The organism is Muriicola jejuensis (genome assembly GCF_010671595.1).
Lineage (GTDB): Bacteria > Bacteroidota > Bacteroidia > Flavobacteriales > Flavobacteriaceae > Muriicola > Muriicola jejuensis.
The window spans coordinates 805133-862803 of the sequence record NZ_JAABOP010000001.1 but is presented as its reverse complement, the minus strand read 5'-3'; the positions used below and the strand labels follow the sequence as shown (position 1 = coordinate 862803).

Genomic DNA, 57671 nt, shown 5'->3' with positions numbered 1-57671 from the left:
CCATTTGTCCTGTGCTGTGGAGAAAACCTCGAAATCGTAGGTAAGGGCGGAGGTGAACCCCAGGTCGCCTCCGCAGAGGCGCAGCACCCGGTAGGGTAGTTTCAGCTCTCTCAAAATGCCTTTGACGTGTTCTACCATGGCGTCCAGGGCTTTGTAGGAATTAGAAGGTTCCTCAACCCGCACGATCTCAACCTTGTCAAATTGGTGCAGGCGGTTGAGTCCGCGTACATGCGACCCGTAACTGCCCGCTTCCCGCCTGAAACAAGGGGTATATCCCGTATAACAAACAGGCAGGTCCTTTGCCTGGAGGATGGTATCCCTGAGTATATTCGTCACAGGCACCTCCGCGGTAGGGATAAGGTAGAGGTCGTCTGCCGTCACGTGATACATCTGGCCTTCCTTGTCGGGGAGCTGACCCGTACCAAAACCTGAGGCTGCATTCACCAGGTGTGGGACCTGTATCTCCTGGTATCCCGCGGCTGTATTCCGGTCCAGGAAGTAGGTGATTAGGGCGCGTTGTAATTTAGCGCCTTTTCCCTTGTACACAGGGAAACCTGCCCCTGTGATCTTTACGCCCAGCTCAAAGTCAATGATGTCGTATTTTTTAGCGAGTTCCCAGTGGGGTAGTGCTCCCTCCATGAGAACAGGAATGTCCCCTTCCCTCATGACCTCCTCATTGTCCTCAGAAGAATTTCCGGCAGGGACCAGGTGGTGGGGTACATTGGGGATGAGATAGAGGGCCTGGTCCAGTGCCGAGGTCACTTCATTTAACTCCTCTCCCAGTTTTTTGGATTCTTCTTTGAACTGTGCAGATCTCTCCTTGAGTTCCTGTGCTTCTTTGGCTTTCCCGGATTTGAACAGGATCCCGATCTCCTTTGAGGTGGCATTCAGCTGGGCCAGGGTTGCGTCCATTCGCGTTTGAATGGCCCTGCGTTTTTCATCGAGTTCGGAAACCTGGTTGAGCAGGGGCTCTGCATCAAGATTCCTTTTTTTCAGCGCCTTGATAAGGTCTTCCCTGTTTTCCCGTACGGTTTGTAATACTAGCATTCACCTGAGATTAGGGCACAAATTTACGCTTAATTGGCGAAATCGAAGGGACCGCCTGCCAGGGAATTTCAATCCGATCTGAGGGGGGATGGCAGGATCCAGGAATGGTGTTTGAAATGACTCCACTTTTCGGCGGCCAAGTCCACCGAAGGGTCGGTAAATGGCTGGAGTGGCTTTCCGTTGATGCTAACGCGTGCTTTGGCAAAGACCGAGACCTCCTTTCCTTCCTTGGCGTATTCCTTTCGCAGGAACTGGGCAAACTGCCAGATATAGTCCGGGTAACAGGATACCTTTTCCAACTGTTGGGAACTCAGGTATAAACCCGGATGAACGACGGAAGTCTCCCCTGTCTGATTTTCCCTGACCATAAACTGCACCAGGCCGGATCGCGCCCTCAGCATCATCCTCCAGCTCATTCGGTGGCCTTCCTCTGTCCAAAGGACGTCATCCGCTATAAAGTGATGGCGCAGTGGCAGCCCGATCTGGAATATGAAATAGATCCCCAGGCCGAGCAGGAGAGGCTTTTTGTATGTAGGAACGCGGATCTCTTCTCCTGCATACGGGGTTTTTCCCGGAAGGAAGATCCTGCGGATCGTTTCAGGCGGAAAGAAAAAGACTGTAAAGGCCAGGGCCAGATAGGGGAAAATGCCGATCTGGAACACGATGGAATTGAACAGGTGGAAAAAGATAGAAAATCCGAAGGCCCATTTCCTTGTGGGTTTCCAGAGGAGGGCCGGTACGATCAGCATGTCGAACACGATACCCGTAACACCTACCACATAATGCACCCAGGGGTGCTGCAGCCACTCCCCAATGAGGGGATAGGAGGCCTTTCCCTTTAGAAGGATGGCAATGATGGAGAAATCGAGCCAGTCTCCATAAAGCTTGGCGATGGCTGCGTAGGTATAAACTATAAACAACTGGAAGATCACGGTCCACCTCACCCAGGCAGGCATATGGTTGGAAAGCAGGGTTGGGTTTTTCCTGCTGTCGAGGGAAGCATATCGCTCTGCCGGTGTGAAACACATCAGGAAGGAGATGAGGATGAGCAGGTAGTAATGGTTGTTATAGGCGGTTTTTTGCATGAGGTAGACCGCGGTCCACATCAGGGTGAAGGTTATGATACTCCACCGGTATTTATAACCAAGGGCGATGCAAAGGCCCAGGGTACCCATGAGTGCAAAGTACAAATACATCCAGTTTCCCGGCAGGGGTTGCAGCCATTCAAAACCTATGAAAGTAAAAGTGAAGGCCGGTTCAATAAAGACCCTTCGCACCCAGCCTGTGAGGATGGCACCAAAACATTCGAAGCTGATCAGCAGTCCAAAAAAGATCCTGAAGACGATTAGGGGAGTGTTGTCTACCCTTTTAAATAACGCCTGCTGCCACATTTAACCCGAAATTATACGTTTCGCGCTCTCCGTGTCCCTGGACAATTGATCCTTCAGGTCGTCCAGGGAGTTGAACTTTTGTTCCTCCCGGATCCACTCCAGGATATGGACCTGTATGGTTTGATGGTAAAGGTCTGTGTCCAAATCGAAGAAATGGACCTCAATGCCGTGCTCCTGACCGTTTACGGTGGGGTTGTACCCTATGTTCATCATCCCGTGAACGGTTCGCCCCATAAGGGTACTCCTGACTACATACACCCCGTTTTTAGGGATCAGCTTATAGGATTCTTCGATCTTTAAATTAGCCGTGGGATAACCGAGCTGTTTACCCAGGCCTTTCCCCTTGATGACCTTTCCAGTGAGCATAAAGTCGTAGCCCAGGTAGGCATTGGCCGTGGCCACATCCCCCTGGAGCAGAGCATTCCTGATCTTAGTAGAACTCACCGCAACGGCTTCTATTTCCTGAGCCGGGATCTCCTCCACCTCAAAATCAAGGGCGTTGCCAAAGGCGATAAGGTCGTTGATATTGGCGTTCCGGTTACGCCCGAAACGGTGGTCATATCCAATGATGACTTTTTTGGTATGAAGCGCATTGACCAGGACATCCCTGACAAAGGCCGTTGCGCTCAGCCTGGAAAAGGTCTTGGTAAAGGGCTGGATGATGAGATAATCTATACCGAGACTGTCGAGAATCTGCTTTTTTTCTTCGATGGTATTGAGGAGTTTCAGATCTGTGTCCTTCTGCAGAACCATCCTGGGGTGGGGGAAAAAGGTCAGTACGATAGCCACCCGCTTATTCATTCTGGCATCATTTATGAGGCGCTCCAGGATAAGCCTGTGGCCAATATGGACCCCGTCAAAAGTACCTATGGTTATGACCGAGGCCTGGTTTTTATCGTATTTAGAAATGCTTTGGACTGTAATCACTCGCTGGAAAAATAAAAAAACTTATTTTTAATTTTTTAAAGTCCCCGAATGACGACAAAACTACGTCTTGTTTTGCCAATAACCATGTTATTTGCCTGCTTTTACGCTGCAGGGCAAACGGGATACTGGCAACCCGCCGAGGTAAAGAACGAACTCCTGCCCCCGGATATTGAAAGGCTGAACGACCAACAACTTCGATTTTATTCCCTGGAGAATGAAAACCTCAACAGGGAACTCACCCGTATCACTTCCAAAACAACTGACAAGACTCAGGTATTTTTCCCTTCCCCCGAGGGTAGACTGGAGGCGTATACGGTGGAAGAAACCCCCGTTTTTGACCCGGGGCTCACAGCCCGGTATCCACAGATCAGATCCTTCACTGGTACGGCTGTAAATGATCCCAACAAGAGGGTTCGCTTCAGTGTCTCACAAAACGGGATCGAAGCCATGTTCGTCATTTCGGGAGAAGAGAGAAAGTGGTTTATGCAGAGGGTTACCCGCCAGTCAGAGGAGTACGTCCTCTACAACCGGAAAGGGGATTCTGGGGAAGCCGATAAATTCGTGTGTGCCACTGAGGACAAACGGATGGAATCTGCCCGGGAAAGTACGGCCAAACTCGTTGATGATCAGCGCCTGAGGAAATACAGGATTGCTGTTTCTGCCACAGGAGAATACACTCAGTATCACGGGGGAACGGTCGCAGATGCCCTGGCTGCCATCAATGCCACGCTCACCAGGGTGAACGAAGTATTCATCACGGATCTGGGCATCACCCTGGAACTGGTTGCTGACAATGATCTGGTTATCTATACGAATCCGGAGACAGATCCTTACCAGGCGAATCTCAATTCAGAGGTACAAACCACCCTAAACAATTTGATAGGCGACCTCAATTACGACGTAGGGCACCTGTTCCACGAAGATACCAATGGGGGGAATGCCGGTTTTATCGGGTCGGTTTGCCGGACCAACCAGAAGGGAAGTGCCTATTCGGCAGCCCTGAACCCGCAAGGAGACCTGTTCGACCTGGATTATGTGTCTCATGAACTGGGCCACCAGTTCGGGGCCAATCACACCTGGTCATTCGATTCCGAAGGGACCGGAGTACAGGCAGAGCCCGCCAGCGGTTCCACGATTATGGGATACGCGGGAATAGTTCAGGGGGAGAATGTTCAGAGTAACGGAGATGATTATTTTCACTATTACAGCATCTTTCAGATCTCGGCCTATGTCCTTACCACCAGCTGTGCGGTGGAGACCGCAATTGCCAACTCACCCCCTGTAATTACCCCATCTGAAGACTATGTGATTCCGAAGGGTACCGCATTTGTCCTGTCCGGTGTAGCCTCTGACCCCGACCCATCAGACGTGCTAACCTACACTTGGGAACAGATAGACAACGGGGTGGTCACCACCAGTACTTTCGGCCCCCAGAATGCCAGTGGGGCCAATTTCCGATCCCTGCCGCCAACCACCTCCCCGAAACGATACTTCCCAAGGCTTTCCCGAGTGGTACAGGGTCAGTTAACGCAGACCAATCCGCCCATCAACTCTGCCTGGGAATCCGTTTCCAATGTACAGAGGGAGATGAATTTTGCCCTGACTGTAAGGGACAATGCAGCGGAAGGGGGGCAGGTCGCTTCTGATGTGTTGAATATACGTGTCAGCAATGCGGCCGGGCCTTTTACGGTTCTCTCTCAGTCTGCATCTGAGACCTATAGTGCCGGGACCGTTCAAACCGTGACCTGGGATGTGGCCAACACCAACTCCCCACCAATAAATGCTCAATTCGTAGAAATCCTCCTGTCTCTTGACGGAGGCCTCACCTTTCCGATCGTCCTGTCAGATAAGGCGGAGAACGATGGATCTCATGAGGTATTGCTGCCGGGGGATGCCACCTCTACGGCCCGGATCATGGTTAAAGGCCTGCAGAATGTGTTCTTCGCGCTGAACAGTACCAATTTCACCATTGAGGAATCTCCCTTTGTACTCCAGTTGGAGGACCTGGCCTTTGACGTCTGCCAGCCGGCAGACGAGGTCATTCCGTTTGTGTACCAGACCTACGGGGGTTTTAATGAGGAGGTGACCTTCAGTGCTGTCGGCTTACCCGGTGGACTAGGGGCGAGCTTCCTGCCCGGGACCGCTACTGCCAACGGAACCCCGGTAGACCTGACCATCTCCAATACCTCCTCCGTTGCAGAGGGTCAATATCCCATACAGATCAGAGCAACAGCCCCATCCTTTACCCAGGAGGTTACCGTGCTCCTGAATGTCTTCGACACAGAATTCCCGGAGGTCACTCTTCTGAGTCCCGCGAATTCCTCCTCAGGAATACCGCTGAGGCCAATCCTGAGCTGGGACACTCCGGCCATCAACAATACCTATGATGTACAGATAGCTTCAGACCCCTCATTCACGAACATCGTACAGTCTGCCAGGATTATCGACAAGAGTTATACAGCGGAGGCCCTGTTGCCCGAAACCACCTATTACTGGAGGGTTAAACCGGTTACAAACTGCGGGGAAGGAGTCTATGGAAGTGCCTTCAGTTTTACAACCCTGCCGGTAAACTGCAAATTCAAAAGCGCCCAGGGTCTGCCGGTATCCATCTCCTCAACGGGTACGCCAACGGTACAGGCTAGAATACTTGTGGTGGATGACCTGCCTGTGGCGGATATCAATGTCTCTTTAAATATCGATCACACCTTTTTATCCGACCTCATCATCAGCCTGATCTCACCGGCCGGTACCGAGGTTATCCTGACCTCCAATTCCTGTGGACAGCTGGAAAATGTCAATGCAGTTTTTGACGACGATGCACCTCCTTTTGTCTGTGGGGGCAACCCTGCCATCAGTGGTACGGTAAAACCCCTGGGATCCCTGGCCTCCTTCAATGGGGAATCCTCTTTCGGAGAGTGGATTTTGCTGGTCAGGGATACGGCCCCTGCCGATGGCGGACTTATACAGGACTTTACTCTGGAGCTCTGTGTGGAGGGCGTATTCAGGCCTGATGCGGACGGGGATAACGTTTTTGATGACGGAGACGACCTCTGCCTGGGAACGCCCCCGAATACGGAGGTTAACGCAAACGGATGCCCGGTGTACCGCTTTGAGCAGAACAATTTCAACGTACAGCTTACCAGTGAGTCCTGTATAAGCAATAATGACGGGGTGATCCGGATCACGGCAAATGCGGCTCTGGACTACTCCCTCTCCATCACAGGGAATGGAATCAATGAGACCTCCGCTTTCAACAACACCTTTGAATTGACAAACCTGTCTGCTGGAAATTATACGGCCTGTATTAACGGCACGGATGGAAGCATCACCTATGAGGAATTTTGTTTTGATTTTGTCATCTCCGAACCTGATCCTCTCTCTGTGCTCATCTCACTGGATCCCGATGCATCTCGGGCCACCCTCAGCCTCAGCGGGTCTCAATTTTACAATGTGGAACTAAACGGAATCCTGACCCAAACGACCGGTGCGGAATACACCCTTAACCTTAAGACAGGATTAAATACTATCAAGGTCACAGGTGCGTTGTCCTGCCAGGGAGTATATGAAGAAGTGGTCCTGGTAGGCCGGGATCCGGTGGTATACCCCAACCCGTTCCAGGGAGAATTGGAGGTATTTGTACCCCCGGTGGGTGAAAGGATTCAAGTAAATATTTACAACCTCCTTGGGCAGTTGGTGCACAGCGCACAGTATGCGGGCGGAGAAGAATCCATACGGATGGAACTCGGCAGTTTGCCGGCGGGTGTATATCTGCTCAGGGTAAGCGGGGAGTATATCAACTATTCAACTAAGGTCATAAAGCGATGAGAAAAGAATTTGTTTTATACCTGGGGATTTTGGCGATGGCTTGCGGGAAGGATTCACCCAAACCACCCGAGGCCGCCTTGCTGAGTTTTCCCTTGCAGAATTCCGAGTGTACTACGGGTGTGAGCCTGAACAATAATACGAGTCAGGTCGAATTCAGATGGCAGGAAGCCCGGTACGCAGACACCTATGAATTAAAGGTGACAAACGTCCTTACCGGCCTGTCCATCACCAACGCCCCGACCACTGCCCTCAGTTCCTTTGTACCCGTCCTAAAAGGTACTCCCTATAAATGGAGGATCACCACAAGGAATACGGAGACACAGGAGATCGGATTCAGTGAGGAATGGTTCTTCTACAATGCCGGGACCCAGACTACCTATCCGCCCTTTCCGGCCCAGTTGATTGAGCCGGCATCCGGTACACCTGTGGTCAGGGACCTCAACAATGAGATTACGCTTAAATGGACGAGTGGCGACGCCGATAATGATATCCAATCCTACGAGGTCTACCTGGATACGGATCCCGACCCCCAGCAGCTGGTGGCTTCCCCTTCGGTGAGTATCACCCAGGTAAAGGCCAGTGTGGCTATTGATACGGTCTATTACTGGAAGGTACTCACTCTCGACAGGGCCGGGAATATCTCGGATTCAGGGGTGTATTCCTTCAGGGTGATCCGGTGATCAGGTGTTGTTGAAGGTATTCATGGTGATGTTCACCCCCTGTAGTACAAAGGATTCTATGAGAGAAGCGCACCTGTCCAGTCGCTCTGGCAAGGCTTTGTCCTCTTCCTCATTCCATCTTCCCAGGACGTATTCTACCTGTCTGCCTTTGGGGAAATCAGACCCGAGTCCGAACCGGAGCCGGTTGTAAGTAGCGGTCTGGAGGGTTTGTTGCACATCTGCCAGGCCGTTATGACCTCCGTCGCTTCCCTTGGTCTTTAGTCGAAGGGTGCCAAAAGGAAGGTTGATATCATCGGTGATGATCAAAAGGTGTTCCAGGGGAATCTTCTCCTTTTCCAGCCAGTAGTGAACGGCTTTACCGCTGCGATTCATAAAGGTGGAAGGCTTCAGCAGGAGCACGCTACGCCCCTTGATCTTGAAGGACGCAGTGTCCCCCAGTTTGTTGGGGGCAAAGCTAATTTCTTTTTTTCCGGCAAGAGCATCCAGCACCTGGAAGCCTATATTATGCCTGGTGTGGACGTATTCCAATCCAATATTGCCAAGGCCTGCGATCAGATATTTTTTCATGGGGTCTTCTTCGTTTAGAAGGGTTGAAGATTTGCCGAAAAGGAATGAGAATAAAGAGCGCATATTAGGAAACTCACCCGGCTAAAATACAAAAGCATCCCAAGATTGGACCCGGGATGCTTTTTGAATGTTCTCGTAAAAATTATTCCTTCTCTTCAGCAGAGGCTTCAGCAGCTTCAGCAGGAGCAGCTTCTCCTTCTGCAGTCGCTTCAGCGCCTTCCAGTTCTTCATCATCACCTTCTTCCTCGACCACCACAGCGGCACGGGCCATCTTAACCTGTACCACAACCGTAGTATCGGGATGGAGGATGGTGAATTTGTCGTTCAGCAGGGATTCAACGGTGATGTTGTCCCCGATCTTGAGGGTAGAAATATCGATGTCGAAGAAATCCGGCAGGTTTGCAGGAAGCGCCCTGATGGCCAGTTTCCTTTTCCTGAAGAGGAGTCGACCCCCGTTCCTTACCCCTGGAGAATTCCCGTGCAGACGAACGGGAATGTTCATGGTGAGTTCCTTGTCCTCGAACAGCTGATAGAAATCGATGTGCAGGATGCTATCCGTTACCGGATGGAATTGAATGTCCTGCATGATGGCATTCACCTTCTTCCCGCCTTCCAGTTCAACCACAACAGTGTGGGCGTTGGGGGTGTACACCAGGTCTCTGAACGATAGTTCATCTGCTGCAAAGTGCAATGGCTGTTCCCCTCCGTATACCACGCAAGGGACCTTTCCAGCATTACGTAGGGCCTTCGTTGCCTTCTTGCCCACGCTTTCTCTTTCTGATCCTTTGATTGTAATTGACTTCATTATTTAGATTTAAATTGATATTTACATGATGAATTTTGAAGCGATCGAGGTGTTGTGGTGCACCCGGTGCATCACATCTGCGAAGAGATCTGCGCAGCTCAATACCTTTATTTTATCGCTTTTGGCGTGAGTCGGGATGGAATCCGTAATGATGAGTTCCTGTAATTTCGACTTCTGAATTCTTTCATACGCATTGCCAGACAGCAATCCGTGTGTGGTGATGGCGCGCACACTCAGGGCTCCGCGTTCCATCATGAGGTCTGCCGCCTTGGTGAGTGTGCCGGCGGTATCTACCATATCGTCTACGAGGACCACATTCCTGTCTTTGACCTCCCCAATGAGTTCCATATGGGAGATCTTGTTGGCCTTGGCCCGTTGTTTATAGCAGATCACCACATCGCTGGAAAGGGCCTTGGAATAGGCATATGCCCTTTTGGATCCACCCATGTCAGGGGAGGCGATGGTGAGGTTCTTCAGCTTGAGTTTTTCCAGGTAGGGCAGGAAGAGGGTAGAGGCAAACAAATGGTCTACCGGCTTTTCGAAAAAACCCTGTATCTGGTCTGCATGCAGGTCCATGGTAATGATGCGTGTGGCACCTGCGGTCTCCAGCATTTTCGCGACCAGTTTAGCGGCTATGGGTACCCGGGGCTTGTCTTTGCGGTCCTGGCGGGCCCACCCGAAATAGGGCATTACAGCGGTGATATGCCTGGCCGAGGCCCTTTTGGCAGCATCGATCATCAGTAGCATCTCCATCAGGTTTTCCGGGCCCGGATGAGTAGAGCCGATGATAAAGATGCGGGTACCTCGTATAGACTCCTCGAAGGAGGGTTGGAATTCCCCGTCGCTGTAGCGTGAAAACAATACCTTCCCCAGATCCGTCCCGTAGGATTTGGCGATTTTTTGCCCCAGTTCCATACTCTGGGTACAGGCAAATATTTTCGGTTCGGGCACTTGGTACGGCATGTCTAAATCCTTGTTCGCTAGTTTTTTAGGGCGCCTTTTTACAAAGGAGGTGCAAATTTAAACAAATATTTGTGTAAAGGCCGATTAATGGGCAGAATTTTAAGGGCTCAAAACAAATTATTTTTTAGCTTTGCAAACCCATTTGCCTCGGTGGCGGAATTGGTAGACGCGCTGGATTCAAAATCCAGTGATAGCAATATCGTGTGGGTTCGATTCCCACCCGAGGTACGGATAAACCACAAAAGAGTGGAAGTATGAGCGAGCTTCAAAAAAAGAAGCTCGCTTCTTTTTTTGAAGTGAACGAAATGCTTGCTTTTGTGGTTTTCAAAACGAGCTCGAAGGGAAGCTTGCCGTCAGGCAAGCAATCCCAGCGAGTTTTGATGCATGAGTTGTGCAGCGGGTTTTATTGAGAAGTAAACGAAATACTTCTTTTTGCGGTTTTCAAAACGAGCTCGAAGGGAAGCTTGCCGTCAGGCAAGCAATCCCGGCGATTTTTGATGTGCTACGCTGTGCGAAGTTGTAAACTTCGCACTTTTGTGATCATAATTGGTCGGAAAATTTCTACGAAGTGACACTCTTCGCGCAGTGGGTGGGCGGGGTCTTCTTCAGACGCCACCTTCTTTTTGCATGGCATTAGCCACGAATAGCGCACCTGTGATCACGAAGGGGATGGTAATAACCCCAATGATCCCGAGACTCATCCAAACCGAATGGTTCATGTTGTAATTCAGGGTGAAGACGACCGGACTCAGCACCAGACCCAGGATGAAGAAGAGTATACCTCCCAGCATTTCCCGTTTCCATGCAATTAGCAGAAGCAGGAGCAAGACGAACGACGGGATAAGGTGGATGAGGAAGGCCCCGAGCTGTTGCCAGAGCGTCAGGCCCGGTTCGAAGGCATCGAGTGCGAAAATGCTTATAAAGAGGATGGCCAGGATCCCTAGGACCCTGGGAGACCAGTACAGTATTTTACGCTTCTTTTTCAACTCTAAAAGATTGGATCCGAAAAATATGATATAATGCCATGGAGAACTATGATATCCGTCAGGATTATCGCCTAACTTTACATTGAACGCAAATTATACAGAGTGAAACATCATAAAGGCCTTGTCTTAATTTTATGGGGGAACTGATGATAGCTTCTTTCCTGATGTGTTCGGAAAAAGGCCAGGATCCCGCAGAGGTGAGCCCCCGATCGTTATGATGATCGAGAATTACCGGACCGGGTTGTTGAGGGAACTCTTTATGTCATGCCCTGAATTGAAAACCGGGCTTTCCCGCCTCGGGTTCAGCAGCCCTCATCTGGACTAATTCCTTATCTGTATTCCCTAGGCATTTGGCTGGGGGATGTCGCCCTGCAGTTTGTCGATTAACTCCTGCTATACATCTGCTCAGGGCAATTCGACAGGTCTCGATGAACGGTACTTTCTTTCGGTGATCTTCCGGCACCCTGCGGTTGGTCCAACTTTCAACATCGGTCGGCTAAAAGTTCTGTATCCCAATGGTGTGCCCGGTAGCTTTGTGAGTACTATTGAAATGAAAATTGTACTATATGAAGACACTATTACTCATGAGGGAGATTTACGTGGAAGCTTTCAAGGCACTGGAGATTTTTTTCGTCAGGAAATTCTTTAAAATCTTTGCCTGGTTTAGCTTTATCATGTTCCTGGTGGTGCTGTACGCTTTCGTGTTCCGCCTCTTCACCGGGTTTCCCTTCGACTAAAGACAGAATCTGAATTACCTGCCCCATGCGGAAAAAGTTTGACCTGATCGACCTGTTCATCCTGGTGGGATGCCTGTTCATCTCTTTTATGGTGTTCCTGATCATTCAGGCTTTTCAGTCGCTCTAGAGCAGGGTGGGCCAAACGGTCCCAATATTCGTACAGGCCGTACACACCAGGTGTACGGCCTTTTTCTTTTAGCATACGAATTTTAACATGGAAAAAATCCAAATACATGGAAATATTCCATATTTTAGCTATCCTTTTTCGACCGTATGCAAAAGACGATTTTACATCTGGATCTCGACACGTTTTTTGTGTCTGTGGAGCGACTCATCAACAGCGAGCTCAAAAATAAACCCATCCTGGTAGGGGGCACCAGTGACCGGGGTGTGGTGGCTGCGTGCAGCTACGAGACCCGGGGCTTCGGGGTGCATTCCGGCATGCCCATGAAGATGGCGCGGGAACTCTGCCCGGAGGCGGTGGTGATACGCGGCAATGCCGGGACCTACAGCAAGCATTCGGACCTGGTGACCGAGATCATCAAAGAGAAGGTCCCCGTCTTCGAAAAATCGAGCATTGACGAGTTTTATGCAGACCTCTCAGGCATGGACCGTTTTTTTGGTTGCTACCGTTATGCATCCGAACTGCGCAGGACCATCATGAGGGAAACGGGCCTGCCTATCTCCTTTGGCCTGTCCGTAAACAAGGTGGTCTCCAAGGTGGCCACCAACGAGGCCAAACCCAACAACCAGCTCAAGGTAGATCTCGGTTATGAGAAGCCCTTTCTGGCTCCCCTCTCCATCAAGAAGATCCCCATGGTGGGCGATAAGACCTACCAGATCCTGCGCAACCTGGGCCTGAGACAGGTCAGGACCATACAGGAAATGCCCGTGGATGTGATGCAGCGCGTACTGGGGGCCAACGGGAAGGTGATCTGGAAGCGGGCCAACGGGGTAGACAACACCCCGGTCATCCCTTTTTCGGACCGCAAATCCATCTCCACCGAACGCACTTTCGACAGGGATACCATAGATGTCGTCAGGCTGAGGGGGATCCTGATCGCTATGACGGAGAACCTGGCCTACCAGTTGAGGCGGGGCGAAAAGCTCACGGCCTGTATCGCGGTGAAGGTGCGCTATTCGGATTTCAACACCTACTCCAAACAGATGCGCATCCCCTACACCAGCGCAGACCATATCCTCATCCCCAGGATCCTGGAACTGTTCAACAGTCTGTACAACAAACGGATGCTGGTCCGCCTGGTCGGGATCAGGTTCAGCCATCTGGTACCCGGGAATTACCAGATCAACCTGTTCGAGGACACGGAGGAGGCCCTGAACCTCTACGCGGCCATGGACCGGCTTCGGGAGCGCTTCGGCGACAAGAGCGTTATCCGCGCCTCGGGCATGGGGGCGAAGACTATCGGGAGGATGGTGAACCCGTTCAATGGACAACCGCCGATCATTCTTGCTCATCGCAAACAATAATAAATTCCAAATTCCAAATTCCAAATTCCAAAAATGAGAGAGAAAATGATGAAAAATAGAAAGGTATATGATCTGGAAGAGCGGACGTACTCGTTTGCTAGAGATTGCAGAATATTTATAAAGAAATTACCAAAAACTCTCGGCAATGTGGAAGATGGTAAACAGCTTATCAAATCTTCAGGTTCTATTGGGGCCAATTACATTGAGGCAAATGAAAAATTAGGTGAGAGAGATCTTTACATGAGGCTCAAAATTGCCAGAAAAGAAGCCAAGGAAGCTTCCTACTGGTTAAGACTTTTAAGGGATATGAATGATACATATGAAAAAGAAGCCGAAATATTGATCGATGAGGTACTGCAGTTAAGAATGATCCTCTCTTCCATTCTCAACAAAGTATCAAAATCCAAAGAAGAGATTATATAAAATAGAATTCGTCAGCATTTATCCAAAGTTGGAATTTGGAATTTGGAATTTGGAATTTTTCTCAGGTGTATTTGAATTGCCATACATACTACAGCCTCCGCTACGGCACCTTCTCCGAGGTGGCCCTGTTGGAACTGGCCCGGGAAAATGAAGTCACCCGCCTGGCCCTTACCGATATCAATAATACCTCGGCCTGCCTCAACTTTGTCCGCAGGGCAGCGGATTTTGGGATACAGCCCATTTTAGGGATCGATTTCCGCAACGGGGTGGATACCTGTTTTGTGGGGATCGCCAAAAACAATGAAGGGTACCGAGAGCTCAACGAATTCCTTTCGGATCACCTCCACAGGGAGAAAAAAATTCCCGGAAAGGCCCCTGCTTTTCAAAACGCCTATGTGATCTACCCCTTCGAGAAAGTACTCCTCAATGACCAGTACCACTTTTCGGAATTTGAATACATCGGCATCTCGGTGGCAGACCTGAGGCGGTTGCCCTTTTCCAGGCTTATAGAATACAGGGACAAATTGGTGGTCTTACAACCCGTCACCTTCAGGAATAAGCGCGATTTCAATGCGCACCGTCTCCTCCGCGCCATCGACAATAATGTGTTGCTGAGCAAGTTGCCGGAAGAAGAGCAGGCCTCCCCCGAGGAAAAGATGTTTCCCGTCCGCAACCTGGCGGAGGTCTTTTCCGAATATTCCTTCATCCTGAAGAACACGGAACAGCTCATGCAATTGTGCAGCATCCATTTCGACTTCTCCTCAGAACGAAAACCGCAGAACCTGAGCACTTATCTCGGAAGCCGGGAGGCAGACGAGACTCTCCTGGAAGAATTGTGCCAAAAAGGGCTACCCTACCGCTACCCGGAGGTAGACGACCGTATCCTAAACCGCATGGCAAAGGAGCTGGACCTTATCAAGGACAAGGGGTTCGTCTCCTACTTCCTCATCAACTGGGATATCGTCTCCGAAGCGAGAAGGCGCGGCTTCTACTACGTGGGGCGGGGGAGCGGGGCCAACAGCATCGTGGCCTACCTGTTGCGGATCACCGATGTAGACCCCATTGAACTCGACCTCTACTTTGAACGTTTTATCAACCTCTACCGGACCAATCCGCCCGATTTCGACATCGATTTTTCATGGAAGGACCGGGAGGAGATCACCCGGTACATCTTTGACCGCTTTCCGCATGTCGCCCTGCTAGGCACTTATGTCACCTTTAAGTCGAGAGGTGTGATCCGGGAACTCGGCAAGGTCTTTGGACTGCCCAAGGCGGAGATCGACTTCCTCTGCGAAGGGCATTACAACCCCTCTGACCTGGATGGGGTCTCCCTCCTGGTCCTCAAATACGGCAACCTGATCAAGGACATGCCCAATTACCTCAGTATCCACGCCGGGGGGATCCTCATCAGTGACAGATCCCTCCACTGTTTTTCCGCCACCCACCTCCCTCCCAAAGGTTTTGCCACTACCCAGTTCGACATGGTGATCGCCGAGGACGTAGGCCTGTACAAGTTCGACATCCTGGGGCAGCGGGGCCTGGCCAAGATCAAAGAGGCCATAGAGATCCTGGCCTTCAACCAGCCGGAGGAACACGCCTCCATCGACATACACGACATCAAGGCCTTTAAGCAGGACCCGCAGATCAACGGCATGATACGGTCTGCCCAGTGTATGGGCTGTTTCTATGTGGAATCGCCTGCCATGCGAATGCTGCTCAGGAAACTGGAGGTAGACACCTACCTGGGCCTGGTGGCTGCCAGTTCCATCATCAGGCCAGGGGTGGCCCAGAGCGGGATGATGCGGGAGTATATCATGAGGCACCGAAATCCCGGCAGGGCAGAGGAGAAGGGACATCCGGTAATGCTCGACATCATGCCCGACACCTACGGGGTGATGGTCTACCAGGAGGATGTGATCAAGGTGGCCCACTATTTTGCAGGTCTCACCCTGGGGGAGGCCGACGTGCTTCGCAGGGGAATGAGCGGGAAGTACCGCTCCCGGGAAGAGTTTCAGAAGATCAGGGAGAAGTTTGTGGAAAACTGCCGCAGGAAGGGCTACGAGGACTCCCTCATCGACGAGGTCTGGCATCAGGTGGCCAGCTTTGCGGGCTATGCCTTTGCCAAGGGCCACTCGGCCTCCTATGCCGTGGAGAGCTATCAGAGCCTGTTTTTGAGGACCTACTACCCCCTCGAATATCTGGTGGCGGTGCTCAACAACGGGGGCGGTTTCTACCGACCGGAGTTCTACGTGCACGAGGCGCGTATGCTGGGCGCTGTGATCCATGCCCCCTGTGTGAACAGGAGTACAGCGGTGAACTGTATTTACGGAAAGGAGATCTACCTGGGATTTGCATACCTGAAGGAACTGGAGGCCCGGGTGATGGACCGCATCCTGAAGGAACGAAGGGCCCGAGGGCCTTTTGGTTCCCTGGAGGATTTCCTGGACCGGGTGGTTATCTCCATCGAGCAGGTGAGCATCCTGATCCGCATCGATGCCTTCCGCTTTACAGGGATCAATAAGCACGAACTCCTGTGGGAAGCCCATCTGTTCCTCAACAAAGGAAATGCGATAGACCATCCTAAACTCTTCCCGCCCGTCCACCAGGATTTCAGTATTCCACAGCTTCACTCCACAGACCTGGAGACGGCCTTTACCCAGTGGGAGCTCCTGGGGTTCTGCCTCTGCAGCCCTTTTTCCCTGCTGAAGGAACCTCCCAGGAACGACCACGGCAGCAAGGACCTCCCACGGTACGAGGGCCGTTATATCGACATCTATGGCTACCTGGTCACGGTAAAGAACACCAAGACCCATACGGGCAAGCGGATGAACTTCGCCACCCTTGTAGACCAGCAGGGGGAGGTGTTTGACACGGTCCTCTTTCCGCCTGTGGCTGCCAAATACCGTTTCAGGGGGCGGGGGATCTACCGTTTTTATGGCAAGGTGGTGAGCGAGTTTGGCTTCCTGAGCATAGAGGTGATGAAGATGCAAAAGGAGGATTACATACAGGACCCACGATATGCCGAAATGAAGACGGCTACGCAGAACAGGCTGTTAAGGGATAGGGGTAAAGAAGTCATTGATAAAGGTGCAACCCGGGCAGGAACATCCTGAATATTAACCGGGACAATTGAATATCTTTGAAGGAAAGTTATGCCGGAAACAAACATGCTAAAAATGAGCAAAAACAAAAAAATTGGGATCCATTGGATGGTTTGTTTCCTGATGATTGGCATGATCTCTTGTTCTTCTTCTGAAGTAGAAACAAGTCCAAAGCAGGAAGATAATCAGGAGGAACAACCCCTTCCTTTGACCGCAACTACTTTGACGGATGTGGCCTATGGCCAACATCCCCAGCAGAAGTACGATCTGTATCTGCCGGCCGACCGTTCCTCTTCCAGGACCAAAGTATTAGTACTCGTCCATGGGGGCGGGTGGATAGAAGGGGATAAGTCGAGTATGACACCCTTTATCGACCTCATCAAGGAACGACATCCCGATCACGCCATAGTCAATATGAACTACGTGCTGGCCACCCCGGTCCCGGTAGTCCCTGCCTTCCCCAATCAGTTCCTGGATATCGACCGGGTGGTTGAAAAACTGGTAGCCGAAAAGGAGGCTCTGCAGATCCTGCCCGAATTCGGGATGATCGGCACGAGTGCAGGAGCACACCTTTCCCTTATGTACGACTTTGTATACGATGAAGGGGACAGGATAAAATTCGTAGTGGATATCGTTGGCCCGACGGATTTTACACATCCCTTCTTTTCCGAAGACCCAAATTTTGAACTTGCCCTATCCCTTTTTGTGGATGAAAGCCAGTACCCAACAGGCACGGATTACGCCAAAGCCACCAGTCCGGTATTTCAGGTGAATCCGCAGAGTAGTCCGGTGGCCCTTTTCTACGGGGATCAGGATCCCCTGGTGCCGCTAGACAACGGTGTAGCCCTCGATTCAGCCTTAACGGCCAATGGCATCCCCCATGATTTTACCATTTATTCCGGAGGCCACGGGGATGACTGGGGTGAGGCAGATATTTTGGATCTGCAGGAGAAGATCAGTGGGTTTATAAGAGAATATCTCCTGGTTGACTGAGCCGAAATTCGTGCCCAAGCCCTTCCGACTGCTGTCGCAGTCAGTGGTCTTATTCTATTTCTTTCTTCAAGTGATTATACGTCCGGGATTGATTCCCTCACTTTGCTCGGGAATCCTTCCCGATAGCTATCAGGAGTGGTCCTGCAGAGATGCGGAATCCCTTCGCCTTCTATGCAGGAATGCGTTTCCAATTTCTACTTTTCAAGGCGAAGAAATGGAAATTTCCATTTAGGATGATTAATAATTTTAAACTTCAATCACTCTGTTTACTTTTTTTTTGGTATTGACTTGGCTCTATGAGAAGAGAAATTCCTACCTTACATAGGTTCTTGATATTGAAAATCAATATCTTAACAATCTATTTTGTGAATTTCACCTTTTTACGTTTTAAAAAAGACCGTTAAACAAAAAGGCGCGCAAACCGAATCAAATTCAAGACACATGGGGTTTTTAGATATTTTCAAAAAGAGGCCCTCATATGAAGAACTGAAGGCAAAAGCAGGAGAACTTGAAGCACGGGACGATTACTTAGAAGTGGCAAAAATCTGGAATCGTTATGGCTACTTAATACCGGACCAGAAAGCAACTTTTATACATCTTGCAGAAAATCTTGGAAGATGTGGTCATAAAAAGGAAGCAGCCGATTGGTATTATAAGGCTGTAAAGATCACTCCCGATAATTCGCCCGACTGCTCTGAAATTGAACGAATGTACGGGGAGGCATTAATGGAATGTGACAGGGATGTTGAAGCAGAAGTGCAGTTCATCATTGCTGAAGATGTTGATCCCAATAATTGGAATGTTCGGTTTAGCATGGGCAAACTGCATGAAAAGCTGGGTGAGAAAAACCTTGCTATTGGATGCTATTGTGAAGTTTATCAAAAAGCAACTCCTGAATCATCTGTTTGGAAAGAATCTCAACTAAAAATTAAGCAATTAGGAGGAAAAATACCTGAACTTTTTGAGCACCCGGAAAATCTAAAAAGGGATAAGGGTTCCAATACATCTCAAGCCACAAATAAGATTCAAGATCAGGATCCAGTTGAGGTCACAACCAATAATATTCTTTCATTGCCGGATAAAGCATTCTTTCTATATCTGGCCAGAATACTCCAGCGTACGGTGGGTCAAAATGCGCTCAAAAGTTTGGAGGGAAACGGGCCGTCTTTGAATGTAACACAGATTATCGAGAGCCTTTACAGAGAGTTTGAAGGGTATGCGGGGATATCTGGTTTACAGACTTATGAACAAGGCATTGTAAAGTTTGATGAACGAATAGATCAAACCAACAGTTTTGAGTTGAAAATCCTGACACAATGGTATTATGCTCGAACAGCCATTGTAAAATTTCAAACGGCTGATAAGCATGAACACAAACCATTTGAAGAAACAAAACTGGAGATGTTGAAAGCATGCGAAATGATTCTGGTTACAAGCGCGATGACATTTGGCTGGGATTACATACCCTCTGCACTTCAGTCCGCATGGGACCTGGATACCTTATTATTATTAAAGGAACAAAGTAAACTAGACCAGTTTATGGAATTAGGATTTGATCCTTTTGTCCATGTGGTATCTGATAAGAAAGGCCTAAGTCGTTTAAGACAGGTACCTTCTATTGATCTCGGCTCCAATATTCATGAAAAAGATACCGGGCTCCGGGAATTGGGGCAAAATCTCACAAAACAAAAGGAATGGATTCAAATAGAGGTACCTCCATTTACGGGAGATGCATATGTTGATGACTGCTTTACAATTAATTACCAGGAATTGCCGGATAGCAGAGATTGGTTTAGTATAAAGCAAATTAAAGAGGCCCAACATTACCAGTGGTCCGGCGATATGAATAAAGCACTTGAGGTGATGAGTAAGCTAGTTTCAGAATACAGCGATTTTGATATCGTTTATAGCTGGTCAGCTCAAGTTTACAGGAGAATGGGAAACTTTTCAAAGGCGATTGAAATATTGGAGGAGGGGCTTGATAAGGCAAAACTCAAGGGTGGTCTGTGTGGTGATTTGGGTTCTCTATACTTTGAGGAATTACAGGATTTGAAAAATGCAGTGAAGTGGTGGATAAGGTCATGTTCCATACAACTGGGTGGTGGTAAGGCAGACCTTGCTTTTTCTTTTCTCAATTTGTCTGCTGTAGTCAATCCTTTCCCATCAATGGATATACAAAGACAATGGCTTCTTAATCAGGCTGACCGTATTGATAACAGACGTACGCGTTTCAATGAAAAAGGATTGAATGACCGTCATCAAATGGCAATAAACCAGGGAGATCAATCAATGATCAATGCCATAAGGCTTTTATGTTCATATTATTCACATGGAAAGGATTAAGGAATAAACATAATTTCCCATTATGCAAATAGATTCTATGCCGCCCTCTGGTCTTTCTATTTTTATTCTTGACTACGATAAAATGGAGAACTTATATGGTCTTCAGGCGTTTCGAATGATTAAAATAGCCCTGTCAGGATCTAGTGGTATTTGCACTTTTTTCATGGAGATATCGAAGTAACGGCAGGAGGTCCATCTGTTGATCCGTAGTATTTAACGCAAATGGAAAGGGAAGGTACGACCACATTAGAATGCTGCACAAAATGAGTCGGAGCCCTTCCGCCTGCACAGCAGGCGGTAGTCTTTTTCCATTTCTTCGCACTCTGAGCAAGCTCAGGTGCTTCGAAATGAAAAAGCCCTCCACACTTTGTGCGAAGGGCTCTGCTTCTCTGCGGTCTGGACGGGACTCGAACCCGCGACCCCCTGCGTGACAGGCAGGTATTCTAACCAACTGAACTACCAGACCAATGATTTTATCCGTTTTTGAACGAACCCTGACGACAGTCAGGTTCAAATCTTGCTGCAACTGCTTTTAGAAAGCTAGTTTTTTTCTCGGCCACACCTACGGAGGTGTTTAAGAGGATGCAAATATACGTCGCTTCTCGAATTACACAAACAATTTCTGCAAAATAAACCCCCTAGCCAAATGCCTGCCTTTCAATCATAAAGGTGTTGAGCACTTTGGCAAAGGATTCCCGTATGTCTACCGGTACGTACTTGATCTTGTACTTGGCACAGGTAAGTTTTAAGGCAGACATAAACGCCCTGACCTCCTCTTCATAGGCATCCCTGATGGTATCTGCAAAAAGGTCTATATGCATCCCCGTTTCCACATCCTTGTAACGTTTGGGTGTATTCTCGAAATTAAAGGAGAGTTCTGTTTCCCTGTCCAGCAAATGGAACAGCACTACCTCGTGTTTGTTAAACTTCAAATGCCGCAGGGCATCGAATAGCTGTTCATCCTCCGCCTCTGTCTGGAACATATCGGTAAACAGGAAGACCAGGCTGCGCCGCTTTAGTTTTTCTGCGATCTGATGCAGATAGGTATAGGTCCTGGTTCCACTCCCTGAGCTTCTCAATGTGCCAACTTCATTGAGCCTGGCTAATAGCATCTGGTGGTGTCTTTCGCTGCCCTTTTCAGGGGAGTAATGGGTGTATTCATCTGAATAGATACTCAAGCCCACGGCATCCCTCTGTTTTTTGAGAATATTCATCAGGGCGGCTATGGCGAGTACCCCAAAACCGATCTTGTTCAGGTTGTCCGGCCCGAGCTGTTTTACTTCCGGATAATACATGGAGGCTGAATTGTCGAGGATCATATGACATCTGAGGTTGGTCTCCTCCTCGTACCGCTTTGTGTAGAGCTTGTCTGTTTTCCCAAAGAGTTTCCAGTCTATATGCTTCGTGCTTTCGCCCGTATTGTAGATCTTGTGTTCGGCAAATTCCGCAGAGAACCCGTGGAAAGGGCTCTTGTGTATCCCACTGATAAACCCCTCCACTACCTGTCTCGCCAGGAGTTCCAGGTTCTGGAAGAGTCCGCTTTGTTCCAGGTGTTGTTGCAGATCCATGCTTCTAAGATACGGATATGGCCTTACAATTAGGCCAGACTATCCATTTACGTTTCCCCAAACAAAAAAGCCCGGCAGAACCGGGCTTTAATATTTGAAAAAATATGATTAGAGCGCTGCGTCTATAGCGTCTGTATACACTTTTTTGGGAGATACTCCCACCTGCCTGCTTACGATCTCGCCATCCTTGAAGACAAGAACGGTTGGAATGTTTCTTACCCCATATTTGGCGGCATATTCCTGATTGCTGTCCACATCCACTTTGCCGACTACTGCTTTCCCTTCGTATTCGCTGCTCACTTCGTCGATGATCGGTCCTACCATACGGCATGGACCACACCAGGCAGCCCAAAAGTCGACCACCACGGGTTTGTCACTCTTTAAGACCACTTCATCAAAAGTAGCATCTGTTATTTCTAATGCCATGATTTTCTGATTTAAATTCATGCAAATTTAGACAATAAATTCCCGAATTCCTTACAGCCTGCGAATTCGTTTTCCCTATAACACCATTACCTGAGGCTATCAATTGAGTTTGTAATGTACCTCCTTGTCCTCCAGTGTGGCTAACAGTTCACTGCTGATCTGTACTTTTTGTTTCCTGCTCGAAAGAGTGACCTTGATCTCATCCTGCATCTCGTATACAGTAAAATGCAGGGGTTGCTTTCCTTTATGGGAACGTAGGGTATCCTTCAGGTCGAGGATCCGTTCCTCATGGAGTTGATCTATGTCGAGTTTGATGGTGAGCTTTTTAGCAAAATTTTCCATTACGTCCTGCAACAGTAGAAAATGGTTGAATTGCAGCCTGGGCTCTCCTTTTTTTCCGGTCTCCCTGTTCACCCATCCTTCACGTACAAAAACCTTGATAAAAACGAAGGAGTTGATCATCAGGAAATGCCGGAATTTCAAGTACTCTTCCCCAAAAATGCGAAATTCAAAGGAGTCCGTATAATCTTCGAGCGTAAAGACGGCCCATCCCTTTCCGTTTCTGGAAACGCGGTGCTGAACGTCCGTGATCACCCCCGCAAAACTCAATTCCCGGTTGATCTGGTCATCAAGATGGTGGAAAAAGGAGATGTTGGCGTTCGTAAAGGCCTTGATCTCGGCTTTAAAATCATCCAGGGGGTGGCCCGAGATATAGATCCCTACCACCTCTTTCTCCCGCCTGAGTTTTTCCATCGTACCCCATTCAGTACATGGGGGTACTACCGGCTCCGGAATTTGGACCTCGCTGGCCTCACCGAAAAGGCTCACCTGGGCAGAATTCTCGTTTTCCTGGTATTTGGCCCCGTACCGGATAACCTTTTCAAGGAAAGTGATCCCCTCTCCCTCCAGGTGGAAGTACTGTGCCCTGTGGGTCTCTCCGAAAGAATCGAACCCACCGGCAAGGGCCAGGTTCTCAAAGGCCTTTTTATTGGCTGCCCTGAGGTCTATGCGTTTAGCAAGATCGAACACGGACCTGTATGCCCCGTTCGCCTTGCGCTCCTCCACAATGGTCTTCACGGCAGAGTGGCCCACACCCTTGATGGCACCCATGCCGAAACGGATGGCACCCTCCCGGTTGACGGCGAATTTGTAGTAGGATTCATTGACGTCCGGCCCGAGTACCTCCAATCCCATCCGTTTACACTCCTCCATAAAGAAAGTCACCTGCTTGATGTCATTCATGTTGTTAGACAGGACGGCCGCCATATACTCTGCAGGGTAATGGGCTTTCAGATAGGCCGTCTGGTAGGCGATATAGGCATAGCAGGTAGAATGACTCTTGTTGAAGGCGTAAGAAGCAAAAGCCTCCCAATCCTTCCAGATCTTCTCGAGGACCTCTCTCGGATGCCCGTTCTTTTCCCCCCCGTCCAGGAATTGAGGTTTTAGTTTTTGCAGCAGGGAGAAGATCTTTTTCCCCATGGCCTTTCGGAGGATGTCTGCCTCGCCCTTGGAAAATCCGGCAAGCTCCTGGGACAACAACATCACCTGTTCCTGGTAGACGGTGATCCCGTACGTATCCTTGAGGTATTCTTCCATTTCTGGAAGGTCGTAGGTGATCTCTTCCTTCCCGTGTTTTCTTGCGATAAAACTCGGGATGTATTCCATGGGTCCCGGCCGGTACAGGGCGTTCATGGCGATCAGGTCGTCAAAGACAGTAGGCTTGAGTTCCTTCAGGTGTTTTTGCATACCGGGGGATTCATACTGAAAGATCCCTACGGTGTCCCCTCTCTGGAAGAGTTCATAGGTGTTCTGGTCATCCAGGGGGAATTCATCGGGCACCAGTTCCACTCCGTGTTTTGCCTTTACAATCTTGACCGTGTCCTTGATCAGCGTCAGCGTTTTCAACCCCAGGAAATCCATCTTGAGCAGGCCGGCGCTTTCCACAACGGAGTTGTCGAATTGGGTGACGTACAGGTCAGAATCCTTGGCTGTTGCGACAGGAACAAAATTGGTGATGTCATCCGGGGTGATGATGACACCGCAGGCATGGATACCAGTATTCCGAAGGGAACCCTCAAGTACCCTGGCCATATTAACCGTCTGTGCCTCCAGGTCATCCCCTTCTGAAATGTTCAGCAACTGGTTGATCTTTTCCATGTCGTCTGCCCTGAATTTCTTTCTCAGATCCTCTTCCGGGACCCCGAAGATCTTTCCGAGCTTAGACATGTTAGGGATAAGTTTTGCGATGCGGTCTGCATCCGGTAAGGGGAGGTCTAGCACCCTGGCCGTATCCCGTATGGAGGATTTAGCCGCCATGGTACCATAGGTGATGATCTGGGCCACCTGGTTCGCCCCGTACTTCTCAATCACGTATTCCATGACCTTGCCCCGGCCCTCATCGTCGAAGTCTATGTCGATATCAGGCATGGAGACCCGATCAGGGTTGAGGAATCGCTCGAACAGGAGGTTGTACTTCAAGGGATCGATATTGGTAATCCTCAGGCAGTAGGCCACAACCGAACCCGCGGCGGAACCCCGTCCCGGGCCCACGGAGACCCCCATATTCCTTGCTTCGCGTATAAAATCCTCCACGATAAGAAAATACCCGGGGTATCCGGAATTCTCTATGGTCGCCAGTTCAAAGTTTATCCGTTCCTCAATTTCAGGAGTAAGGTCCCCATACCGCTCTTTGGCACCCTGATAGGTAATATGCCGCAGATAAGCGTTCTCGCCCCTTTTTCCCCCATCGCTTTCATCTTCTACCACCCTGAATTCTGTGGGGATCTCGAATTTGGGCAACAAGACTTCCCTGGCCAGGTCATAGGGTTCGATCTTGTCTACGATCTCCTGTATATTCGAAATGGCCTCCGGGATATCTTTGAAAAGGAGTTTCATTTCCTCGGACGACTTAAAATAATATTCCTGATTGGGCAGGCCGTATCTATATCCGCGGCCCCTGCCTATGGGCGTGGCCTGTTTCTCCCCGTCCTTTACACACAGAAGGATGTCATGGGCCTCCGCTTCCTCTTTCCTGCAGTAGTAGGTGTTGTTGGTGGCCACCACCTTGATGCCGTGTTTTTGGGCCAGGGCCAGAAGAACCGGATTAGCCCTGTCCTCGTCCTCCTGGTTATGTCGCATGAGTTCGATGTAAAAATCCTCCCCGAACAGATCATGCCACCATTCCAGGGCTTCCTCCGCCTGTTTTTCTCCTGTGTTGAGGATCTTGGAGGCGATCTCCCCGTAGAGGTTCCCGCTCAGAACGATAAGGTCGTCCTTGTAACGGGTGACGATCTCACGGTCTATACGGGGAACGTAATAGAACCCATCGGTGTAAGCCAGGGATGCCATCTTGGCCAGGTTGTGATACCCTTTTTTGTTCTTGGCCAGGAAGACGATCTGGTATCCGTAGTCTTTCTGATTCTTGTTGCGGTGATCCTCACATACAAAGAATTCGCAACCCAGAATCGGCAGGATGGGTTTTTCGTCAAAATCCTCTCCGGCTTCTTCTGCACTTACCTTCCTGCCCGCGACTGCGGCATTATGCGATTTTACCTCCTTTACAAAATGGAAGGCTCCCATCATATTGGCGTGGTCCGTGAGGGCAACTGCAGGCATTTTTTGTTCTGCGGCTGCGGCCACGAGGTCCCGGATCCTGATGGTAGACTGGAGCACTGAGAACTGGGAATGGTTGTGCAGGTGCACAAAGGGAGTATCTTCCAGGCTTTTGAGGTTTGCCCTGATATCCTCTTTTGAAATATCGGGCTGGTCACTTACCTGTTTTGATTGGATAGCTTCCGAAGCCTCTTTCAGATTCTTGTGGGTAAGCCCCAGCAGGGGGATGGTGTCTGGGTTCGCTTCGCTGAAACGCCTGAAGTAATCAGGACCGGCATTTAATTCCCGGGCCGAGAATACCTGCAGCCGAATGAGTTCGAAAAAACAACGGCTGGTGGCCTCCACATCTGCGGAGGCGTTATGTGCTTCAGAAAAGGTTTCCTGGAAGAGGTACTCGTGAAGTTCCGTCAGGGTGGGGAGCTTGAATTTTCCGCCCCGCCCTCCGGGGATCTGGCAAATGGCCGCGGTCTCCTCGGTACAGGTGTCCAGCACAGGCAGGCCGAGCAGTTTGGAATCCAGGCCGGACCTGTGAAATTCAGCTCCCGTGATATTGATATCGAAGCCTACATTCTGACCCACCAGGAAATTCGTTCTTTCCAGGGCTTTGTTGAAGAGTTGCAGGGCTTCAGACAATGGGATACCCTCTGTTGCTGCCAACTCGGTTGAGATGCCGTGTATCTGCTCTGCATCGAAGGGGATGTCGAAGCCTTCGGGCCTGATGAGAAAATCCTTTTGCTCGATGAGATTCCCCATCTCGTCATGCAGCTGCCAGGCAAGTTGTACGCATCTCGGCCAGTTGTCCACATCAGTGACGGGTGCATTCCATCGTTTGGGCAATCCGGTGGTCTCAGTATCAAAAATCAGGTACATAGGAACTACTTAGCAGGCTGAATGAAGGGTTAAAAATACAGATTTATGAAGGCCGAAAAAAACCTTCTTCTCAGGAGTTATCAACCACAAAAAAAATCCGGCGTTAACCGGATTCTTCGATTTGGGTGATGTGATGATCAGGAGACGATCTCTTCGTACATTCTGGAGGTCTCCAGTGCCTTTTCGATCGCATTACGCTGTTTGCTCAGCAGATCTCTGGTGGAGTTTGGCAGGATCCATTCCTTGTTTTCCAGAATGTCCTTGTACGCCTGCAGGATTTTTTTCTCTCCTCGTTCCACCTCGTCGAGAATTTTTTCTGTCTCATTGGAGCTTACGCTGGAGATGAATTTCATCCACAGCCTGTGGAAGTCTCCTTTGATGCTTCTGCTGTCTTCGGGAAGGTTTCCGTAGGTGAGGATCTCGGATTTGAGCTCCTGTCCAAAATTGTATCGCTGGTTTGCTTTGTCTTCCAGAAATTTTTTAATGGAGGGATTTTCGACCTTATCAGCAGCCAGGGAATAGCCCCTTTTTGCGTCGTATGTCAGGATTAGTAAATCGTTTAATTTGTTTGAAATTTTTTCTGAATACTTCATTAATCAATCGTCATTTTAAATTCAAGTGTTATCGACTCTCGACAACTATAATAAGATATAAGAAATCCTCGGATAGCCAAGAAAATAAGGCACTTTATAATAGATTTAACGAAAAACCTTAAAGGGTGTTAAAGAACGGGTATGCAGTAGAAAAATTCAATCGAAGGGAATGATTTTCCCCTAGGGCGATGTCGTTTCGGCGCAACATAAACCTTAGGTATTTTATGGTTTTTATCCATATGAAAAATGAGTATTATTCCTATTTTGACCATCGAAGTCATGGAGAATCACTATGGTTTAAAATCGATCCAAACAGCTTTTTGATATGAAGTCCACATCCATACTTGCTGCAATATGTTTTACACTATGCATTACGGTTTCCTTCTATGGTTATGCACAGGAAAAGATTGAGATATCCTCCAGTCGGAATGAAGATAACTCCATCACCTATACCTATGAAAAACAGACCCCTGGGAGTCACCTTATAATTCTGGATATCCAGCAGATCACCAACGCCATACCCCCCAGGGAGTTTATAACTGTTTCCGGGAGAAGTGGAAACCTATTTACCCTCAAACCCATCAATGAAAAGACAGGGATAAATTTTCGGTTCAGTTACAGTTCGATCCGGGGTAAGTATGATCCCAAACCGGATTTCAACTTTGTCTACAGCCTGCCTTTCAAGAAGGGAAAGGAGATCAAAGTTGATGAACTATCTGCGATTGAGGAGCGCGCAGGTATTGGAAAACCTGAAAACTGGAAGGCTTTCATGTTCACGACCTCTTCGAGATCCGATAGTGTCTTCGTGGCAAGGAAGGGTCTCGTGGTGGAAGTTGTGGAGGACAAGGACCGGGATTACAACCTGGAATACTCCTTCAAGCAGGAGGCAAATTATGTCATCATAGAACACAGGGATGGGACCATGGCGCGCTATGATGTCCTTGAAAAGAACAGTGTTGTGCCGGAGGTGGGTCAGACGGTATTTCCGGGGGATTTCCTGGCAATGGCCGGCACTTATGATAAATTAGAGAACAAACAACTCAGGTTCTGGGTCTACTACCTCAATGAATTGGACAGGGATGTGCTAAGGAACCCCAGAAGAATGTCTGACGGGAATGTCTTTTATTCTCATCTCAATCCTCTTTTTTTAACATCGGAGGGAACCAAACGGCTGAAAAAAGGGGATTTCGCCACTGCTGCGATCCATGAGGAGCTCATCACCGCAGAAATGTCCAGGAGGGAGAAAAAGAAGCGCTCCACAGATTAGAACCGGGGTTTTTGAACCAAAAATTCTTTGCTTTTATTTCGTTTTGTTTCCCGAAGAAGATGTATATTTGCACCCGCTTTACAGTAAAAGCGAACAAGAAGAATTAATAACCGAGGGTCGGGTACCCTGCAAAAATTAATGTGATATGCCAGTTAGAATCAGACTTCAAAGACACGGTAAGAAAGGAAAACCTTTTTACTGGATCGTAGCCGCGGACAGCCGCGCTAAAAGGGATGGGAAATTCCTAGAGAAATTAGGGATCTACAATCCGAATACCAATCCTGCCACCATCGACATCAATGTAGACCAATCCGTTCAGTGGTTGAACAACGGTGCTCAGCCGTCAGACACTGCCAAAAGGATCCTTTCTTATAAAGGGGTTCTCCTGAAACACCACCTGATGGGAGGTGTTCGTAAAGGAGCCCTTACCGAGGAGGAGGCTGAAAAGAAATTCCAGGCCTGGGTCGAAGAGAAATCTAAAAAGGTTTCCGATAAGGAAAAGAATTTGAGCAAAGCTCAGGAAGAGGCCAGGAAGAAGGCTCTGGAAGCGGAAAAAGAAGTTAATGAGAAAAGGGCCCAGGCTGCTGCAGAAGCAGAACTGCCTGAAGCCCCTGAGGAAGTCCCTGCAGAAGAAGAAGTAGCAGCTCTGGAAACAGCCCCTACTCCTGAAGAGTCAGTTGCTCAGGAAGCAGAAGCGGCAGAAGCTCCTGCTGAAGAAACACCAGAAGCCAAAACCGAAGAAGCTCCCGAAGAGGAAAAAAAACCGGCTGAAGACAAAGAGTAATGGGATCGCGGTCTATGCGTAAGGAAGAATGCTTCTACCTGGGCAAGATCGTTTCCAAATACAGTTTTAAGGGGGAGGTCCTGATCAAACTAGACACAGACGAACCCGAACTATACGAAAATCTGGAATCAGTGTTCATTTCCCTTGGAAATAGCCTGGTTCCTTTTTTTATTAGTAAAAGTCAGCTTCACCGTTCAAACCTGTTGCGGGTCGACTTCGAAGAGATCAGCAACGAGTCAGATGCCGACAGGATCCTGGGGGCCGAGGTCTACCTTCCTTTAGATCTATTGCCGGAATTGAGCGGTAATAAATTTTACTATCACGAAGTCGTAGGGTTCACATTGATGGACAGCCAGTACGGCGATATAGGGAACATCCTTTCCGTGAACGATTCCGCTGCCCAGGCCCTATTTGTAGCGGAAAAGGACGGAAAGCAATTGCTTATCCCTGTGAGCGATGATATAATCACCGGGATAGACCGGGCAAAGAAGACTGTTTTTGTCACCACCCCTGAAGGCCTGGTTTCCCTCTACCTCGAGAATTAACCTGAAACCTGAGGGATTTATGGATTCTTCATCCCCTAAAAAGCCATTTCGATTTAAACAATTTGATATCCACCAGGACCGCTGTGCCATGAAGGTGGGTACGGACGGGGTCCTCCTCGGGGCATGGGCCCCTGTGGATAAAAGGCCCGCGTCCGTTCTGGATATTGGAGCGGGGACAGGGCTTATCGCCCTGATGCTGGCCCAACGTACGGAGGCAGAAACAATCGATGCCCTTGAAATAGACGATGAGGCCTACGAACAATGTGTGGAGAATTTTGAGGCCTCTCCCTGGGCCGACCGACTTTTCTGTTACCACGCCGGGTTGGACGAGATGGTTGAAGAAATGGAAGAACCCTACGACCTGATCGTCTCGAATCCACCCTTCCATCCCGAACAGGTAGACAGCGGATCTGAGGCCAGGAACAAAGCCAGGCAGAATAGCAGTCTCCCTGTTGAGGAATTGCTGCTGGGAGTGGACAGGCTTCTGGATCCCAAAGGCATCTTTGCGACGATCATCCCTTACCGTTCTGAGGATGCCATTATCAGCGCTGCATTGGGAGTAAACCTGCACCTGATCAAGGCAACCCGGGTAAAAGGGACCCCTCAATCGCCGATCAAGAGGAGTTTGCTGGCATTTTCGAGATCAGAAAAAATTCTTGTAGAGGAAGAACTGGTCATTGAACTCGAACGTCATGTGTACTCGGAGGCCTACATAACTCTGTGCAGGGATTTCTACCTGAAGATGTAAACTAGATCTTTCTCCTCAGCGGACGGGTCAGGCAGGTAGGTCCGCCTCCCCCTTTGACGCTGATCTCATTCCCCTCGTAGGTAGAGACCTGGCACCCAGCTTTAAGCAGCAGTTGCTCGGTGACAGGATTTCCTTTTGCCATCACACAACGCCTTGGCCCTGTGGCCAGGATGTTGCATCCCAGGCTGTCGAATTCGGCTTCGGGGACCTCCACAAGCTGATATCCCCTTTCCAGCAGGGTGTTGCGAAAGGCTATGGGGATAAGGGGGGAATATACGGCTGCCAGGTCCCTGTCTATGGGGCTCAGTACGGACATGAGGTGGAAGACATCCGAAGGTCCCCTGAAATGGGGTAGTTGAACTACGATCACCTCCACTCCCATGGGCCTCAGCAGACCGGTCAATTGTTCAATACCCGATGGATTGGTACGGTAACTGTGCCCCACCGCTAGCGTATGCCTGTCTAACCAGGCGACGTCACCGCCCTCAAGAGTTCCCGGCGGTTCGATCTGTCCTAGGATGGGAATATTCAGGGATTCATAAGATCTTTGTTGTGATGCAGGTTCGCCCTGCCTTAGCACTTTCCCCATCCTGCAAAGGATAACGCCCTGGTCCGTGATGATGCTGGCATCCCGGCAATAAATAGCATCCAGGGTCAGGGATTCCTCTCCTGTGAAGTACAACAACTCTGCTCCCGAATCTGTCAGGGTCTTATGAAATCCTTCGTATTCATCAAAGGCTTTTTGAATTTTCGGGACTGAGGTAAAATTGAGTGACCTCCATTCTGCCAGTGCCTTCTTTTCATTTCGGAAAGCCTCTCTCGCCGGCATGACGAACACCTTGTCCAGAGGAAGGTATTCCGAATGACTAGTGTATTCTTCTGACATTCTCTCGTGTTATTTAGATTTGTTTTTCCACTTCAGCCAAACGTAGAAAGGGGTGCCTGCCAGTAACAGGATAAATCCCCAGAATACTGCCTTTTCCCCTGCTCCGAACACAGCCCACAGGGAGTAGGCAAAGGTGAGGCTTCCCAGGACAAAGATCCCTGTTTTTGTCTTTTTGGTTCCATTTCTCTCGAGGGAGATAGTTACGTATGCCGAAGCAGAGAACAGGTAGGGTACCAGGGTGCATAGGGTAGACAGAAGGATAATGAATTTGAACTGTTCCACAAGTCCTTCCGAGTAATTCATAAGCATGACCAGGGAACTGAGGGCACTGCCAATGACAATTCCCCAGACAGGAACCCCGTTAGAATTTTCTTTCTGAAATATCTTGGGGAAAAGCCCATCGCGGGAAATAGCCCTGGCCAGCTGACTCTGGATCAGGATCCAACCGTTCAGTGCGCCGAAGGCAGCAATGGCAGCACCTCCGGCCACGATATAACTCCCTGTTTCCCCGGTCATGACCTTCATCGCATCGGCAAAAGGAGCCGGGGAATTCGTCAATTCATCCAGGGGAACCAGACCCATTACCGCAACGGTGCTGAGGATATATACCGCGGTGGTGATCAATGTCCCGAGAAGGGTAGCCCTGGGGATGGTCTTTTCCGGGTCCTTGACATTATCTGCCGGGATCGTGGCACATTCGAGGCCGAGGAAGGCGTAAAGGGTCATCGTTCCGGTGATGGCAATCGCATTGAAGGAGGATGTGTCACTGGCGTTGAACGGGATAAAATTATCCGCCTTAAAAAAGAAAAAGCCCCCAAGTATGATCACCAGAATGGGGGAAAGCTTAAGAATGGTGGTCAGTACCTGCATCTTTCCGGAGGACCGAACACCCCTCGAGTTGACCCAGGTAAGGAACCATATCGCAGACAGGCCGGTCATCAGGGCCACCACAGGCTCGTGATTCAAAACCGGGAAAAAAATACTGAGGGCACTGACAAAGGCAATGGAGAGGGCTGCAACCGCGGTCCAGACAGCGATCCAGTATCCCCATGCGACCATAAAACCCACATAGTCTCCGAACCCTTCCCTGGCAAATGCATAGGGTCCGCCATTATTATTCCGGACCATGTTGCTGAGCTTGCTGAAGACCAGGGCGAGCAGAAGGGCCCCCATGGAGGAAGCCAGCCAACCCAGGATACTGATTCCGCCGTATTCTGCCAGTGCAGCCGGCATCATGAAGATTCCTGCGCCGATCATATTCCCTATGACCAGGGAGGTGGCCATCCAGATCCCCAATTTGCCCTTACTCGATTTAGGAGACATAAGACGGGCCGTTAATCGAAAAGAATTCCATAATTTTAAATGTACAAATTAATAGAGACGTGGCCCCAAAATTCTTCATCGATCCGGATATCCGAAAAGCCAGTACCCTGCCTTCATACTTCTATCGCCACACCGAGGTCTTCGAAGCGTTAAAGGAGAAAGTTTTTTACCGTTCCTGGCAGTGGGCAGGGGATACCCTGGACCTGAAAGAAAAGGGATCGGTTTCCCCTTTTACCCTCCTTCCGGGATTTCTGGAGGAGCCTTTGCTGATGAGCAGGGATGGGCAGGGGACCGTCCGCTGTCTCAGCAATGTGTGTACGCACAGGGGAAACCTGGTCGTCGAAAGACCCGGAAAGTACAGAAAACTGGTATGTGGATACCACGGTCGCAGGTTCAGTTTGGACGGACGTTTTGAATTTATGCCCGAATTCGGGGAGACCATGGATTTCCCGAGGCCTTGTGATGACCTGCACACTTTTCCCGTTCGCCAATGGGGCCCTTTTGTCTTTGCCGGCCTGTCTCCTGCATTCGACTTCCAATCTGTGATCGATTGTATGGACGAACGTATCGGATTCCTTCCCCTTACTGAGTTCAAAAGGGATGCGAAAAGGGATAAGGATTACACCATCCAAGCGCACTGGGCCTTATATTGCGACAATTATCTGGAAGGATTCCACATTCCTTTTGTTCACGAGGATCTCAATGAGGTTTTGGATTACGGGAATTACGAAACGGTCCTCTATGACCATTGCAACCTGCAGATCGGTTATGCCGAGGGAACGGATGAGGTATTTGACCTGCCCAAAGGGCATATCGACTACGGGAAAAAGGTTGCGGCCTATTATTATTGGGTCTTCCCCAATATGATGTTCAATTTTTACCCCTGGGGCCTGTCTGTCAACCTGGTCCAGCCACAATCCATATCCCAGACCAAGGTATCGTTTCTGAATTATGTCTATGATGCGACCAAATTGGATAAGGGGGCCGGGACAGGTCTGGACAAGGTGGAAATGGAAGATGAGGCGGTCGTGGAGGGAGTCCACAAAGGGATCCGATCCCGATATTACCAGGCAGGCAGATTTTCCCCTACCCGGGAAAAAGGAGTACATCATTTTCATTCCCTCCTGGCCCGCTTTCTGGATAAGGCAGAAGAGAAATAATATCGATTCTTTCCCCTGAATATCTATTTCTATCCATTGGTTTGTTCTGGGCCTTTGAGTACCTTTGACAAAATTTTCACCTATGAGGCCCGATCTTTTTGAAGCACCGGATTACTACAACCTGGATGACCTGTTGAGCGAGGAGCACCTCCTTGTTCGGGATGCTGCCAGACAATGGGTAAAAAGGGATATTTCACCCATCATAGAGGAATACGCCCAGAAAGCGGAATTCCCTACACAGATCATCAAAGGCCTGGCGGAGATCGGGGCTTTCGGCCCTTATATCCCCGAAGAGTATGGGGGTGCCGGACTGGACCAGATCAGCTATGGGCTTATTATGCAGGAGATCGAAAGGGGTGACAGCGGGGTTCGGTCTACCGCTTCCGTACAGTCCTCCCTGGTGATGTACCCTATTTTCGCATATGGAACTGAAGAGCAAAGGAAAAAATACCTTCCGAAACTAGCCACTGGTGAATTGATGGGTTGTTTCGGGCTTACGGAACCCGATCACGGCTCCAACCCCGGGGGAATGGTCACGAATTTCAAGGACAAGGGAGACCACTTCCTTTTGAACGGAGCGAAACTGTGGATCTCCAACTCCCCCTTCGCGGATATCGCCATCGTATGGGCCAAGAACGAGGAGGGACGTATCCACGGCCTGATTGTCGAAAGGGGTATGGAAGGGTTTTCCACCCCTGAGACCCACAACAAATGGTCTTTGCGTGCTTCGGCTACAGGGGAACTCATCTTCGACAATGTGAAAGTCCCCAAGCAAAACCTCCTGCCCGGGAAAAGCGGTTTGGGAGCCCCTCTGGGATGCCTTGATTCTGCCCGTTACGGGATCGCATGGGGAGCCATAGGCGCTGCCATGGATTGCTATGACACGGCCCTTAGGTACGCCAAGGAAAGGGTGCAGTTTGGCAAACCCATTGCGGCTACACAGCTGCAGCAAAAGAAACTGGCTGAGATGATCACCGAGATCACCAAAGCTCAGTTGCTCGCCTTCAGGCTGGGGCAATTGAAAAACGAGGGCAAGGCTACCACCGCGCAGATCTCCATGGCCAAAAGGAATAATGTGGACATGGCGATTAAGATAGCCCGGGAAGCCAGACAAGTGCTGGGCGGAATGGGGATCACGGGAGAATACCCCATCATGAGGCATATGATGAACCTGGAATCCGTGATCACCTACGAGGGGACTCACGATATCCACCTGTTAATCACCGGAGCAGACATCACAGGACACCAGGCTTTCAAATAATCTCTTCGCCCCCAAAGACCTCCTCTGAGATCGCAATGATCTCGGCCTTATGGTCTCTTGCTCTTTCAGCCACGGCAAAAAGGCTTTTACATCGGTTCAGGTTCTCATCCGGATAGGAAACCCTGTAGTAGCGGTCGTTCTGGAGAAAATCCGTGAGGGCCCTCAGCCCGTGAAGAAAGGGCATAAGTACTGCCCCATGGGCGATGGCAGGCTTTTCGTCTCCTTTGAGGGCTAGTCCGCTTTCCCTGATCCCTTTTAAGAAGTACCTCACCATGTTGAGATCAAAGGAGATTTTAGCTAAGTCAATTTCATCCTCTGGGTTTGGATTGGCCAGGGTCCTGATGGCATCCCCCATGTCGAAATGAAGGAAACCGGGCATAACCGTATCCAGGTCCACCAGGCATTGTCCTTTCCCTGTTTCAGAGGAAAACAGGAAGTTGTTGAGCTTGGTGTCATTATGACAAATGCGGATGGGAAGTTCCTTCAGGTCTTCTTTTTCCAATTCGTCCAGGAGTTGATCTGCAAAGGCAATTTGCTCGGCAGCTTTTTCTTTCCTTTCCCTGGAGGCGTTCTCGAGGGCCGACCTGAACTCTTCCTTTCTTTTTCCCAGGTCATGAAATCCCGGGAGAACTTCCTTGAGGGTCTCAGGCGGGATATCCCCAATTAGTTTGTGAAATATTCCCAGGATCCTGCCCGCCTCGGTTGCTATGCCCGGATCGGAAGTATAATCAAAGGATTCGGCATGGGGCACAAAGGACATCAGGCGCCAATACTCACCCTCTTCATCCTTGTAGTAGGGACGGCGGGATTTCGTGTAAAGGAAGGAAACCGGATAATACCCTTCTCCATTCAGGGATGGAAGGATGGCCTCCAGGTTATCCATGAGTCCGGGGATATCCCGGAAGACATTTTTATTGATTCGTTGTAGCAGGAAGACGGGAGTCTGCCCGTCCTTGATGGTGTAGGTATCATTAATGTACCCCCGTAACAGAGGCTCTATCCCGTACGATTTGCGTTCGATCACAAAATGACCCAAAGCCTCTTCCGGTGTAATGCCTCTCATCCAATCAGTCTATGCCTGGTTAGTTCCAGAGGGGCGAACGGTACTGTCCCTCCTGTGTCATCATTTTCAGGTGGTCCATGGCCGTTTCCTTGTCATTGGCATAGGTTACCCCGAACCACATACTTTCGGATGGAATCACCTCCACTCGGGTCTCGCCTTGCTGCAACATGGCCTGGATCACGAATGGCAGGTACACCTCCCCTTTCTCCAGGTTCTCCCCTTTGGTGAGAAAACTTTTCAGGTCTTGCTCTATGCGTTCAAAGACAGAGGGCCTGCATACCCAGAAATTCATGCTGACCAGCTCATCCCCCGTAAATACTATTCCTGAATCGGCATCGGTAATCCCGTTCTCGTCTTCGGAGATCTCTGTTCGCTCCTGCACCGAACTCAGGAATTTCCCTTCCTGCTCACATACGCCCCTGGATACCGAACCATAAGGAGAGAGTGTGTCTTTCAGGGTATAGGCGACCAGGCCAAAAGTGTTGCCTCCCATGTCGCGTTCAACAAATCTGGCGGCGTTTTCAAAGGCCTTTTTCCCGTAATAGTCATCGGCATTTATTACAGAAAAAGGTCCGTTTATGACCTTTCGGGCAGACCACACAGCGTGGGCGGTCCCCCAGGGTTTTGCCCTTTCCCCGGAGTAGGATACCCCCTCTGGCAGGTCGTTGAGGTCCTGGGAGACCACATCGAGCTTTACGCCTTTCGGGATCCTTGCCGAGAGATATTCCTGAAGGAAGCTCACATTGTCTTTCTGGGTGATCACCACAATATGGTCGAATCCATTTTCCAGTGCGTCGTATATGCTGAACTCCATCAGGAATTCTTCTTTGGGTCCCAGGCCGTCAAACTGTTTCAGGGCTCCGTATCTGCTGCCCCTTCCGGCAGCCATCAGTAATATGGTCATCGTTCTTTATTTGAGCCCAAAAATAAGTTTTTGCAATAGAATACGAAGGCAGACAGGGAGAATTTCATAAATTCATCGACGATCAACAAATCAATAAGAATGAGATGACAAGCAGAAGGCAGTTTATCCGGAATACCGCAATCGCCGGGGCGGGGCTCAGTATCCTGCCGCACTATGCAGCGGCTGTACAGGGGCCATCGCCGAAAGAAGAACTGAGGGTGGGGCTTATCGGGGTTGGACTCCGGGGGACCAACCACTTGAGGAATCTCCTCCAAAGAGAGGATGTCCGAATCACGGCGATCTGTGATATAGACCCGGATCGCATCACCCTGTGTGAGGCCATGATCAGGGAAAAAGGTAAAGGGAAGGCCAGGGTCTATGGCAAAGATGACCTGGATTATCTCAACCTCCTGTCTTCCGATCAGGTGGATGCAGTGATCATTTCCACTCCCTGGCTCTGGCATACCCGTATGACGGTCGATGCCATGAAAGCGGGAAAATATGCCGGTGTTGAGGTCTCTGCTGCCAATACCCTGGAGGAGTGCTGGGACCTGGTCAATACCCACGAGGCCACGGGGACCCATATGATGATCCTGGAAAACGTCAATTACAGGAGGGATATACTCGCCGTGTTGAACATGGTAAAACAAGGGATCTTCGGAGAATTGGTCCATTTCCGCTGCGGGTATCAACACGACCTGCGGGAGGTGAAATTCAACGACGGCAAACAGCCTTATGGGGGAGGGGTCGAATTCGGGGAGAAGGCCATTTCGGAAGCCCGGTGGCGCACCCTGCATTCCGTGAAGAGGAACGCAGATGTCTACCCCACACACGGCCTGGGGCCGGTAGCAGTGATGGCCGACATCAACCGGGGCAATCGCCTGGTCTCCCTGACATCCCATGCGAGTAAGTCGATCGGGCTGCACAACTACATCGTTAAGAATGGGGGAGAAGACCACCCCAATGCGAAGGTGAAGTTCAAGCAGGGGGATGTGATCACAACGACCCTGGATACGGCCAGGGGGGAGACCATCATCATCACGCACGACTGCAACCTGCCGAGGCCCTATTCCCTGGGATTCAGGGTACAGGGTGCCAACGGTCTTTGGGAAGTAGACGGGAATCGCATCTATATAGAAGGGTCTTCTGAACCCCATAGATGGGATGACGCCACAGGCTGGTTGGAGCGTTACGACCACCCTTTGTGGAAAAAATATGGGGAATATGCCGCAGGTGCGGGCCATGGGGGTATGGATTTCTTTGTGCTGAACGCCTTTGTGGAATCGGCCAAAGCCAACATAGCACCCCCCATGGATGCCTATGATGCGGCGGCCTGGAGCGCGGTAACCCCATTGTCCGAAGCCTCGATCAACAGGAAGGGTGAACCCCAGGACTTTCCGGATTTCACCCGTGGTATGTGGATCAGACGGGAACCCTATTCCTGGATAAAGGATACGTACTAGTGATTATAATTGGTTTCTCAACTCAGAGCAATTTGGTAAGCCGAGTTCGCAGATGATTTTTGTCATGTTTTACCTGCCCTTCTCTGCGTAATTTTGAAGGAAATCTATTTGCATGAACAATCTGATCCAAAAGTACAATGTTCAGGGGCCCAGGTATACCAGTTACCCGACCGTCCCTTACTGGGATGTAAACACCTTTTCGGGCTCGGCATGGAAACAGACCGTGAGGAGGAGCTTTGAAGAAAGCAATGAAAATGAAGGAATAAGCCTGTACATCCACCTGCCCTATTGCGAGAGCATGTGTACTTTTTGCGGCTGCCACAAACGCATTACCAAGAGGCATGAAGTGGAGATCCCCTATGTGAAGTCGGTCCTTAAGGAATGGCAACTTTATTGCGATCTCTTCCCATCAAAACCCAAAATAAAGGAACTGCATCTGGGAGGAGGAACACCCACCTTTTTTTCACCGGAACACCTGAACATGTTGATTCGGGGGATTTTAAGGAGAGGGGAGATCGCGGAGGACTGCGAGTTTAGTTTTGAAGGTCATCCCAACAATACCACCAGAGAACACCTTCAGACCCTCTACGACCTGGGTTTTAGGAGAGTGAGTTACGGGGTGCAGGACTACAGTATAAAAGTGCAGCGCGCTATTTCCAGGATACAGCCCTTTGAGAATGTAAAAAAAGTGACCGAATGGTCGAGGGAGATCGGGTATACCTCGGTGGGGCACGACCTGATCTTCGGCCTGCCGCACCAGAGAATGGAAGACATTGAGGAGACCATGGCGCGCACCATGGCTTTGCGCCCGGACAGGCTGGCCTTTTACAGCTATGCCCACGTGCCCTGGATGAAAGGCAATGGACAGAGGGGGTTTAAGGATGAGGACCTGCCTTCGGCTGAGGAAAAAAGAAAACAATACGAATACGGAAAAAAACTCCTGACGGAGGCCGGCTACTACGAGATCGGGATGGACCATTTTGCACTCAAAAGCGATGGCCTTTACAGATCATTCACCGAGAAGCGGATGCATCGGAATTTTATGGGGTACACAGCGTCCAGGACACAGTTGATGATCGGACTGGGAGCTTCCAGTATAGGCGACAGCTGGTACGGATTCGCCCAGAATGTAAAGAGTATAGAGGAATACCAGCACCTGGTCGAGGACGGTATTATTCCCATATACCGTGGACACATTCTCAACAGGGAAGATTTGGTAATCCGGCGCCACATCCTTAACTTAATGTGCAGGTTGGAAACCTCCTGGGAGGAGGATCAACTGAAATTTGACGACCTCGACCTTGTCCTGGACCATCTGGAAGAGATGAAAATAGACGGACTCGTGGATACTAAGGCGTCTTCCCTGAGCGTTACAGAAGCAGGGCGGCCATTTATCCGCAACGTCTGTATGGCCTTTGACCTGTTACTGCATAGAAAAGCTCCTGAAAAAAGAGTATTTTCAATGACGATTTAACCCTTTAATTCCTATCCATGAAAACTATCATCGTTCCTGTCGATTTCTCAGAACAATCTGAATATGCCCTCAAGGTAGCAGCCTCCCTTGCCAGAAAACAGAAGGCGGAGATCCTCGTCCTGCATATGCTGGAACTCAATGAGGCCATGATCACCTCTTCGGAAGGATTCCATCCGGAACAGACCGTATTTCTGCTTAAACTCGCAGAGAAAAGGCTGGGAGAATTTCTGAACAAGGCTTATTTAAAGGGTATCAAGATCACCCCGGTGATCAAACATTTTAAAGTATTCGGGGAAGTTAACGATATTGCTGAGAAGCACAATGCAGACATGATCATCATGGGATCGCACGGCTCTGACGGCCTCAAGGAGATCTTTGTGGGTTCCAATGCCGAAAAGGTGGTCAGGTATTCTGAGATCCCTGTACTGGTTGTGAAAAGCGAGCTTCCCGATTTTAAGATAGACGATTTTGTCTTCGCCTGTAACTTCAAGAGCGAAAGCCTGAGCGCCTTCCAGAAGGCTCGCGAATTTGCCTCCAAACTGGGAGCAAAACTGCATATGGTTTATATCAACACCCCAGGGGATGATTTCCTCAGCACTCAGGACGCTTACGAGAAGATCAACAAGTATCTGGAAATGGCAGGGGCTGGACAGGAGGTGACCATCTACAATGATTACAGCGTGGAGAAAGGGGTGCTGAATTTCAGCGAGAGCATACATGCAGACCTGATAGGGATTCCCACCCATGGAAGGAAAGGGCTGTCCCATTTCTTTATGGGCAGTATAGGAGAGGATATCACCAACCACTCCAAGGTGCCTGTGATCACCTTTAAAATTTAAGGTAGTCAACGAACGGGAAGAGCGTTATCCAAAGCACTGTTTCCCTTCTCAGACAAGTCTCATCTTTTCCGGATCCCATCGAACGGGTTTCTCGGTGTTGTAGCTCTCATTTGCAAGGAGGGCTGCACCGGCCGCCCGCATGCCAAAGGTTGGGTCCTGTAGGACAGGTTCCTTATTTCTGATGGCCTTAAAGAAATTGTTGAAATGATCGTAATGACCTCCCGGGTAATCATAAGGGGCTTTCCATAGGGTCTCACCAGCGGATAGATCATCGGCCCTTCGATCTTTCGAACTGGCCCGGAACTTTTCGCGAAGCCGCTTTTGTTCCTCCTCCGTATAAGCGATCATAGAATAATCTCCAGGCACTGTTCCCAGTTTACTTCTCTGTAGACGAACCGAATTCTGACTGACCTCCATGGCGCCTTCTGTTCCGATCAGGCGAAAACCGCCCCCATCGCCTGAGCCCGCTATGAAGTTCACCCTGAAGGAAGCATTGAAGGCCGCATGGGTCGGCGTTTTTGGGTAGTCATACAGGGTAAGGGTAACATCCGGAACATCCCGCCCGTCCTTCCAATAGCGGAGTCCGCCTGAAGACAGGGCCCTCTCGGGGCCTTTGGAATCCAGGATGTAGTGTAAGGTTGAGAAGGCGTGAACAAAAAGATCTCCCGCAACCCCTGTACCGTAGTCCCTGTAATTTCTCCATCGGAAGAAACGGGTGGAGTCGAATGGCCTTTTTGGGGCGTTGCCCAGGAAGGTGTCAAAATCAACCGTTTCTGAACTGGCGTCGGTCGGAATGGGATATTGCCAGGCACCTTCTGAAGAATACCGGTCGTTGTACATGTCGAGCAGTACGATGTCTCCTATAGCTCCTTCTTTGTACAGCTGCCGTGCCTTTTCATTCCCTAGGGAGGACATGCCCTGGCTGCCCACCTGGCAAATGGAACCGGAACTTTTCTGGGCGTCTATGAGAGTTTTCCCTTCTTCAAACCGCTGTACCATAGGCTTCTCGCAGTAGACTGCTTTGCCTGCATTCAAGGCATCGACGGCAATTCTGGTATGCCAGTGGTCAGGGGTTGCCACGATCACAGCGTCTATGTCTTTGCGGGAGAGGATCTCCCTGTAATCCCGGGTCGTGAAGAGGTGATCTCCCCAGAGTTCCCTGGCACGGGCCAGTCGGCCTGTATAGAGATCACACACGGCCACCAGCTGAACTCCGGGAACCTTCAGGGCCGTGGTGGTGTCGTATATCCCCTGAATCCCTGAACCGATCAGGGCCAGGTTCACCTGGTCATTTGCACTGTACTTTAATTGAGGATAGACCCTTTCCAAAGTCCTCAATTCACCTTGCGGCATTGCCATGATGTAAGGAGCACTGCCTAGCATAGTACTCCCCAGGGCAGCTTTTTTTATGAAAGTGCGCCTGGATCCTTTATTACTCATAAATATCAGTTGTGTTATGCCTTAAAAGGTAAGGAAATTTTCAGCGTTTGTTCAGGTTCCGGGGATGGAAAAACCATCGTTCTTGTTGAGTTTTCCGGCGAGTTCCTCAATGCTCATGTGTTTCAGGGTGTTCAATAGGATGGCTTTGCTTGGATTGACTAAGTCGTGGAGGGGGCATGGGTTCTCCGCGTTACAATCTTCCAAGCCCAGAACACAGGATTCCAGTCTGTGGGTCCCATCGATCACCTCTATGATCCTGTATACGGGTAATTTCCTGTTCTCTTCTGTGAGATAATACCCTCCTTTGGGTCCCTTGGTCGCAGAGATGACCTGGTGTTTGGAGAGTTGTTGCAGGAGTTTTGCGAGATAGGCTTTAGGGATATCGGTATACAGGCTCAGGTCTTTCACCATTTTTTTATGAGCCTCATCGGTTTGACTAGCCAGATGGATCACCGCCGTTAGGGCGTACTTGGAGGAATTGCTGAACATAGTTTTCCGGTAAAGTTCGTAAAAAATACAATACAAGTATAAAAGGATAATAATATCCGAAATATGATAATTATCATACTTTTTCCCTTTTTCCGCACATAATTTAGCCCCGAAATTTAATCCGTAAATCCATGAAAATTACAAGTAAACTCATTGCCTTATTATGTGCTATCCTGCTTTTCTCCTGCGGGGGCAAAGAAGAAAAAAAGGACGGTTTCAGCCTGGAAAGGAGCAAGGTGGAGGAAGCTCCGGCCCAAACTTCCGTTGCATCCGATGAGGTGCCTGCCTCCCAGCGCATCACCCTGGATGAAAAAGGGGTTGGCCAGATCAAAGAGATCACCCTGGATCCCGAAATCAATACCGCTATGGCTGCCGAAGGCGAGGCCATCTTCAAGACCAACTGTACTGCCTGTCACAAGTTAGACAAGCGATTTATCGGCCCGTCTCCCAAAGGTATTTTGGAAAGACGCAGTCCGGAATGGATCATGAATATGATCCTGGATCCCCAACTGATGACGGAGCAGGACCGATGTGCCAAAGACCTGTTGGTAGAGTTTAATGGTGCGGCCATGGCCAATCAGAACCTGACCTTGGAACAGACCCGGGCAATCCTCGAATATTTCAGAACCCTATAAGATAAACTTCTATGAAAACAATTAGCACCTTAAAACTAATTCTGTTGTCATTATTAGCTCTGGCTGTATTTACCGGGTGTAAGAATGACGGAAAATCAGAAGCCGCAACAACCTCACCTGCTGCCTCTACCTCGGAGGCAAAAGAACAGGGCCAGGCCTTTATCGAAGATGATGAATCTGTGCCCAATGTCCTTCAGATCGCAATTGGATCTCCTGACCACACCACACTGGTAGCAGCCGTACAAGCTGCTGATCTTGAGAATGCCCTGGTGAATGCAGGCCCCTTGATGGTCTTTGCGCCCACCAATGCAGCCTTTGATGCGCTGCCAGCCGGTACCGTCGATGATCTTCTTAAACCGGAGAACAAGGACGCCCTGGCCAACATTTTAAAATACCACGTTACACCTGGCAATTACAGCAAGGAATTCCTGATGAAATTCAAGAAACTTGGACAGGCCAACGACCAAAGTGTCCCCATCGAAGTAAAAGACGGAGAAGTTTACGTAGGAGGGGCCAGGATCGTAGCCAGCATCAATGCAGGAAACGGGATCGTACACGTAGTGGACAAGGTCATGTTGCCTCCTTCAGAATAATAGATAAACCGTGAATCAAATAAATCAAATACAATGAAAAAAGTCAAATATTCAATGCTTGGATTGCTCGGACTGTCGATGATCTTCATCGGCTGTAATGACCCGGGTAAATCATCAAATGGAGCCCTGGCCTCCAGCGCAGCCGAAAAGGTCTATATCGCTCCGGGGCAAAGGGATTCCTATTACGCCTTCCTTTCCGGAGGATACAGTGGAAACCTGACGGTCTATGGCCTTCCTTCCGGGCGTATGTTCAAGGAAATCCCTGTATTCTCACAATTCCCAACCTCCGGGTATGGGTATTCCGAGGAGACCAAGCCCATGCTTAATACTTCTTTCGGATTTGTACCCTGGGACGACCTGCACCACCCGGACATATCCCAGACCAACGGGGAACTGGATGGTCGATGGATCTTTGTCAACGGGAACAATACCCCCCGTATCGCCCGGGTCAGCCTGAGCACTTTTGAGACCGAGGAGATCATTGAGATCCCCAACAGTGCCGGAAACCACAGTTCTTCCTTTATCACTGAGAACACGGAATACGTGGTTGCCGGAACCCGTTTTTCAGTGCCGGTTCCTCAAAGGGATATGCCCATCAATGAATACAAAGGGAATTTTAAGGGAGCTCTTTCTTTCATCAGCGTGGCACCGGATAACGGTCGGCTCAACCTGGAATTCCAGATCCTGATGCCCGGGTTTAACTATGACCTTTCCCGTCCTGGCAGGGCAAAATCTCATGGATGGTTCTTCTTCTCAACCTATAATACAGAAGAGGCCAATTCACTTCTGGAAGTAATGGCATCCCAGAACGATAAGGATTTCATCGCCGCAGTGAACTGGATGAAGATAGAGGAATATGTGAAAAACGGAGGCGGGACAAAGATGCCCGCTAATTATGCCCACAATGTCTATGACGAAGAAACCCACACCGGCACCTCTACCATGAAGAAAGAGGTCATTACTGTAGATCCTACAGATGTTCCCGGGGCGTTCTACCTGCTTCCCACACCCAAATCCCCTCACGGTTGTGACGTAGATCCTAGTGGTCAGTACATTATAGGAAGCGGCAAACTGTCTGCGGATATAACCGTACACTCCTTTGACAAGATGATGGCTGCCATAGAAGGTAAGAAATTTGATGGTGAAGCCTATGGTATTCCTATCCTGAAGTTTGAAGAAGTGATGGCCGGAACCGTAAAAAGCGGGGGCTTAGGTCCATTACACACCGAGTTTGACGACAAGGGCAATGCATATACCACCTTCTTTATCTCATCGGAAGTAGTTAAATGGAACGTAGGGACCTGGGAAGTACTGGACAGGAAACCCACTTATTATTCCGTAGGTCACCTCATGATCCCTGGTGGAAACTCCAGAAAGCCATTCAGCAAATATCTGGTGGCCATGAACAAGATCACCAAGGACAGGTATTTGCCCACAGGTCCCGAAATGGAGCACTCTGCCCAGATTTATGACATCTCCGGGGATAAAATGGAATTGTTATACGACTTCCCCACCCATGGAGAACCTCATTATGCCGCGGGTTGTCCTGCAGAATTGCTGGAGCCCAGGTCGAAGAAGATCTACAGGCTGGACGAGAACAAACACAAATATGTGACTAGTAGTCCGGATCAGGCCAGGGTGGAGCGAAATGGCAATGAGGTACACGTGTATATGTCTACGATCCGCAGCCATTTTACTCCGGATAATATCGAAGGGATCAAGGTTGGGGACAAGGTGTATTTCCACATCACCAACCACGAACAGGACTTTGATGTGCCTCATGGTTTTTCTATCATCGGACAAAATACATCCGAGATACTGGTTATGCCCGGACAGACCAAGACATCGGTCTGGGAACCTAAACAGGTAGGTGTGTGGCCGTTCTACTGTACTGATTTCTGTTCGGCACTACACCAGGAAATGCAGGGTTACGTAAGGGTATCTCCCGCCAATGCCAACGTCGAACTATCTTGGTCGTTAGGCGAATAAACAGGTGATTCCCTTCAGGAGAAAAGCGGGTAGAACCAAGATCCTGCCCGCTTTTTTTACGGGGTAATCCCATGTGTATTTTGAATTAACAATGATAAGCTCCAAATGAAAAAAGCTAGCATACTCATGATCGTTGGCCCTCTGTTCCTTCTGGGATTGTATGTGTTCCCCCTCTGGAATATCATGCTCGGGGCACCCCAATACCCGGATCCTTTGGGCATAAACATACATATAGACGGCATACGGGATGTCAATGAATTTGACATTCAGAATATTGACGGACTCAACCATTATATAGGGATGAAAACCCTGCCTAAACCGGAGGAGATGTGGGAATTCAACACCTTTCCAAAGGTGATCGGCCTTATGGTCTTTTTGGGATCTCTGATCGGTATTCTGGCTTACCTGGGAAAACTCAGCCACAAATGGTTCCTGGGATGGTTCCTTCTTATGTCTGTACTGGGGGTTCTCGGTATGTACGACTTCAATGCGTGGATGGTGGATTACGGCACCAACCTCGACCCCAATGCAATTATGAAACTCGCCAATCCGGACGGTACGCCCATGACCTACAAACCGCCACTGTTCGGGCATACTAAAATGCTGAATTTTGATGTAACTTCCTTGCCAGCGACCGGAGCATGGTTTATGTTCACGGGCATGATGCTGACGATAGGAGCCTTTTTCCTGGGGCACAAACATCAGAGATCGAATAAACTGTTTACCTGAATCGGAGAGATAAAATGAAAATATTCAGATATCTGGCTTATGGTCTAATTGTCGTTCTGGCTTCCTGTTCGATCAAACCCGAACCTATACAGTATGGGATGGACGGGTGCAGCTACTGCAGCATGACCATAGTAGACAGACAACACGCAGCCGAATTGGTGACCTCAAAGGGCAAAGCCTTTAAGTTCGATGCCTCGGAATGTATGATCAATCACTTAAATGAGCAGGTAGATTCAGATATAGCCCTCTACCTTGTCAATGATTTCTCCAACCCGGGAGACCTTGTGGATGCGAGGGCAGCTACCTTCCTTATCAGTGAGAATATCCCAAGTCCGATGGGGGCCTATCTCTCCGCCTTCAAGAACAGGGAGGCCGCTGAAAGGGTCAGACAGGCAAATGGAGGTGTATTACTTAACTGGGAGGAACTCCTGGAAAGGTTCAGCAAATGACCCTCCTAAAAACATAATGGTGATGTATTCGATAGAAAAAGGATTCAGATCCCTGGAGTACAAATCCCTCCAGATCAGAAAATTAGTGGCCTCCGATGCCCTGGAGGTCCTGGGGATCTCCCTGGAAAAAGGACATGCTTTCCCCGAGCACATTTCGCCCAGGGATGCGCACCTGCTGGTCCTTGAAGGCAGAATCCTGTTCCATATCCAGGGGAATACCTATGAGCTCCAACGCCAGGAGCACTTCCATTTTCCCGGTCGCATTGCGCATTACGTAAACGCGCTGGAGGATTCCAAATTCGTAATTATCAGATAAATTCACCCATGAAGTCAGTCCTCCTAATATTCCTTTTCTTTCTCTTGCCCTCGGGTTGGACCCAGGTTGCCGGGCAGGTGGAAGTTTGCCCGGATTGCGCGGTGAGTACGATTAAAAAAGGCATTGAAAAGGCTGGAGTCGGGGATACCGTCCTGATACGTAAAGGGACTTACCTTGAGTACAACATCGCAGTAGAAAAGCCTCTGACCCTTCTGGGGGAACCCGGTGCCGTGATCGACGGGCAAGATAAGGGTGAGATCCTACGGATCCTCGCGGATAGTGTGACGGTCGATGGGATCGAGATCAGGAATGTAGGGACCAGCTATACGACAGACTGGGCGGCGATACGCGTTGTTAAAAGTGAGTATTATCGGATTGAGCATGTCACCCTTAAGAACCTGTTCTTCGGGATCTATCTCGAGAGATCCGACAACGGTAAGGTCCTGAACAATACCATAATCGGCGATGCCAAAGACGAATACAATTCGGGGAACGGCATTCAGCTGTGGTATTCCAAGCACGTAGAAGTGAGAGGTAACCACGTACAGGGGGTAAGGGATGGTATCTACCTCGAATTTGCAGATGAGGTCGTGATCGCTGACAACGTCAGCACAAAAAACCTGAGGTACGGACTCCATTTCATGTTTTCGAATAACGACCGCTATACGGGGAATACCTTTGAAAACAACGGGGCCGGGGTGGCTGTGATGTTTTCCAGGAACATCAGCATGACGGGGAATACTTTTCGCAAGAATTGGGGCAGTGCGGCTTTTGGCCTTTTGCTCAAAGAGATCAACGACGCTGAGATCCGGGGGAACACCTTCGAAGAGAATACGGTAGGTATCAATATTGACGGATCGAACCGTGTGGTCTACACAGACAATCATTTCATTAAGAACGGCTGGGCCGTAAAGGTGCTGGGAGCCTGTTATACCAATTCATTCAGGAATAACAACTTCCTCTACAATTCCTTCGATATATCGTATAATAGCAAAATGAATGACAATGTTTTTGATGGGAATTACTGGAGTGAATACACAGGGTATGACCTGGATAAGGATGGCATTGGGGACGTGCCCTACAGACCTGTGAAACTGTTTTCCTATATTGTCAACAGAACACCAGAAACCATCATTTTGCTTCGCAGCCTGTTTATGGATATCATCGACTTCTCAGAGAAAGTCTCACCCATCTTCACTCCGGACAACCTGGTGGATGCTAACCCCATAATGAAGAGAAGGCAATGATTGAAGTGAATGGCTTATTTAAGAAATTTGGCAAGAACCAAGTACTCGACGGTTTGGATCTGGTCATGGGAGATGGCGGGATCATAGCCATCCTGGGGCCTAACGGGTCTGGCAAAACTACCCTTATCAAATGTCTCCTGGGGATGGTCATCCCGGACAAGGGTACCATAAAGATCGGGGATGTCCCGATACGTGGCTCCTGGAAATATCGGTCCGGGATCAATTATATGCCCCAGATTGCCGATTTCCCCGGAAATGTCAAGGTCAGAGAGCTCTTCGATATGATCAGAGATCTCAGGCAACAACCAGACAGACAGCAGGAACTCGCGGAACTCTTTGGCCTCGGGCCACATCTGCAAAAACGGCTCTCTACCCTTTCAGGAGGGACCAAGCAGAAGGTGAATATAGTCCTGTCCTTTATGTTCGACTGCCCCTTACTTATCCTCGATGAACCTACTACAGGTCTTGACCCCGCTGCGCTAATCCGGCTTAAAGAATTGATTCGGGAGGAAAAATCCCGGGGGAAGACCGTACTGATCACCTCACATATCATGGAATTCGTCGCGGAGGTGGCCGATGAGGTCATCTACCTGCTGGAAGGCAGGATCTATTTCCAGGGCACTGTGGATGAATTGAAGAAAAAAACGAGACAAAACAATCTGGAACACGCCATTGCGGCCATAACAGCTACGCCCGAAAATGCTTAAGATATTAAAGTACAGTTTTTATGACCTTATGCGAAGCCGGTGGAGCTACGTATACTTTTTGTTCTACTTAATGCTGGGCTTTGTACTGCTTTTTTTGAACAACGATGTGTCCAAGGCCGTGATCACCCTGATGAATATAATCATTGTGCTCGTTCCACTGATAGGAACCATCTTCGGGATCATGTACTGTTACAATTCCAAGGAATTCACAGAACTCCTCCTTGCTCAGCCCATACCCAGGAGATCTATATTCCTCGGGCAGTATTTAGGGGTGGCTTCCTCCCTTACCTTCAGCCTGATCTTTGGGCTCGGGATCCCCTTCGTACTATATGGATTATTTATGAGCGATGCCATCTTCGATTTCTCGCTGCTGCTGGTTACAGGTGCCTTTCTTACCCTGATCTTTACGGCCCTGGCTTTTAATATCGCCATCTCCAACGAGAACAGGATCATGGGTTTTGGATATGCCGTCCTCCTCTGGTTGTTTATGGCCGTGATCTATGACGGCTTGTTCCTGATCTCCCTGGTCATTTTCGAGGAGTATCCCCTGGACAACTTTTCCATTGCGGCCACCCTGCTGAACCCTGTGGACCTGTCCAGGACCCTTATCCTCCTGAAGCTGGATATCTCTGCCCTTCTGGGATATACAGGTGCCGTTTTTAAGCAATTTTTCGGCACGAATGCCGGACTAGTCATATCTGCCGTCATGCTTCTGTTATGGACCATTTTCCCTGTATGGCGGATGGTGTACGTAGCGAAGCGAAAGGATTTCTAAATCGGAAAGGGAAGGATAAAATCCCTGTAAAAACCTCTGGAAGGATGTTTTCTGGTTTTGAGGATCTTCTTCCCTTCTGTTTTTTTCAAGAGCTTCAGGATGGTGCTTTGGCGGTCTTCAAAGGGATTTCTTTTTCCCCAGGCAATCAAGATCGTGTCGGCGATCCGGATAGCGGCTTTGAGATGGCGGTTGTTTTCATGTCCGATATCTGTTTTATTTCCCTCAAACCCTTTGGTTTGTACCCGGGCAAACTGGTTGACGACGACACAGCGATTTACACCTGAAAACTCCGGCAGTCCCTTCTCAAAAACCAGTTTTTCCAGAAACTGCACCGATTTATCGGCGACCTTCTCATCCGCAACACTGGGATTTTGCATGATCACACAGACCGTCTTTCCCATTGCGCGTGAGGTGAGAACAAGGTTCAGGCAATACCGGTATTTTCGGCATGCTGAAAATTCTGCAGTGGCAGTGATATTCGGGAGGTGGAGGAATGCCATTATCTCTCCGGAATGGGATGTGCGGTGTCTTTCCTTTTTCGCTCGCCCAGCCACCAGCTTGGGGAAACCGGTTTTTTCTCAAGGTGGAAGCGTTTGATGGCGTAAAGTCGGATGTGCTCCACCAGATCGGGTACGGAATCCGTCACGAAAAGGAGCTTCATGTCGTCCGGACTAATACTTTCATTCTCGGCCATCACTTCGATATGCTGGCAAAGTTCCTTGTGGTACTCAGACCCGAAGATCACCACTGGGAAATTCTGGATCATCCTGGTCTGTATGAGGGTAAGGGATTCAAACAATTCATCCAGCGTTCCTATCCCACCAGGCATCACAATAAAAGCATAGGAGTATTTTAGCAGGAGGAATTTCCGGACGAAGAAATATGGAATATTGATCCAGCGGTGCAGATATGGGTTGGGTTTCTGTTCAAAGGGAAGGATGATGTTGCATCCCACGGAATAGCCCCCGGCCTCATAAGCCCCTTTGTTCGCTGCTTCCATGATACCGGGCCCGCCTCCCGTCATGACCGCAAAACCAAGCTTGGTCATCTCTGATCCGATCTCCTCTGCTTTTTTGTAATAGGGGTTTTCCGCGTCGAACCTCGCAGAACCGAAGACGGTGACGCAGGGGCCAATAAAGTGCATTTTCCGGAATCCCCTGATAAAACTCCACTGCACCCTGAAAGTGAATAGAAATTCCCTGAACCTGGACAGGGGGCCTGCAAGGAATGCAGATTCCGGGGCCTGTAGTCTAAAATTTTCCCGTTCTTCTTCCATGGTCCATTCTTTTGAATGACGGTCTATGCAATATTCAGGGCGATCTTCACCATTTCGGTGAAGCTGTGTTCCCTGTCCTCCGGAGTGGTAACCTTACCCGTTACCAGAGAATCGGAAATCGTGAGTACTGAAAGCGCCCTGACACCGTGTTTGGCCGCCAGGGTATAGAGCCCTGCTGTCTCCATCTCAACACAAAGGACCCCGTACTCTGCCCACCTTTTATACTCATCCCTGTCATCTTCGTAGTAGAGGTCATGGGTGAGGACATTTCCCGCTTTAAAGGGGATCTCCTGAGACTCGGCATAACGTACTGCCTTAAAGAGCAATTCGAAGTTGGCTGTAGGGGCATAATGGGCTGAGGGAAAACGCTCATCATTGATGGAGGAGGTGGTGGAAGCCGACATGGCCAGGATCACATCCCTGAGTCCGATTTCTTTCTGGTAACTTCCTGCAGTGCCTACCCTGATCAGTGTTTTGGCCCCGTACCTGGTCACCAGCTCGTGGTAATAGATCATTGCGGAAGGAATTCCCATCCCGCTGCCCTGAACGGAAATCCGCTTACCCATGAAATACCCCGTAAAGCCCAACATACCCCTTACCTGGTTGTAACACCGGGCATTTTCGAGGAAGGTCTCTGCGATCCATTTGGCCCTTAAGGGGTCTCCCGGGAGTAAAACGGTTTCTGCGATGTCGCCCTGTCGGGCCTGGATATGTGTTCCCATACTTCGGTTTTTATTCCTTCATCATTTGCACCCCGGAGGAGGTACCTATACGGCTGGCCCCGGCCTGTATGAACTCCAGGGCCGTGCTTTTGTCCCTGATGCCTCCTGACGCCTTGATCAGGGCCTTGTTCCCTACACTTTCCCTCATGATCCTGACTGCTTCCAGGGTGGCACCGCCCGGGCCAAACCCCGTGGAGGTCTTCACAAAATCAGCCCCTCCTTTGATGCAGCAGTCGCAGGCATGACGTATCTCCTCTTCCGATAAGTAAGCCACTTCCAGGATGACCTTGAGCAGGCGTTGGCCCATGATATCCTTGATCAGGCCGATCTCCCGTACGATCTCCTTACTCATCCCGGACCTCAGCCACCCAAGGTTCATGACCATATCGATTTCATCTGTCCCGTGTTCCAGGCAATAGCGGACTTCCCCTATCTTGGATTCGGTAGACATGGCCCCCAGAGGAAACCCGATTACCGCTGCCAGTTTGACCCCGCTGCCCAGGAGGTTGTTTTTGGCCAGAGGGAGGTAACCGCTATTGACACAGACCGCGTAAAAAGCGTAGTCTTTTGCCTCTTTACAAAGGGTATTTATCTCCTTCACAGTGGCGGTGGACTTTAAAAGGGTATGGTCTATGTAGGTATTCAATGGTTTCATCTCAATCTTTTCAGTCGCGTTCAAATCGCTCGTATGCAGCCCTTGAGAGTTCTTCCCGATGATCGGGGTGAGCAATGGATATCAGTGCCTTGGCTCTTTGATGGAGGTTCTTACCAAACAGGTTAACTACTCCGTATTCCGTTGCCACATAGTGAACGTGTGCACGTGTGGTGGTTACCCCGGCCCCGCTTTTCAGCAGGGGAGTGATCTTGGAGGCCCCATTCTTGGTCTGGGAGGTAAAGGCAAAAATAGGCTTTCCTCCATGGGAGAGGGAAGCCGCCCGGATAAAATCCATTTGTCCGCCCACCCCGGAGATCTGTTTGGTCCCCACGCTATCTGCGCAAATCTGTCCCGTCAGGTCAATTTCAACCGCACTGTTGATCGCGGTCACCTTCGGGTTCTGCAGGATGACGTTCGTGTCATTGGTATAGGCTGCTTCCTTGAAATTCACAATGGGATTGTCATCGACAAAGTCGTACAGTTTCTGTGAACCTGCGGCGAAACAGGTCACAATCCGCCCCGATTTCAGTGTTTTCTCTTCTCCGGTGATCACCCCTCTTTCGACCAGGGGCAGCAGGCCGTCTGAGAACATCTCCGTGTGCACGCCTAACCTCCGGTGATTGTCCAGATTGGTCAGTACGGCATTGGGGATATTGCCAATGCCCAACTGCAGGGTGGCACCGTCATCGATCAGCTCGGCAACGTGTTTGCCGATCTTGTGTTCTATTTCCGAAATGGCCCCCATGGGATGTACGTGCAGGGGTTTGTCTACTTCAATAGCCGCATGGATGGAACTTTGATGGATGATCCCATCCCCGTGGGTGCGGGGAACTCTTGGATTGATCTGGGCAATGACGAGTTTGGCCGTCTGTATGGCGGGCAAGGTTACATCGACCGAGACCCCTAGGGAACAGTAGCCGTGTTTGTCCGGGGGTGAGACCTGTATAAGGGCCACGTCCAGGGGCAGAATATTTCTCCTGAAAAGCAGGTGGATCTCACTGAGGAAGATGGGGATATAATCCCCTTTATTTGTATTGACGGCCTTCCGGACGTTTCCGCCCACAAAACAACTGTTTATTCTAAATGCCTTGTTGTATGGAGGAGAGGCATACATCACATCCCCTTCCGTATGTATGGATATGATCTCTACGTCTGATAGTTCCATATAGCGCTCACAGATGGCATTCATCAGGGTATTGGGGGTCATGGCTGCTCCCTGCAGGAACACCCGGTCACCCGATTTAACCATGGAGGCAGCTTCGGTCTTGGTAACAATTTTCATAGGGTTAAGCGTAAATTATTTAAGTGAAAGTCTCACTTCGATTCAGTAAACTAAGGTTGATGACATTCCATTTGTGCCGTAACCTGCGGGGATGCCGGTTTGGGTGAAACATAGGGGATCCCAAGGCCCAGGCCCCTGAGTATAAAGAGCACGCCAACCATAGCCACGAAGATAGGAATAAGTCTCCGGATCCTGGTGCGGACCGCGGGCCTCAGAATTCCGCCAAGATAGGCAGCCGTACTCATCAAGGGGATGGTACCCAGCCCGAACAAGGCCATATAGGAGGCACCCATTGCTGGGGAACCCATGGCGATGGAGGCAAACAGGGCCATATAGACCAGGCCACATGGCAGGAATCCGTTTAACAACCCAATGGTCAGGAACGTATCGGCCGTTCTTTTTTTCAGGGCATTCCCCAGGCCGGATTTAAGTTTGCCGACCCATCTGTAGACAGGTCGGGAAACCTCAAAAAGCCGGGCGATCTTTTTGGGGATCACAAGGGCAACCAGGATCAGGATCCCGATAATGATCGAAAGGTTTTGTTGTGCCCCAAATAGGTAGAGCCCTTTCCCAAAGAACCCGAAGGCGAGCCCCAGAAGTCCGTAGGAGACAATCCTTCCCGCGTGGTAAAGGAAGAGTTGTCCGAACATCCTGGTTTTACTCTCCCTGCTAAGGGGGAGCATAAAGGCAATGGGGCCGCACATCCCCACGCAGTGAAGGCTGCCAAATATTCCCAGTAGAAAGGCGGTATAGACCATTTCGATCAATTAATACATGAAACTCTTTTTCAAAAGGTAGGTCTCTCCATCATACTCCCAGTATACGGTCATGTCCCAGCGACCATCCAACAAACGTTTGTCAGGTATGAGCAAATGTGCATTGGATAAACTTATGGGAAAGTCAAAATCCAAGTGTTTATTGGATGGTCTGTATAGGGACACTTTACCTTTTATCTTTTCGGGGGACATACTCTCAGGAAAACGGATCAGCATTCCTGTCTCTGTCCTTTCCACCATCAGTGGGTGGGTAAGGGCCTTTGCCCTTTTCATCGCATCGATCTCCTGCTGAAAGACCAGTTCCTTTTTGTAATAGTCTTCCGTTACCAGGTCGTGATTAGACCTATCATCCAGGCTCATCCTGATGACAAAGAAGAGGATAAACCCGATAAACCCTGCAAAGGCCAAAACAATTCCAGTTCCCCAGTTCAGTTTCATAATTCTCGATTTATTAATTCCATTCCCCAGATTCAATAATAATTCCTCGGGCCCATGAATCGGGTGGTCGTGGTCTCCAGCAGGGTTTGCCCGCTGTAGACCCCTATCTTTAGCTTGTCCTTGTCAGTCTTCAGGTCTGCCGAGTGTATTTCGATAAAGAGGGTTCCCTCTGTCAATTTTTCAGCCGGCACCTCAAAGTTCTTATGGGTGACCACTTCGATCTTCCCGGGATGGGAGAGCAGCCTGAAATTCACATCTTCCACATCCTGGGTCGTCTTGTTGATCAGTTTAAAGGTGTATACATTGCTGATGATGTTTTCCTCCTTGCGCTCGTACAATTGCCCCGGCAGTCGAAGAATGGTGGCTTCGAGGTCGTTCCTGAGGAAAAGCATCCCTACCAGCACTCCGGTGAGGATCACTAATACTGCGGAATATCCCATCATCCTGGGGGTGAATGTGAACTTAGCCTTCTTCTCGATGTGGTCCTCACTGGCATAACGGATAAGCCCTTTGGGCAGATCTACCTTTTCCATAATGGCATCACAGGCGTCTATACAGGCCGTGCAGTTCACGCATTCGAGCTGGGTCCCGTTCCTGATGTCAATTCCCGTAGGACAGACGTGCACACATTGGAAACAATCGATGCAATCCCCATGTCCCAGAGCTTCCCGGTCCTCGCCTTTTCGGAATTTCTTCCTGCCCTTGTCGCCTTCTCCTCTTTTGTGGTCATAGGCGACCACGATGGATTTGTTGTCAAGCAAAACGCCCTGCAGCCTTCCATAGGGGCAGGCGATGATACAGACCTGTTCCCTGAACCATGCGAAGACAAAGTAGAACACCCCTGTAAAGATCAGCAGAGAGACCAATGTGCTTAGGTGCTGCTGAGGCCCGTCGGTAATGTAGCGGAGCAGGGTTTCGCTGCTGATGAGATAGGCGAGGAATACATTCGCAATCCCAAAAGAGATCAGGAAGAAAATACTCCATTTTACCAGGCGTTTCCGGATCTTTTCTCCGTTCCACGCCTGTTTGGCAAGCCTCATTTGGGCTCCCCTGTCTCCGTCTATCCAGTATTCTATCCTGCGGAAGACCATTTCCATAAAGATGGTCTGAGGACACATCCACCCGCAAAATATCCTGCCGAAGGCCACGGTAAACAGGGCCACAAAGATCACACCCGTGATCATGGAGATCACGAAGAGATGGAAATCCTGGGGCCAGAACGGATAACCAAAGATGTTGAATCTCCTTTCCAGGACATTGAACATCAGGAACTGGTTCCCGTTGATCTTTACAAAAGGGGAGGCAAAAAGGAAAACAAGCAGCACATAACTGACGTACTTGCGATACTCGTAGAACCTTCCCGAGGGTTTTTTGGGGAATATCCATGCCCGTTTCCCCTCTTCATTGATGGTCCCTATGGAATCCCGGAAACGTTCATTGTTTGCCACTTGTTATTGCCTTTGTACTATTGTTCATTCAGAGCCACCGTCGTGGAATCTGAGGCGGACTCTTCCTGTGGATTTTGATCCTGGGGCGCATTTTCGTCTATCCATATTTCTCCTTCAGGAGCCTTGGGATTGGCAGGTGTTGTCCCCTGAAAACTGAGAACATAGCTGGCTACCTGAGCCATTTCAGCCGGTTTGAGGGTCTGTTTCCAGGCGATCATTCCCTTGCCGTCCCTTCCCCCTTCGGAGATGGTCCTGAATACATTTTTAATCCCTCCTCCCTGGATCCAGTATTCATCCGTGAGATTGGGACCGATCCCCCCTCCGCCGTCTGCCATATGGCAAACCACGCAATTGGTCTCGAAGATCAGACGCCCCGCGTTGATATCGGATGCATCGGTGAGCAGAGTGACCGTATTGACATCCACCAGGTCCTTGGCAGTCTTGCGGTATTCTTCGATCGCTGCCTGTGCGGCTGCGACCTCCATTTCGTATTCCCGGGCCTGATCGTAGTCATTGAACACGTGGAAACGGGCCAGGTAGACCACCCCGAAGAGGATGGTCGCATAAAAGAGGTATACCCACCATGGAGGGAGCTTGTTATCCAGTTCCTTGATGCCGTCATAATTGTGGTCGAGGATGATCT

52 protein-coding genes and 2 tRNA genes (2 of these 54 running past the window's edge) are annotated in these 57671 nt (G+C 49.7%); 27 read left to right on the top strand and 27 right to left on the bottom strand.

Translation table 11 applies throughout. From position 1 onward, the window contains the following. The 3 genes from serS to GWK09_RS03885 all read right to left on the bottom strand — a co-directional run. A protein-coding gene (serS, locus tag GWK09_RS03895; protein WP_163691687.1) for a serine--tRNA ligase crosses the window boundary here: on the bottom strand, positions 1-1047 show its 5' portion. The gene continues 225 nt to the left of window position 1, outside the view; the window shows 1047 of its 1272 coding nt (coding positions 1-1047); the start codon lies at positions 1045-1047; its stop codon lies off the left edge, out of view. Between the two features lie 68 nt (positions 1048-1115). Next, positions 1116-2438 (bottom strand): HTTM domain-containing protein, encoded by a 1323-nt coding sequence (locus GWK09_RS03890; protein WP_163691686.1) that lies wholly within the window; start codon positions 2436-2438, stop codon positions 1116-1118. After that, positions 2439-3365, bottom strand: a complete 927-nt coding sequence (locus tag GWK09_RS03885; RefSeq protein WP_163691685.1) for a bifunctional riboflavin kinase/FAD synthetase — start codon at positions 3363-3365, stop codon at positions 2439-2441. Between the two features lie 48 nt (positions 3366-3413). On the opposite strand from GWK09_RS03885, the gene GWK09_RS03880 reads away from it, so the two are divergent. Further along, positions 3414-7190: a reprolysin-like metallopeptidase gene (locus GWK09_RS03880; RefSeq protein WP_163691684.1), complete on the top strand. Its 3777-nt coding sequence runs from the start codon at positions 3414-3416 to the stop codon at positions 7188-7190. Further along, positions 7187-7870, top strand: coding sequence for a fibronectin type III domain-containing protein (locus tag GWK09_RS03875; RefSeq protein WP_163691683.1), 684 nt, complete (start codon positions 7187-7189; stop codon positions 7868-7870). The genes GWK09_RS03880 and GWK09_RS03875 overlap by 4 nt, the downstream gene beginning before the upstream one ends. Here GWK09_RS03875 and pth read toward each other — a convergent pair whose 3' ends face one another. The 3 genes from pth to GWK09_RS03860 all read right to left on the bottom strand — a co-directional run bounded on the left by pth (position 7871) and on the right by GWK09_RS03860 (position 10205). Continuing rightward, positions 7871-8500: an aminoacyl-tRNA hydrolase gene (gene pth / locus GWK09_RS03870; RefSeq protein ID WP_163691682.1), complete on the bottom strand. Its 630-nt coding sequence runs from the start codon at positions 8498-8500 to the stop codon at positions 7871-7873. It lies immediately after the preceding gene. A gap of 79 nt (positions 8501-8579) precedes the next feature. After that, positions 8580-9242 carry a 50S ribosomal protein L25/general stress protein Ctc gene (locus tag GWK09_RS03865; RefSeq protein ID WP_163691681.1) on the bottom strand — a complete coding sequence of 221 codons (663 nt, stop codon included), beginning with the start codon at positions 9240-9242 and terminating at the stop codon, positions 8580-8582. A 21-nt stretch (positions 9243-9263) separates the two neighbouring features. After that, positions 9264-10205 carry a ribose-phosphate pyrophosphokinase gene (locus GWK09_RS03860; protein WP_163691680.1) on the bottom strand — a complete coding sequence of 314 codons (942 nt, stop codon included), beginning with the start codon at positions 10203-10205 and terminating at the stop codon, positions 9264-9266. Between the two features lie 144 nt (positions 10206-10349). Between GWK09_RS03860 and GWK09_RS03855 the strand changes: the two genes are divergently transcribed. Further along, positions 10350-10433: transfer RNA gene (locus GWK09_RS03855), tRNA-Leu, on the top strand. Between the two features lie 377 nt (positions 10434-10810). On the opposite strand, the gene GWK09_RS03850 is transcribed toward GWK09_RS03855, so the two are convergent. Further along, on the bottom strand, positions 10811-11191 hold the full coding sequence (locus GWK09_RS03850; RefSeq protein ID WP_163691679.1) for a DUF7670 domain-containing protein: 381 nt from the start codon (positions 11189-11191) through the stop codon (positions 10811-10813). Between the two features lie 566 nt (positions 11192-11757). On the opposite strand from GWK09_RS03850, the gene GWK09_RS14930 reads away from it, so the two are divergent. The 6 genes from GWK09_RS14930 (at position 11758) to GWK09_RS03820 (ending at position 20276) form a co-directional block, all read left to right on the top strand. Beyond that, positions 11758-11928, top strand: coding sequence for a DUF6747 family protein (locus GWK09_RS14930; protein WP_204260355.1), 171 nt, complete (start codon positions 11758-11760; stop codon positions 11926-11928). 273 nt (positions 11929-12201) lie between these two features. Further along, positions 12202-13416 carry a DNA polymerase Y family protein gene (locus tag GWK09_RS03840; RefSeq protein WP_163691677.1) on the top strand — a complete coding sequence of 405 codons (1215 nt, stop codon included), beginning with the start codon at positions 12202-12204 and terminating at the stop codon, positions 13414-13416. Between the two features lie 33 nt (positions 13417-13449). Next, positions 13450-13839 (top strand): four helix bundle protein, encoded by a 390-nt coding sequence (locus GWK09_RS03835; protein WP_239530631.1) that lies wholly within the window; start codon positions 13450-13452, stop codon positions 13837-13839. Positions 13840-13904: 65 nt separating this feature from the next. Beyond that, the gene (locus GWK09_RS03830) at positions 13905-16952 is read left to right on the top strand and encodes a DNA polymerase III subunit alpha (RefSeq protein WP_163692497.1); all 3048 of its coding nucleotides are present in this window, start codon (positions 13905-13907) and stop codon (positions 16950-16952) included. A gap of 63 nt (positions 16953-17015) precedes the next feature. Further along, entirely contained in the window at positions 17016-17933 is a 918-nt protein-coding gene (locus tag GWK09_RS03825; RefSeq protein WP_239530616.1) for an alpha/beta hydrolase, read from the top strand. Between the two features lie 441 nt (positions 17934-18374). Next, positions 18375-20276, top strand: coding sequence for a tetratricopeptide repeat protein (locus GWK09_RS03820; RefSeq protein WP_163691676.1), 1902 nt, complete (start codon positions 18375-18377; stop codon positions 20274-20276). 392 nt (positions 20277-20668) lie between these two features. On the opposite strand, the gene GWK09_RS03815 is transcribed toward GWK09_RS03820, so the two are convergent. The 5 genes from GWK09_RS03815 to GWK09_RS03795 all read right to left on the bottom strand — a co-directional run bounded on the left by GWK09_RS03815 (position 20669) and on the right by GWK09_RS03795 (position 27345). After that, positions 20669-20742, bottom strand: a tRNA-Asp gene (locus tag GWK09_RS03815). Between the two features lie 172 nt (positions 20743-20914). Continuing rightward, on the bottom strand, positions 20915-21844 hold the full coding sequence (locus GWK09_RS03810) for a DUF58 domain-containing protein (RefSeq protein ID WP_163691675.1): 930 nt from the start codon (positions 21842-21844) through the stop codon (positions 20915-20917). A gap of 108 nt (positions 21845-21952) precedes the next feature. Next, positions 21953-22270: a thioredoxin gene (gene trxA, locus GWK09_RS03805; protein WP_163691674.1), complete on the bottom strand. Its 318-nt coding sequence runs from the start codon at positions 22268-22270 to the stop codon at positions 21953-21955. A gap of 99 nt (positions 22271-22369) precedes the next feature. Continuing rightward, entirely contained in the window at positions 22370-26752 is a 4383-nt protein-coding gene (gene dnaE / locus GWK09_RS03800; RefSeq protein WP_163691673.1) for a DNA polymerase III subunit alpha, read from the bottom strand. Positions 26753-26889: 137 nt separating this feature from the next. Continuing rightward, on the bottom strand, positions 26890-27345 hold the full coding sequence (locus GWK09_RS03795; protein WP_163691672.1) for a ferritin-like domain-containing protein: 456 nt from the start codon (positions 27343-27345) through the stop codon (positions 26890-26892). Between the two features lie 325 nt (positions 27346-27670). Here GWK09_RS03795 and GWK09_RS03790 point away from each other — a divergent pair, with 325 nt between their 5' ends. The 4 genes from GWK09_RS03790 (at position 27671) to GWK09_RS03775 (ending at position 30689) form a co-directional block, all read left to right on the top strand. After that, the gene (locus GWK09_RS03790; protein WP_163691671.1) at positions 27671-28612 is read left to right on the top strand and encodes a M23 family metallopeptidase; all 942 of its coding nucleotides are present in this window, start codon (positions 27671-27673) and stop codon (positions 28610-28612) included. A gap of 145 nt (positions 28613-28757) precedes the next feature. After that, on the top strand, positions 28758-29396 hold the full coding sequence (locus GWK09_RS03785; protein WP_163691670.1) for a 30S ribosomal protein S16: 639 nt from the start codon (positions 28758-28760) through the stop codon (positions 29394-29396). A 14-nt stretch (positions 29397-29410) separates the two neighbouring features. Then, entirely contained in the window at positions 29411-29941 is a 531-nt protein-coding gene (gene rimM, locus GWK09_RS03780) for a ribosome maturation factor RimM (protein ID WP_163691669.1), read from the top strand. A 19-nt stretch (positions 29942-29960) separates the two neighbouring features. Beyond that, positions 29961-30689 (top strand): tRNA1(Val) (adenine(37)-N6)-methyltransferase, encoded by a 729-nt coding sequence (locus GWK09_RS03775; protein WP_163691668.1) that lies wholly within the window; start codon positions 29961-29963, stop codon positions 30687-30689. A 1-nt stretch (position 30690) separates the two neighbouring features. On the opposite strand, the gene GWK09_RS03770 is transcribed toward GWK09_RS03775, so the two are convergent. Continuing rightward, positions 30691-31575, bottom strand: a complete 885-nt coding sequence (locus tag GWK09_RS03770; RefSeq protein WP_163691667.1) for a dimethylarginine dimethylaminohydrolase family protein — start codon at positions 31573-31575, stop codon at positions 30691-30693. Between the two features lie 9 nt (positions 31576-31584). Continuing rightward, on the bottom strand, positions 31585-32898 hold the full coding sequence (locus GWK09_RS03765; RefSeq protein WP_163691666.1) for an amino acid permease: 1314 nt from the start codon (positions 32896-32898) through the stop codon (positions 31585-31587). 59 nt (positions 32899-32957) lie between these two features. Here GWK09_RS03765 and GWK09_RS03760 point away from each other — a divergent pair, with 59 nt between their 5' ends. Both GWK09_RS03760 and GWK09_RS03755 read left to right on the top strand, forming a co-directional pair. Continuing rightward, positions 32958-34058 (top strand): aromatic ring-hydroxylating oxygenase subunit alpha, encoded by a 1101-nt coding sequence (locus GWK09_RS03760; protein WP_163691665.1) that lies wholly within the window; start codon positions 32958-32960, stop codon positions 34056-34058. Between the two features lie 82 nt (positions 34059-34140). Beyond that, a complete protein-coding gene (locus GWK09_RS03755) occupies positions 34141-35319 on the top strand; it encodes an acyl-CoA dehydrogenase family protein (RefSeq protein WP_163691664.1) in 1179 nt (392 codons plus the stop codon). Here the strand turns inward: GWK09_RS03755 and GWK09_RS03750 are convergent. Both GWK09_RS03750 and GWK09_RS03745 read right to left on the bottom strand, forming a co-directional pair. Further along, positions 35312-36382, bottom strand: a complete 1071-nt coding sequence (locus tag GWK09_RS03750) for a phosphotransferase enzyme family protein (RefSeq protein ID WP_163691663.1) — start codon at positions 36380-36382, stop codon at positions 35312-35314. The two genes, GWK09_RS03755 and GWK09_RS03750, sit on opposite strands and share 8 nt — an antisense overlap. A gap of 19 nt (positions 36383-36401) precedes the next feature. Then, positions 36402-37286: a nucleotidyltransferase family protein gene (locus tag GWK09_RS03745; RefSeq protein ID WP_239530594.1), complete on the bottom strand. Its 885-nt coding sequence runs from the start codon at positions 37284-37286 to the stop codon at positions 36402-36404. Between the two features lie 104 nt (positions 37287-37390). Between GWK09_RS03745 and GWK09_RS03740 the strand changes: the two genes are divergently transcribed. The 3 genes from GWK09_RS03740 to GWK09_RS03730 all read left to right on the top strand — a co-directional run bounded on the left by GWK09_RS03740 (position 37391) and on the right by GWK09_RS03730 (position 41062). Continuing rightward, positions 37391-38749: a Gfo/Idh/MocA family protein gene (locus tag GWK09_RS03740; RefSeq protein ID WP_163691662.1), complete on the top strand. Its 1359-nt coding sequence runs from the start codon at positions 37391-37393 to the stop codon at positions 38747-38749. Between the two features lie 112 nt (positions 38750-38861). Further along, entirely contained in the window at positions 38862-40223 is a 1362-nt protein-coding gene (gene hemN, locus GWK09_RS03735) for an oxygen-independent coproporphyrinogen III oxidase (protein ID WP_163691661.1), read from the top strand. A 17-nt stretch (positions 40224-40240) separates the two neighbouring features. Next, positions 40241-41062 (top strand): universal stress protein, encoded by an 822-nt coding sequence (locus tag GWK09_RS03730; RefSeq protein ID WP_163691660.1) that lies wholly within the window; start codon positions 40241-40243, stop codon positions 41060-41062. Positions 41063-41110: 48 nt separating this feature from the next. On the opposite strand, the gene GWK09_RS03725 is transcribed toward GWK09_RS03730, so the two are convergent. Both GWK09_RS03725 and GWK09_RS03720 read right to left on the bottom strand, forming a co-directional pair. Further along, positions 41111-42502, bottom strand: a complete 1392-nt coding sequence (locus GWK09_RS03725; protein ID WP_163691659.1) for a Gfo/Idh/MocA family protein — start codon at positions 42500-42502, stop codon at positions 41111-41113. 51 nt (positions 42503-42553) lie between these two features. After that, a complete protein-coding gene (locus GWK09_RS03720; protein WP_163691658.1) occupies positions 42554-42991 on the bottom strand; it encodes an RrF2 family transcriptional regulator in 438 nt (145 codons plus the stop codon). Positions 42992-43122: 131 nt separating this feature from the next. Between GWK09_RS03720 and GWK09_RS03715 the strand changes: the two genes are divergently transcribed. The 9 genes from GWK09_RS03715 to GWK09_RS03675 all read left to right on the top strand — a co-directional run bounded on the left by GWK09_RS03715 (position 43123) and on the right by GWK09_RS03675 (position 50431). After that, complete coding sequence (locus GWK09_RS03715; protein ID WP_163691657.1) at positions 43123-43626, top strand: c-type cytochrome; 504 nt, start codon at positions 43123-43125, stop codon at positions 43624-43626. Between the two features lie 11 nt (positions 43627-43637). Next, a complete protein-coding gene (locus tag GWK09_RS03710) occupies positions 43638-44219 on the top strand; it encodes a fasciclin domain-containing protein (protein WP_163691656.1) in 582 nt (193 codons plus the stop codon). 33 nt (positions 44220-44252) lie between these two features. Continuing rightward, positions 44253-46208, top strand: coding sequence for a Sec-dependent nitrous-oxide reductase (gene nosZ / locus GWK09_RS03705; protein ID WP_163691655.1), 1956 nt, complete (start codon positions 44253-44255; stop codon positions 46206-46208). Between the two features lie 105 nt (positions 46209-46313). Beyond that, entirely contained in the window at positions 46314-46937 is a 624-nt protein-coding gene (locus GWK09_RS03700; RefSeq protein WP_163691654.1) for a hypothetical protein, read from the top strand. Positions 46938-46951: 14 nt separating this feature from the next. Continuing rightward, positions 46952-47386 carry a nitrous oxide reductase accessory protein NosL gene (locus GWK09_RS03695; protein WP_163691653.1) on the top strand — a complete coding sequence of 145 codons (435 nt, stop codon included), beginning with the start codon at positions 46952-46954 and terminating at the stop codon, positions 47384-47386. Between the two features lie 22 nt (positions 47387-47408). Further along, positions 47409-47702 carry a cupin domain-containing protein gene (locus tag GWK09_RS03690; protein WP_163691652.1) on the top strand — a complete coding sequence of 98 codons (294 nt, stop codon included), beginning with the start codon at positions 47409-47411 and terminating at the stop codon, positions 47700-47702. An 8-nt stretch (positions 47703-47710) separates the two neighbouring features. Beyond that, entirely contained in the window at positions 47711-48949 is a 1239-nt protein-coding gene (locus GWK09_RS03685) for a nitrous oxide reductase family maturation protein NosD (RefSeq protein WP_163691651.1), read from the top strand. Further along, entirely contained in the window at positions 48946-49656 is a 711-nt protein-coding gene (locus GWK09_RS03680; RefSeq protein WP_163691650.1) for an ABC transporter ATP-binding protein, read from the top strand. The genes GWK09_RS03685 and GWK09_RS03680 overlap by 4 nt, the downstream gene beginning before the upstream one ends. Then, entirely contained in the window at positions 49649-50431 is a 783-nt protein-coding gene (locus GWK09_RS03675) for an ABC transporter permease (RefSeq protein WP_163691649.1), read from the top strand. The genes GWK09_RS03680 and GWK09_RS03675 overlap by 8 nt, the downstream gene beginning before the upstream one ends. Here GWK09_RS03675 and GWK09_RS03670 read toward each other — a convergent pair. The 9 genes in view from GWK09_RS03670 to GWK09_RS03630 are tightly spaced (at most 50 nt apart) and all read right to left on the bottom strand, a layout consistent with a single transcriptional unit that may run on beyond the window. Further along, entirely contained in the window at positions 50428-50931 is a 504-nt protein-coding gene (locus GWK09_RS03670) for a DUF1643 domain-containing protein (RefSeq protein ID WP_163691648.1), read from the bottom strand. The two genes, GWK09_RS03675 and GWK09_RS03670, sit on opposite strands and share 4 nt — an antisense overlap. Continuing rightward, positions 50931-51707, bottom strand: a complete 777-nt coding sequence (locus tag GWK09_RS03665; protein WP_163691647.1) for an LOG family protein — start codon at positions 51705-51707, stop codon at positions 50931-50933. Before GWK09_RS03665 ends, GWK09_RS03670 begins: the two co-directional genes overlap by 1 nt. 23 nt (positions 51708-51730) lie before the next feature. Beyond that, a complete protein-coding gene (gene deoD / locus GWK09_RS03660; RefSeq protein WP_163691646.1) occupies positions 51731-52429 on the bottom strand; it encodes a purine-nucleoside phosphorylase in 699 nt (232 codons plus the stop codon). 10 nt (positions 52430-52439) lie between these two features. Further along, positions 52440-53084 (bottom strand): deoxyribose-phosphate aldolase, encoded by a 645-nt coding sequence (deoC, locus tag GWK09_RS03655; RefSeq protein WP_163691645.1) that lies wholly within the window; start codon positions 53082-53084, stop codon positions 52440-52442. A 10-nt stretch (positions 53085-53094) separates the two neighbouring features. After that, positions 53095-54366 carry an acetyl-CoA hydrolase/transferase family protein gene (locus GWK09_RS03650; protein WP_163691644.1) on the bottom strand — a complete coding sequence of 424 codons (1272 nt, stop codon included), beginning with the start codon at positions 54364-54366 and terminating at the stop codon, positions 53095-53097. A 50-nt stretch (positions 54367-54416) separates the two neighbouring features. After that, on the bottom strand, positions 54417-55124 hold the full coding sequence (locus tag GWK09_RS03645) for a sulfite exporter TauE/SafE family protein (protein ID WP_163691643.1): 708 nt from the start codon (positions 55122-55124) through the stop codon (positions 54417-54419). Between the two features lie 9 nt (positions 55125-55133). Continuing rightward, positions 55134-55580 (bottom strand): FixH family protein, encoded by a 447-nt coding sequence (locus GWK09_RS03640; RefSeq protein ID WP_163691642.1) that lies wholly within the window; start codon positions 55578-55580, stop codon positions 55134-55136. Between the two features lie 32 nt (positions 55581-55612). After that, a complete protein-coding gene (gene ccoG, locus GWK09_RS03635; protein ID WP_163691641.1) occupies positions 55613-57028 on the bottom strand; it encodes a cytochrome c oxidase accessory protein CcoG in 1416 nt (471 codons plus the stop codon). Positions 57029-57045: 17 nt separating this feature from the next. Continuing rightward, on the bottom strand, positions 57046-57671 hold the 3' portion of the coding sequence (locus GWK09_RS03630; RefSeq protein ID WP_163691640.1) for a cbb3-type cytochrome c oxidase N-terminal domain-containing protein. It continues 322 nt past the right edge of the window; only the last 626 of its 948 coding nucleotides appear in the window; the start codon falls outside the window, past its right edge; it ends in the stop codon at positions 57046-57048.

What these genes read in the sequence shown, in the direction of transcription:
- GWK09_RS03875 (WP_163691683.1), top strand. Translation starts at nt 7,187, where the DNA reads ATGAGAAAAGAATTTGTTTTATACCTGGGGATTTTGGCGATGGCTTGC.
- GWK09_RS03690 (WP_163691652.1), top strand. Translation starts at nt 47,409, where the DNA reads ATGTATTCGATAGAAAAAGGATTCAGATCCCTGGAGTACAAATCCCTC.
- GWK09_RS03645 (WP_163691643.1), bottom strand. Translation starts at nt 55,124, where the DNA reads ATGGTCTATACCGCCTTTCTACTGGGAATATTTGGCAGCCTTCACTGC.
- GWK09_RS03670 (WP_163691648.1), bottom strand. Translation starts at nt 50,931, where the DNA reads ATGGCATTCCTCCACCTCCCGAATATCACTGCCACTGCAGAATTTTCA.
- GWK09_RS03680 (WP_163691650.1), top strand. Translation starts at nt 48,946, where the DNA reads ATGATTGAAGTGAATGGCTTATTTAAGAAATTTGGCAAGAACCAAGTA.
- GWK09_RS03795 (WP_163691672.1), bottom strand. Translation starts at nt 27,345, where the DNA reads ATGAAGTATTCAGAAAAAATTTCAAACAAATTAAACGATTTACTAATC.
- GWK09_RS03730 (WP_163691660.1), top strand. Translation starts at nt 40,241, where the DNA reads ATGAAAACTATCATCGTTCCTGTCGATTTCTCAGAACAATCTGAATAT.
- GWK09_RS14930 (WP_204260355.1), top strand. Translation starts at nt 11,758, where the DNA reads ATGAAGACACTATTACTCATGAGGGAGATTTACGTGGAAGCTTTCAAG.
- GWK09_RS03785 (WP_163691670.1), top strand. Translation starts at nt 28,758, where the DNA reads ATGCCAGTTAGAATCAGACTTCAAAGACACGGTAAGAAAGGAAAACCT.
- GWK09_RS03710 (WP_163691656.1), top strand. Translation starts at nt 43,638, where the DNA reads ATGAAAACAATTAGCACCTTAAAACTAATTCTGTTGTCATTATTAGCT.
- GWK09_RS03700 (WP_163691654.1), top strand. Translation starts at nt 46,314, where the DNA reads ATGAAAAAAGCTAGCATACTCATGATCGTTGGCCCTCTGTTCCTTCTG.
- GWK09_RS03890 (WP_163691686.1), bottom strand. Translation starts at nt 2,438, where the DNA reads ATGTGGCAGCAGGCGTTATTTAAAAGGGTAGACAACACTCCCCTAATC.
- trxA (WP_163691674.1), bottom strand. Translation starts at nt 22,270, where the DNA reads ATGGCATTAGAAATAACAGATGCTACTTTTGATGAAGTGGTCTTAAAG.
- GWK09_RS03865 (WP_163691681.1), bottom strand. Translation starts at nt 9,242, where the DNA reads ATGAAGTCAATTACAATCAAAGGATCAGAAAGAGAAAGCGTGGGCAAG.
- rimM (WP_163691669.1), top strand. Translation starts at nt 29,411, where the DNA reads ATGCGTAAGGAAGAATGCTTCTACCTGGGCAAGATCGTTTCCAAATAC.
- GWK09_RS03765 (WP_163691666.1), bottom strand. Translation starts at nt 32,898, where the DNA reads ATGTCTCCTAAATCGAGTAAGGGCAAATTGGGGATCTGGATGGCCACC.
- GWK09_RS03770 (WP_163691667.1), bottom strand. Translation starts at nt 31,575, where the DNA reads ATGTCAGAAGAATACACTAGTCATTCGGAATACCTTCCTCTGGACAAG.
- GWK09_RS03825 (WP_239530616.1), top strand. Translation starts at nt 17,016, where the DNA reads ATGAGCAAAAACAAAAAAATTGGGATCCATTGGATGGTTTGTTTCCTG.
- GWK09_RS03840 (WP_163691677.1), top strand. Translation starts at nt 12,202, where the DNA reads ATGCAAAAGACGATTTTACATCTGGATCTCGACACGTTTTTTGTGTCT.
- GWK09_RS03820 (WP_163691676.1), top strand. Translation starts at nt 18,375, where the DNA reads ATGGGGTTTTTAGATATTTTCAAAAAGAGGCCCTCATATGAAGAACTG.
- GWK09_RS03720 (WP_163691658.1), bottom strand. Translation starts at nt 42,991, where the DNA reads ATGTTCAGCAATTCCTCCAAGTACGCCCTAACGGCGGTGATCCATCTG.
- hemN (WP_163691661.1), top strand. Translation starts at nt 38,862, where the DNA reads ATGAACAATCTGATCCAAAAGTACAATGTTCAGGGGCCCAGGTATACC.
- GWK09_RS03810 (WP_163691675.1), bottom strand. Translation starts at nt 21,844, where the DNA reads ATGGATCTGCAACAACACCTGGAACAAAGCGGACTCTTCCAGAACCTG.
- GWK09_RS03695 (WP_163691653.1), top strand. Translation starts at nt 46,952, where the DNA reads ATGAAAATATTCAGATATCTGGCTTATGGTCTAATTGTCGTTCTGGCT.
- GWK09_RS03740 (WP_163691662.1), top strand. Translation starts at nt 37,391, where the DNA reads ATGACAAGCAGAAGGCAGTTTATCCGGAATACCGCAATCGCCGGGGCG.
- GWK09_RS03835 (WP_239530631.1), top strand. Translation starts at nt 13,450, where the DNA reads ATGAGAGAGAAAATGATGAAAAATAGAAAGGTATATGATCTGGAAGAG.
- deoC (WP_163691645.1), bottom strand. Translation starts at nt 53,084, where the DNA reads ATGAAACCATTGAATACCTACATAGACCATACCCTTTTAAAGTCCACC.
- nosZ (WP_163691655.1), top strand. Translation starts at nt 44,253, where the DNA reads ATGAAAAAAGTCAAATATTCAATGCTTGGATTGCTCGGACTGTCGATG.
- dnaE (WP_163691673.1), bottom strand. Translation starts at nt 26,752, where the DNA reads ATGTACCTGATTTTTGATACTGAGACCACCGGATTGCCCAAACGATGG.
- GWK09_RS03860 (WP_163691680.1), bottom strand. Translation starts at nt 10,205, where the DNA reads ATGCCGTACCAAGTGCCCGAACCGAAAATATTTGCCTGTACCCAGAGT.
- GWK09_RS03775 (WP_163691668.1), top strand. Translation starts at nt 29,961, where the DNA reads ATGGATTCTTCATCCCCTAAAAAGCCATTTCGATTTAAACAATTTGAT.
- GWK09_RS03755 (WP_163691664.1), top strand. Translation starts at nt 34,141, where the DNA reads ATGAGGCCCGATCTTTTTGAAGCACCGGATTACTACAACCTGGATGAC.
- deoD (WP_163691646.1), bottom strand. Translation starts at nt 52,429, where the DNA reads ATGGGAACACATATCCAGGCCCGACAGGGCGACATCGCAGAAACCGTT.
- GWK09_RS03725 (WP_163691659.1), bottom strand. Translation starts at nt 42,502, where the DNA reads ATGAGTAATAAAGGATCCAGGCGCACTTTCATAAAAAAAGCTGCCCTG.
- GWK09_RS03715 (WP_163691657.1), top strand. Translation starts at nt 43,123, where the DNA reads ATGAAAATTACAAGTAAACTCATTGCCTTATTATGTGCTATCCTGCTT.
- GWK09_RS03790 (WP_163691671.1), top strand. Translation starts at nt 27,671, where the DNA reads ATGAAGTCCACATCCATACTTGCTGCAATATGTTTTACACTATGCATT.
- GWK09_RS03665 (WP_163691647.1), bottom strand. Translation starts at nt 51,707, where the DNA reads ATGGAAGAAGAACGGGAAAATTTTAGACTACAGGCCCCGGAATCTGCA.
- GWK09_RS03650 (WP_163691644.1), bottom strand. Translation starts at nt 54,366, where the DNA reads ATGAAAATTGTTACCAAGACCGAAGCTGCCTCCATGGTTAAATCGGGT.
- GWK09_RS03880 (WP_163691684.1), top strand. Translation starts at nt 3,414, where the DNA reads ATGACGACAAAACTACGTCTTGTTTTGCCAATAACCATGTTATTTGCC.
- GWK09_RS03640 (WP_163691642.1), bottom strand. Translation starts at nt 55,580, where the DNA reads ATGAAACTGAACTGGGGAACTGGAATTGTTTTGGCCTTTGCAGGGTTT.
- GWK09_RS03685 (WP_163691651.1), top strand. Translation starts at nt 47,711, where the DNA reads ATGAAGTCAGTCCTCCTAATATTCCTTTTCTTTCTCTTGCCCTCGGGT.
- GWK09_RS03745 (WP_239530594.1), bottom strand. Translation starts at nt 37,286, where the DNA reads ATGACCATATTACTGATGGCTGCCGGAAGGGGCAGCAGATACGGAGCC.
- GWK09_RS03675 (WP_163691649.1), top strand. Translation starts at nt 49,649, where the DNA reads ATGCTTAAGATATTAAAGTACAGTTTTTATGACCTTATGCGAAGCCGG.
- GWK09_RS03750 (WP_163691663.1), bottom strand. Translation starts at nt 36,382, where the DNA reads ATGAGAGGCATTACACCGGAAGAGGCTTTGGGTCATTTTGTGATCGAA.
- pth (WP_163691682.1), bottom strand. Translation starts at nt 8,500, where the DNA reads ATGCGCTCTTTATTCTCATTCCTTTTCGGCAAATCTTCAACCCTTCTA.